Raw genomic sequence first — 57,671 nt, forward strand, 5'->3', positions numbered from 1 at the left:
CGCCGGGCCGCGCGGCCCCGGGCCGGCCGCCGCCCGCCCCCCCGCCCGCGCCGGGGGGGGGGCGGGGTCTTGGTCGCGGGGTCGGCCCCCCCCCGCCCGCCGGCCCCCCCCCCGCGGGCGCCGGTTCGTCGCGGCCCGCGTTCGCGCCCGGGGCGGCCTGACCCACCGGGCCGGGGGGCGGTCGGGGCGCCGGCTTGCCCCGACACTCGAAGATCGGGGTGCCACGCAACCCACTCCACGCGCAACGTTGCGCTCCAGCGCAACGAGCGCGCCTCGCTCTCAGGCGTCCTCAGTACCCGGCGGCGGAGCGTCCTCAGTACCCGGCGGCGACTCCACATCCTTCGTCTCACCCGGCGTCAAATCCGGCCCCGGCGCCGTCGGCACCTCGGAATGCACCCGGCTGGGATCTGGCAGCTTCAAGTCGTCTTCGTCGGCCTCGGAACGGTCGCGCGGGAAGAGCTCACGTGTCATGGGTCCGGGATACCTCCTTCCGGCCTGGTCGCACCAGGGGTGTCACGCGGCCGGACGCGAACCCGTGCTGTCCAGGGTCGTGGCGAGCGCGTCGAGCAGGGTGAGCAGGAGGCCGTCGCGGGTGGACCACGGGCAGATGGCCATGCGGCCGCCCGTCACGGTGAGCAGGGCTTCGGCCACGACTGCGCCGCCGAGAGCCTGCTGGGCGCGCTGGCGCGAGATGCCGGGCAGCTCGGCGCGTTTCGCCGACGGCATCGCGGCCAGGCGCGGGATCCAGACGCGCAGGTCGTCGAGGTGCAGTTCGCGGGCCTTGCCGGGGCGGTCGCCCGCGAGCCGGGCCAGCTGGCGCAGCACCTTCGAGCAGCCGACCACGTGGTGGTCGGCGAGGTGCTCCGTCGCGTCGCCCAGCGCGCCCCACACTTCTTCCAGCACGTGCTCGCGCAGCGCGCGGACCTTATTAGTGCGCACCGGCGGCTCGGCCGGCAGCCAATCGCGGGTGACCGAGCGGGCACCCAGCGGCAGTGAGCGGGCGAAGTCGGCCTGCGAGCCCGCGCCGGCGGACAGCTCCACCGTGCCGCCGCCGATGTCGAGCACCAGCAGTGGGCCCGCGGACGCGCCGTACCAGCGCCGGGCGCCTATATAGGTCAGCTCGGCCTCGCGCCGGCCGGAGAGGAACTGCAGCTCCACGCCGGTGTCGCGGCGGACGCGGCGCACCACCTCGGTGGCGTTGGCCGCGTCGCGGATCGAGGACGTCGCCAGCGGGAACACGTCGCGCACGCCGTGTTCCTTCGCCACGGCCACGCCGGCGGCCACCGCCGCGGAGATGGCAGCGATCCCGCGCGGGCTCAGCCGGCAATCGTCGTCGAGCTCACGGTCGAGGCGCAGCCGCGTCTGGTGGCTCAGGGCCGGCTCAAGCGGCGTACCCCCGGGCTCGAGCACGACGAGGCGGGCGCTGAACGAACCCACGTCCAGAACTCCTGCTGCCGGCCCTGCAATTTCGCGCACAGTCAGGCCTACCTCGCTTTCGCTTCGCCGTCGTGTTCCCCCGGAAGACCGTTCCTACACCTGATGGCACCCGCTGGACGCGGAGTTACGGTTTCCCACCACGGCCACTGGGCCTGAGGTGCGACTTCTTCACACCTTCTTGTTACAGCATGATAAACCGAACGCCTGAGCGATCATGATGCGTCCCGCTCATCGGCGCGTCGGGGCAGGTCAGCCGATGATCTCGGCCAGCTTCGCCACCGCGTCGACCCGAGCCTCACGACCGGGCTGCAGTGGACTGACCACGAGCGTGGTCACCCCCGCTTCCCTGAACGCCGCCACCCGTTCCTTGACATACGACGCGGGGCCCACGAGCGAGATCGCGCGCAGCAATTCCCGTGGCACCGCGGCCGCGGCTTCGTCCTTTTTGCCGTCCAGGTACAGGTCCTGGATCTCCTTCGCCTCGGCCTCGAAGCCGTAACGCTGGGCGAGGGTGTTGTAGAAGTTCTTGCCGCGCGCGCCCATCCCGCCGATGTAGAGCGCGAGGTGCGGCCGGACCCGGTCGAGCAGGTGCTCCACGTCGTCGCCGATCGCGAGTGCCGGGCCCGCGAACACGTCCAGCTCACCCAGCGCCGGGTCGCGCTTGGCCCTGCCCTCCGCCAGCGCCTCGCCCCACACGTCGTTCGCCTTCTCCGGGTGAAAGAAGATCGGCTGCCAGCCCTCGGCCAGCTCCGCGGTCAGCGCGACGTTCTTCGGGCCCAGCGCCGCCAGCAGGATCGGGATCCGCTCGCGCACCGGGTGGTTGATCAGCTTCAGCGGTTTGCCCAGCCCCGTGCCCTGCTCCGGCGGCAGCGGGATGGTGTAGTGCTTGCCCTCGTGGACCACGCGCTCGCGCCGCCACACCTGCCGGCAGATCTCCACGATCTCGCGCGTGCGCGCCAGCGGCGCGTCGTACTTCACGCCGTGGAAGCCCTCGATCACCTGCGGGCCGGACGCGCCCAGCCCCAACGTGAACCGGCCACCGGACACGAAGTCCAGGCCTGCCGCCGTCATCGCCGTGAGACTCGGCGTGCGCGTGTAGATCTGGAAGATCCCCGACGCCAGCTGAACCCGCTCGGTCTTCGCCGCGAGGTACCCCAGCTGGCTCACCGCGTCGAAGCTGTAGGCCTCCGGGACGAAGGCGATGTCAAGCCCCACCTTCTCCAGCTCGACGATGTCCGCCACGCTGTCGGCGAACCCGCCGGAGTAGTTGATGCCCGTCCCGATCCTCATCGTGCTCCTTCGTTCCCGCGGCGGTGCACACCAGCCTGGCTAAGCGTGCGCTAAGTGGAGGCTACCGGGGATACCTCCCCCAGCACCCAGCCTGACCGACAGTACGATCCGGCGACGTAAGTACCGGTCTCCGCAGCGTCGAGCCTGGACGCCCCGCACAAGGACTCTTCGCGGCGGACACGGCGCCCGCGCAGACTCCATCGACGCCGTCGAATTCCCGTACCGATGCGCAACGGCGGATCGTCTGCTCTCCCTCACCCACCGGCGCCGCCGGCATTTCGCCAGATCGCCACCAGCGTTCTGGCGACTGCGGAGCATCTCGGCGCCTCACGCTCGCGGGGAGCCCGCGGCCGCCTGACAGCCCGGCCGATCGCGAGCGGTCGTACCAGAGCTCTGGACCAACACCGTGTACCGGGGGTCGGTCGGCAGACAGGTGAGCGGGTCAGGCCTGCGTCGGCGCGCCCGCGCAGTCGCTGACGCGGCCCATCGAAGGCCGGGCGATCACAGCCGTGCGGCCGGTACGAATGGGCGCGTGTCCGGACGGCACGCGAGGCGGGGGCGTGGTGAAACGCAATCGTCGCCGTGGAGTCGAGCGACAGGCGTTGGCGACGGCTCTCAGCCGAGGTCGGCGAACTGGTTCGCCGTGATCACCGCGCCGAGCGCTTCGGCGCCGGTACCGAGTGCACCCGGGAGCACCTCTGGCGTCCGATTGGTGACCGGCGAAACGTTGCGCGCCAGCGTCTCCCTGATGCCGGTGAGCAGGGGCTCGCCGGTCTGCGCGAGGGTGCCGCCGACGATGACCAGTTTCGGGTTGAGCACGGTGCAGACGGGGGCCAGCGCGGTGCCGACGGCCCGACCCGCGTCGCCGAGCAGCCTCCGGACGCCGGGATCTCCCTGGCGTGCCAAGGAGATCAGATCGGCGAAGCTGCAGGTGGGGCCGTGGCTGTGGGCGAGTGTGGCGGCGAGCGCGCGAGCCCCGACGACGGTTTCCAGGCAACCCCGGCTGCCGCATCGGCAGATGTGCCCGTCCGGTACCACCGGGACGTGCCCGAGCTCGCCCGCGGCACCGGCGTCACCCCCGTAGAGCCGGCCCTGCAGGACGAGGCCGGCGCCGACGCCCTCGGACAGCATCACGTAGACGAAGTTATCCACGGACGCCGCCGCGCCGAGGCGCCATTCGGCGAGCGCGCCGAGGTCGGCGTCGTTGCCGACGTGCACGGGCAGGCCCATGCGTTTCCCGAGCCGGGCCACGATGTCGACCTCCCCCCAATCGCTCAGCATCGGCGGTGAGCTGAGGGTCTGCGAATGCAGCAACACCGGAGCCGAGACCGCAACCCCGACGCCCAGCAGCTCCCGGTGCGGGATTTCGAGGTCCGCGACGAGGTCGAGCGCCGTGGAAGCCACATATTCGAGGGTGTCCGCCGGCTGGTGCTCGACGTCGATGTCGTGGGTGTGTTCGGCGCGCACGGTGCCATCCACACCGGCGAGCAGGATCCGCACCCCCGCGTGGGCCAGGTGGATGCCGATCAGCGCGCCCAGCGCCGGGTTGACGGCGAGCGCCGCGGCCGGGCGCCCGCCTGCCACGCCCGCGGCGGGGACTCGCTGGGCCAGCTCGACCAGGACACCGTCCGCGATCAGGTCGGCGACGAGGCCGGAGACCGTGGCCGCCGAGAGGCCGGTCATGCGCGCGATCTCGAGACGGGTCGTCGGACGCCCGAATCGTGCCGCGGCGAGCACTGCGCGCCGATTGCGCATTTGTCGCGATTCCACTCCGGTCACGTTAGCAAGGTTAGCCCCATAATTGAAATAACCTCCCCCATTTCTGGCTGGGGTTGGCCATTGACTCGCTCTATCTCGGCCTCTTAAGTTGACGACGGCCCCGGCGGCCACCGTGCCCGCCCTGACACGAGGAGGTGTCGTGTGCGCAAGACGATGAAACTCAGCGCGCTGATTCTCGCGACCGCTGCTTTGTTGTCCTCCGTATCCGCGACCGCATTCGCCGCACCATTCCCCGCCCACAATCCGCCCGGAAATCTGCATGCCGGGCCGTATCCCGACGCGTTCGCCCGCGCCGGCTACTCGAAGAGACAGGTCGAGGCCAAGGTGAACGCCACCTGGCAACAGCTCTTCCACGGCAGCCCCGGCACCGACGCGAACCGCTACGACGGCCAGACGCTGTACTACCAGCTCGCGCCGGACTTGGCCTACGTCGAGGACATCGGCAACCAGGACGTGCGCACCGAAGGCATGGGTTACGCCATGATGATCGCGGTGCAGCTGGGCCACAAGCAGGAGTTCGACGCGCTGTGGAACTTCGCGAAGACGAAGATGCAGATCCAGAGCGGGCCAGAGCAGTACTACTTCGCCTGGCACACCGACACCACCGGAAAGATCATCGACACCGGCGTGGCACCCGACGGGGACCAGTGGATCGCCGCGGCGCTCGACTTCGCGTCCGGCCGGTGGGGCGACGGGCGTGGGACGTACGACTACGGGCAGCAGGCGGAGCAGATCCTGCACGCGATGTGGCACGAGTCCGACCACGGCGGTGTCGACATGTTCGACCGCCAGTCCTCCCTGCCGACGTTCTCGCCACCGTTCGCGGTCGACTACACCGACCCGTCCTACAGCCTCACCGGCTTCTACAAGGTGTTCGCCGCAGCCGACCCGTCGGATCGCCAGCTGTGGGACAACGCCTACACCGAGGGCGAAAAGCTGCTGCAGAAGGCGGCGAACCCGGCGACCGGCCTGGCGCCGGACTACGCCCACTTCGACGGCACGCCTTACCTGCGGCCGACCGAGACGGTCACCGACAACGCCTATGACCACAACTTCCAGGAAGACGCGTGGCGCGCCATCGCCAACGCCAACGTCGACGCCTCCTGGTACGGCGTCAAGCCGTGGGAGACGCAGTACTCCAACACGCTGGAGCACTTCTTCCAAGGCCAGGGTGTCAGCACGTATGTCAGCCGCTACCACCTCGACGGCACACCATTGACTTCCGGCCAGAACACCTACGAACCCGCGCACGCCGAGGGGCTCGTGGCGATGAACTCGACTTCCGCGATCTCGGCCACCAATCCGGACAAGAACGCCTTTGTCCGGGATTTCTGGAACACGCCGATTCCGACCGGGCGGGCCCGTTATTACGACGGAATGCTCTATCTGCTCGGACTGCTCTACGACAGCGGCCAGTTCAGGATCTGGGCACCGCACGGCAACCGCCGCTGAGCGGCAGACCGGGCGACAAAGAGGAAATCAGGGCGGGAGAACCGGAAGCCTCTCCCGCCCTGGTTCCCTTTCGCCGAATCAGGGTCGTATCACTGCCGAGCCGCTCATTTCCCGTTTCGGAAGGTGGCGGACTCGCTCGGGCAGCCGGATGCCCCCGCCGCCGTCGAGTGCCCGCCGGGCGGGGCGCGCCGGCCGCCGAACGTGCCGACGTCCACGCTTCCAGGTCAGGTGCCCTTGTCCTCCGCTGAGGGGCGGTGCGGGGGCGTTGCCGAGTGTTCCCGTCGCCAGAAGATCGCGGCGTGATCCCTGATCCCGGACGCGAGCATGGTGAGCTTGCGGCCGCTCCGGACCGCGCCGGTGAGGGTGTCGGTGGGGCCGTCGACCCACACCCGCGTCCCGACCGGGAGATTCGCGAGCCGGGGCCGAGATCCCGGGAGGCCATGCCGGCGGTTCCCGGACCGGAACCACTTTCACGTCCGTTTCGGCGAGGACCGAGGCGCTCGCGCCTGTCGTAGCGGCACTGGCCGGTGAGCCGCATCCCTCAGGCCCTGACTGTTCACAGGCGTGCCCCAACAACACGCGTGTCGCAGTGGCCAACCTTGATCGCCGCCTCTTCCGGCCGCCGATCAATGCGCACGGTTGGTGCCCGGTGGGGTGCTTTGCCTCCTGGCCGAAGGCTGAGCCTTCGGACGACAGGGCACGGCTGAATCAGCGCCCCGCAGAGCCACCTCGTGCAGCTCCGGGCCTCGATCGCCAGGAACCTCCCCTGTCTGCCATCCCCGAATCACGGGTGTATCAGCAGTTGTCTCACTGAGCGTGCGCTTGGCCCAGCCGCGCCCGCTCCGTCCGGCCACCACCCGCCCGGGTCACCGCTCCGCGGGCCGGCAGCCGACGATCCGCAGGGCGAAGGTGCCGTAGAGCGCGGCCACTTCGGCCGCGGTGTAGTGGCCGTCCGGGTGGAACCAGGCCTTCGCGTTGTTGCCCATCTCCAGGATCGCGAACGAGGCGACCCGCGGTTCGGGCACGTCGAACCGGCCTTGCGCGCAGCCGCGGTCGACGATGCCGAGGATCTGCGCGCCGTAGGCGTCACGTTTGTCGATGATGGCCTGGCGCCACGGTGTCTCCAGGTTGCGGATCTCGCTGTTGCAGACGGTGACCTCGGCGGGGTTCTCGAGGAAGTCCAGCACCGTCACCTCGGTGGCGCGCCGCAGCTGGTCGGCCAGGTCGGTCACGCCGTCGAGGGCCGCGGCGAGCGCGGTCAGGGCGCGGTCCATCGCCACGTCCATGATCCGGTAGAGGAGATCCTGCTTGGACGTGACGTGGTTGTAGAGGTTCGGCGCGGAGACCGCCAAGACCTGCGCGATGTCCTTCATCGAGGTGCCGCGGTAGCCCCGGCTCGCGAACAGATCGCGAGCGGCTTCGTGCACGGCCTGCGGCGAGACGGCCGTTGACTTGGTCACAGCTCCAGACTATCGTCCCTTTCCACCCATTAATGAACGTTAATTAACCATCGATCGGCCGACTCCGGCCGATCGATCTCGCGAACGGCCGACTCCAGCCACAGCCACGCGGCCGCCCTCGCTCCTGGATGCCAATGCAGTCATCGGGTTCGGACGGCGCTTCCCGCCGTCCCCAAACGACGAGGAGAGGTACATGGCGAGTGAGCTGACGCCGGACCGGTCACGGAGCACATCGAGATCCGCGACCGCGGAGGGTGCTCCCGGGGGCCCGTCGCCCCAAGCTCGTCCACCGATGCGGCGGGTCGCCCTGTCGGTGCTGATCGGCACGACCATCGAGTGGTATGACTTCCAGCTCTACGGAATCGCCGCTGCCCTGGTCATCGCACCGCTGTACTTCCCCTCCGCGGACCCGCTCGCGGGCTCGTTGCTCGCGTTCTCCACCTTCGCGATCGGATTCGGGGCGCGGCCGATCGGCGGGATCATCCTCGGCCACTTCGGTGACCGCATCGGCCGCAAGAAGATGCTGGTCCTGTCGCTGACCATGATGGGATTCGCGACATTCCTCATGGGCGTGTTGCCGACGTACGCGCAAGTGGGTGTGTGGGCGCCGATCCTCATGGTGCTGTTGCGCCTGGTGCAGGGCTTCGGAGTCGGTGGCGAATGGGGCGGCGCCGTGCTCACGGCTGTGGAATACGCCTCGCCCCGCAAGCGCGGCCTCTACGGCAGCCTCCCTCAGATCGGCGTCCCAGCCGGCCTGGTGCTGTCGACTCTGGTGTTCCTGCTGGTTTCGCAACTGCCCGAGCAGCAGTTCATGGCGTGGGGCTGGCGGATTCCGTTCCTCATCAGCATCGTGCTGGTGGCCGTGGGGCTCGTGGTGCGGCTGCAGCTGCGCGAGACGCCGGTGTTCGAGAAGGTCCGTGAACGCAAGGAGGCGCAGCGTGCGCCGCTGATCACCGCGGTCCGCGCGTACCCCACCCAGATCCTGCTCGCCATCGGATCGATGATCAGCACCGGTGCCTACTACTACATCGTCAACACCTACGCCCTGAGCTACGCCGCCTCGGCGAAAACGATCGACCGGGGTTCCTTGCTCACCGCCATCATGGTCTCCGGCGTGGTCGCGTGCGCGGCCCTGCCGTACTTCGGCTCGATGAGCGAACGGTTCGGCAGGCGCCGCATGATCCTGATCGGCCTCGCCGCGATGGCGGTGTGGATCTACCCGACGATCCTCGCGGTGGCGAGCGGCAACTTCGCCGCCGTGCTGGGGGCTTACCTCGTGGGCGCGATCTTCTTCAGCGTCAGCTACGGGCCGCAGGCCACCTTCATCGTGGAGATGTTCGACGCCCGGGTCCGGTTCAGCGCCGCGTCGACCAGTTTCCAGCTCGGCGTCCTGCTGGGCGGCGCGCTCGCGCCGATCATCGCGGCTTCGCTGGTGCGGGCCACCGGCTCCGTCGTCTCGGTGGCCGTCTACGTCTGCCTGGTGTCGTTGCTGTCGCTCGGCTGCGTGCTGGGCGTCAGCCGGGCAGCGCTGGCCCGGGGGAGCGCCGACCTCGACTCCGTGTGATCACTTCCATCCCCGATCACTCGGAGTCTCGGCTGCGCGGATCCGCCGGCGACCACCACGAGGGGCCGTACCCGCGGGGGCACGGCCCCTCGTGGTGTTCGCCGGCGGACACCATGGAGCTTGCTCAGCCGTCCACGAGCAGGCCCCGCAACGGGCCCTGCAGCCGGCCTGCGCGGCGCGAGACACCGGGGAGCAGCACGAGCCGGTGGGTGCGGCGCTCGCCTCGGCGTTCCCGGTCGGCTTGGTCCTCCGCCAGCGGTCGCCACAGACGGTCGATCACGTCTGCCGGATCGGTGTCCAGTTCCGCGGCGGGGCGGCCCAGGTGCTCGGACCACAGGCGCAACCGGGTGGCGCGGACCAGAGCGCGGTCGTCGGTCGTGATGTTGACTTCCGTGTCGTTGAAGAGCGAGTGCTCGTTGAGGTTCGCGGATCCCACGGTCAGCCACTCGTCGTCCACGATGCCGAGTTTCGCGTGGACGTACACCGGGGCCGCGGAATCGCCGTCGTGCGCGCTGATCGTCGTCGCGACGAGGCGATGGTTGCCGTCATCCGCGTCGATGAGCCTGCCCAGCTGGCCGCGGGTGGTATCGGCGCCGTTGCTGGGCTTGCGCGGCAGCAACAGCACCACGCGGAAGCGCTCGTCCGGTGGGTCGCGCAGCTTGGCGAGGAGCACTTCGATGATTTCCGGCGACCACAGGAACTGGTTTTCCAGGTAGACCAGCCGCCGCGCCGACCGCAGCGCGCGAAGGTAGCCGTCGAGGATCGTGAACTCGCCCCGCGGCGCGAACGCGTAGGTGTGGTCGGGCACGGTCCGCAGCAGTTGCACGTCGCTGTCGCCCGCCGGCCCCGGCACGTCGGGCCGCGGCAGGTCTTCGCCCGACACTTCGGTCCACCGCTGCCGGAAGTGCTCCGCGACATCCGCGACGACCGGACCTTCGAGCCGCGCCACCAGATCGTGCCAGCCGATCGGCCGCGGCGGGTGGTCCGGGCTGTCGTGCCGGTCGCCCTCCAGCGCGGTGAAATCCACACCGCCGGCGAACGCCACCTCGTCGTCGACCACCACCAGTTTCTCGTGGTGGCAATGCATGGTCCGCTCACGGGAATCCAGCACGCAGCGCACGCCCGTACCCTCGGAGAACTTCCGCTGTTCCTTCCGCGCCAATCCCCGCGTCGGCTGGAACGCCGGGAGCGGCGGTCCCGCCCACAACAGCACGCGCACGTCGACGCCGCGTCCGGCGGTCTCGGCGAGCAGCTCTCGCAGCGTGGGCGCGCCGGGTTCGCGCGTGAGCCGGAAGTCCGCACTCGCGTGCCAGCCGGCGATGTGCACGTGGGACCGGGCCCGCCGGATCGCGTTCTCGATCACCGGCAAGGACTCCTCGCCGTCGATCAGCACTTCGACCCTGTTGTGCCGGCGGATCGGCGCCCGCCCCCCGAACCGGTCTTCCGTACCGGCCGGTTCGAGCACGGCGCCCCAGCCGAGCCCGCGCAGCCGCCGCCGGTGGTGGGCGCACAGGACGCGCTCGAGCCCGTCGCCCAGCCGCTCGTCCGCCTTGTCCAGGAAGGAGCGAAGTGTCTTCATCCGTCCAATGTCACTACACATCGGCCTGCCCCGCCGTGCGGAAGGCGCAGCCGACGGCGCCGCAGTGCTCCGGGGCCACCGCAGCCGTGACCACCATCGAGCCGAGCCCGGCGCGGTGGGCTAACGGGGCACGACCCGCCCCGCCACCTCCCCGAAGCCGATCCGGCTGCCGGCCGGCCCGGGCGCGGTGGCGCTGATCGATACCTCGTCGCCGTCTTCCAGGAACGTCCGCGTCTCGCCGTCGCCCAGCGCGAACGGTTCACGCCCGCCCCAGCTCAGCTCCAGCAGGGACCCGCGCTGGACCTTGGCCGGGCCGGTGACGGTGCCCGAGGCGTACAGGTCGCCGGTCCGCAAGCTCGCGCCGTTCACGGTGAGGTGCGCGAGCTGCTGCGGCGCCGTCCAGTACTGCGTGGCGAACGGCGGGCTCGAAACCAGGTGCCCGTTGATCCGGATCTCCAGTGCGAGGTCCAGACCCCACGGCTCGGTGACCCGCAGGTACTCCAGTGGCTGCGGGTCCTGCGCCGGCTGCGGCACGCGCGCGTGCTCCAGCGCGGCCAGCGGCACGATCCACGGCGCCACCGACGTGGCGAACGACTTCCCGAGGAACGGCCCCAGCGGCTGCGACTCCCAGCCCTGGATGTCGCGCGCGGACCAGTCGTTGACCAGGCACACGCCGAACACGTGCTTCGTGAAGTCCTCGACCGGCACCGGCGTGCCCAGCGTCGACGGCGTGCCCACCACGAAGCCGACCTCGGCCTCGATGTCGAGCAGCTGCGACGGCCCGAACGCCGGCTGCGCGGCCGCGCGCGGCTTGCGCTGCCCCGACGGCCGCACGACCGGCGTCCCCGACACCACGACCGTGCCGGCGCGCCCGTGGTAGCCGATCGGGAGGTGCTTCCAGTTCGGCATCAGCTCGTCGTCGGCCCCGCGGAAGATCCGCCCGGCGTTGATCGCGTGCTGCTCGCTCGAGTAGAAGTCGACGTAGTCCGCGACTTCGAACGGCAGGTGGTTCGTGATCTCCGCGCGCGGCACGAGGTGCTGGCGCACCTGGTCGGCGTAGCGCTCGGCGGTGAGCCACTCGCGCACCTGCTCGCGCACGTCGTGCCACGTCGCGGGCCCGGCCGCGAGCAGCGGGTTGAGCACGCCGCTCGCCAGCAGCTGCGCGAACGGCGCCGCCGCCTCCTCGGCCGCCGCCGACAGGTCGAGCACGTGCTCGCCCACCAGCACGCCGACGCGGCGTTCGGGCTCGCCGCCGCGGGAAAACACGCCGTAGGGCAGGTTGTCGAGCCCGAAGTCCGTGTCCCCGGGCAGGTCGAGCCAGGTCACCGCGCGCCCTCCGCCTGCCGGGCGGCGATCCACTCGGCTACGAGCGTGTCCAGTGTGGACAGTGGCAGGTTTCCGTTGCCCAGCACCACGTCGTGGAACTCGCGGATGTCGAAGTCCGCGCCCAGCGCCTCCTCGGCCGCGGCGCGCACGCGCTCGATCTCCAGGCGCCCCACCATGTAGCCGAGCGCCTGACCCGGGTTCGCGACGTACCGGTCGATCTCCGCCTCGATCTCGATGCGCGCCATCGGCGTGTTGGCCACGACGTAGTCCACCGCCTGCTGCCGGGTCCAGCCCAGCGCGTGCAGCCCCGTGTCGACCACCAGCCGGGCGGCGCGCATCGAGTCCTGCGTGAGCATGCCCAGGCGCGTGACATCGTCGGTGTAGAGGCCCATCTCCTCGGCCAGCCGCTCGGAGTAGAGGCCCCAGCCTTCGATGTAGGCGTTGAACGGCACCAGCCGACGCAGCAACGGCAGGTCCGTGAGTTCTTGGGCGAACGAGAGCTGGAAGTGATGCCCCGGCACGGCTTCGTGGAACGCGATGCCCTCGCTCGTGAACCGCGGTCGTGAGCTCGCCTCGTGGGTGTTGGCGTAGTACGTGCCGGGCCGTGAACCGTCGAGCGACGCGGGCAGGTAGTAGGCGATGGTGCCGCTGGCCGCGTCGGCCTCGGGGACCGGCGCCACCACGCACTTCGCGGCGGGCACGCGAGAGAACCACTGCGGCGCAACGGCTTCCGCCCGCGTGATGGCAGCGCGGGCGGAAGCCAGCAGCTCCTCGCCGTCGCGCCAGCGCAGCTCGGGGTCGCTGCGCAGGTGCTCGAAGATCTCGGCGAGGTCCTCGGTACCGAACACGCGCCCGCCGAGCTCGCGGTACTCCCCCGCCAGCTTCTCGGCGATCCGCAGGCCCGTGTCGTGCAGGTCCTGCGCCGTGCGGTCGGTGGTGGTCTCGGCGCGGATCAGGCCCTGGTACTTCTCCTGCCCGCCCGGCAGGTGCCCGATGCCTGGCTCCGACTCGGGCTTGGCGACCGGCGCCACCTCGTCGGCCAGGAACGCGCGGTAGCGCGCGAACGCCGGGCGCACGACCTCGGCCAGCAACCGGTCGCGCTCCTCGGCGAACCCGGCGACCTCGACTGCCGGCGTGACCCGCAGCGGGTCGGTGTCCTCGGCCGCGAGGTAGCGCTCGACGTACCCGATGCCCGCCCGCACCAGGAAGTCCGGCGGCGCGAAGCCGTCGGCCACGGTGGCGCGCTGGGCTTCGATCACGGCGTCGAGGTAGGCGCCGACACCCGCGAGGCGGCGGAGGTAGCCCTGGGCCTTCTCCTCGTCGTCGGGCACCAGCGCGGAGAGGTTGGTGATCAGGTACAGCGCGGGCGAGCTGAACCCGTCACTCACGGCGAACCCGGACAACCGCGAATCCAGCGTGTCGACGACGCCGCGGGCGCGAGCGATCACCACGTCGCGCGTCACGGCGTCCGTGCCCGAAAGGCCGGCCCGGTCGATGGCCTCCGCGCGGTCGGCGAGGTCGGCGAAGCGGGCGCGGAAGCTCGCGGTCGCGGCGAGGCTCGGGTCGGGCAGCGCCCCGTGGTCGCCGGGCAGGCCGTACATCGTGCGTTCGAGCGGCGCGCGTTCGAAGTCGAGCTCCAACAGGTCTTCGGCGAGGCCCGCGACGGTGTCCCCGTGGCCGGCGACCCATTGCGCGACCACGGTGTCGAGCACCGACAGCGGCAGCGCACCGCCGGAGAGCACCACGTCGTGGAACGCGCGGACGTCGAACTCACTGCCCAGGCGGGTCTCGGCGGCGGCGCGGATCCGCTGGATCTCCAGGCGCCCCACCAGGTACGCGAGCGCCTGGCCCGGGTAACCGATGTAGCGGTCGATCTCCGCCTCGATCTCCAGCTTGCCCATCGGTGTGTTCTCGACGAGGTAGTCAATGGCCTGCTGCCGGCTCCAGCCCAGCGCGTGCAGCCCTGTATCGACCACGAGCCGGCCGGCGCGCATCGACTCCAGCGTGAGCATGCCGAGCAGCGAGACGTCGTCGGAGTACAGCCCCATCTCGTCGGCGAGGCGTTCGGTGTAGAGGCCCCAGCCCTCGACGTAGGCGTTGAAGTCGCCCAGGCGGCGCAGCAGCGGCAGCTCGGTGAGCCCGAGCGCGGTGCTGAGCTGGAAGTGGTGGCCCGGGATCGCCTCGTGGAACGCCGTGGCCTCGGCGGTGTGCCGGAACCGTTCGGTGGCCTCGTAGGTGTTGGCGAAGTAGGTGCCCGGGCGCGAACCGTCGGCGGCCGGCGGCATGAAGTACGCGGGCGGCGCGCCGGGCGCGGAATCCTCCGGCACGGCCTCGACGGTCCACGGCTGCTCGGGGATGGTGCCGAACCACTTCGGCGACTCGGCCGCCGCGCGCGTGATGGCCGAGCGCGCGGTGTCGAGCAGCTCCTCGGCACTCGTCCAGCGCAGTTTCGGGTCGGTGCGCAGCCGCTCGAAGATCTCCTGCAGGTCGCGCGTGCCGAACACGCGCTCGCCCAGCGCCTGGTACTGCTCGACCTGGCCCGCGATCACCTCGAGGCCCGTGTCGTGCAGTTCCTGGGGCGAACGGTCGGTGGTGGTGTGCATGCGCGCGAGGCGCGCGTAGATCTCGTCCCCGCCGGGCAGCCACGACACGCCCGCGCGGTCGTCGGGCCGGCCGTGGGCGAGCACCTCGGACTCGAGGAAGTCGCGGTACTCCTTGAACGCCGGGCGCACGACGTCGCGCAGCAGCTCCTCGCGCCGGCTCGCGAACGCGTCGTCGGGCGCCGGCTGGCGCAGCAGCGGGTCGCCCGCCGGCTCGGCGAGGTAGCGGTCGACGTGGGCGATCGCACCCTTCACCAGCCGCTCGACGGGCACCAGGCCGGCCTCGATGCCCTCGCGGTGCCGCACCGCGACCGCGCGCAGGAAGGCCGGGATCCCGGCCAGCCGGTCGAGGTGCACCGAGGCCTTGTCCCCCGGCAGCACCGGCACCATCGGCAGCGCCGACAGCAGGCCCGCCGCGGGCCCGACGAACAGGTCGGTCACGGTGAACTCGCCGAAGCGGCTGTCGATGAAATCGAGCTTGCCCTCGATCGAGTTGATCACCACCTCGCGCGTGACGCGGTCCGTCGCGTCGAGCTCACCGGCCTCGATCGCCCGCGCGCGCGCCAGCAGACCGGCGAGCCGCTCGCGGTAGGCGGCTTCAGCGGCAGCGCTGGGGTCGCCGAGCCCCGGCGCGTCGGGCTTGATGCCCAGGATCGCGGCGGAGAGCGGTTCGAAGCCGAACATCTCGTCGACGAGCTCGTCGGCGAGATCGGTGACGACGGTCATGGGTGCGGACTCCCGGGGCTCGGTGGTGCCGTGCGAGTCCGACCTTAATGGAGACCCGGGCTCCACGGTGGCGTTCCGGCACGAGCGTCCCGTTCACCCATTCTGAACGGTGGATCGGTACCGTTCCTGATGCCCAGAGCACCGAAACCGGGCTCCGACCACCGGACCGGGCGACTCCGGCCCCCGCCTTGCCGCGGCCGGAGTCGCCCGGACGGTAGCGTTCCCCGCGTGGCCGTGACCGATCCCGCCGATGTCCGCCTGCTCGCCGCCCTCGCCGAGCTGGGCAAAACGGCCGTGCACGACCTCGCCGCGAAGGTGGGCATGGATCCGCGTGAAGTCGCCTACCGCCTGGTTGCCTTGTCCGGCAGCGGGTTGCCGCTGCTCGTGGGCGTCGAGAGCGATCCGGCCGGGCTGCGGGCGGCGATCGCGGGAGCGCCGCCGTCGTGGCAGCAGGCCCAGCCGCCCTCGGGGGCGATGCCCGTCGCCGCGCCCGGCGGACGGCCCGGCCCGGGCCTGCCGGCCGGAGCGGGCCCGGGGATGCCGACGGAACAAGGGTTTCCGGCCGCGGCTCCGCCGAGCGCCCCCGTTCCGCGGCCGGGGAACGGACCCGGAACGCCGGGTGCCCCGTCCGTCCACGGTGGACCGTCCGGACCCGTGCACGGCGTGCCGTCCGGGCCGTACGGCGTGCCCTCGGGTCCCTACGGCCTGCCGTCGGGCGCGCACCCGGCCGTGCCGGGACCACCGCCGCTCGACCCCGCGCTGAGCACGTGGGGCGTGCCGCAGACCGCGTCCTGGGCCCGCGGTGACGAGCCGCGCCGCGCGGGCCCCGCCGAGGGCAGACACGGCCGGATCGGCGAGACACTGCCGACGCAGGGGCTCGAAGGCGAGCAGCTCACCGTGCAGCTGCTGGAGGTGCAGGACCCGGCCGACTATCTGTTCGGCGCCGCCGGCTACCGGCTCGACGCCGGCGAGCGGGCGGTGGTCGTGCACACCGAGATCACCAACCGCGGCAACGTGCCCTTCGCGTCGCTGCCGGACAACTACCTCGAGCTCGTCACGGCCGACGGCACGACGGTCGCCAAGGCGCCCGTGTCGCTGACCTCCCGGCCGCCGCACAAGATCGGCGTGCGGCCCGGCGAGACGCTCGGCGGCCACACCGTTTACGTCCTCCCGGACGCGACGCGTGTGGTCTCGGTGCGCTGGAGCCCCCGCCCGGAGCCGGACGACCGCACACTGATCTGGGCCGTCGAGGGCTAGTAGCTCTCCTCGCACAGGATCTCCAGCGCGCGGGCGAGGTCGTCGGGGTACTCCGCCTCGAACTCGACCCAGCGGCCGTCGGCCGGGTGCGCGAAGCCGAGGGTGCGGGCGTGCAGCCACTGCCGCGTGAGGCCGAGGTGGCGCGCCAGCACCGGGTCGGCGCCGTAGGTCAGGTCGCCCACGCACGGGTGGCGCAGCGCGGAGAAGTGCACGCGGATCTGGTGCGTGCGGCCCGTCTCGAGCTTCACGTGGGCCAGCGACGCGGCTCGGAACGCCTCCACCACCTCGTAGTGCGTCACGCTCGGGCGCCCGCCCGCGACCACGGCGAACTTGTAGTCGTGGCGCGGGTGGCGGTCGATCGGCGCGTCGATGGTGCCGCGCGTCGGGTCCGGGTGGCCCTGGACCACGGCGTGGTAGCCCTTGTCGACCGTGCGCTCCTTGAACGCGCGCTTGAGCACCGTGTACGCGTGCTCGCTCTTGGCCACCACCATCACACCGGTGGTGCCCGCGTCGAGCCGGTGCACCACGCCCTGGCGCTCGGCGGCGCCCGACGTCGAGATGCGCAGGCCCGCGGCGGCGAGCCCGCCGACGACCGTCGGCCCGGTCCAGCCGGGGCTGGGGTGCACCGCGACGCCCACCGGCTTGGAGATCACCACGATGTCGTCGTCGTCGTGGAGGATCTTCATGCCCGCCACGGGCTCGGCGATGACCTGGATCGGGGACTCCGGCTCCGGCAGCGTCACTTCGAGCAGGCCACCGGCGGTCAGGCGGTCGGACTTGCCGGCGGGCCGGCCGTCCACCAGCACGTCACCGGCCTCGGCGAGCTCCGCAACGACCGTGCGGGACAGGCCCAGCAGCTTGGCGAGGCCGGCGTCGACGCGCATGCCGTCGAGCCCGTCGGGGACGGGCAGCAGGCGCGCGGTCACGCGGTCTCCTTCTTGCTGTTCTTGTCACGGGTCGAGGTGCCGTCGTAGTCCTTGCCCAGCAGCGACAGCAGGACGATGAGCACGCCGCCGCAGCAGATCGCGGAGTCGGCGATGTTGAAGATCGCGAAGCCCTCGCCGTTGGGGGCGAAGGCCGAGATGAAGTCGATGACGTGGCCGCGCAGCGGGCCGGGGGCCCGGAAGATGCGGTCGGTGAGGTTGCCGAGCGCGCCCGCGAGCACCAGGCCGAGGCCGATGGCCCAGCCGACGCTGCGCAGCCGTCGCGAGAGCCAGATGATGGCGACGGCCACGGCCGCCGCGACCAGTGCGAGCACCCACGTCATGCCCGTGGCCATCGAGAACGCGGCGCCGGGGTTGCGGATCACCTGCAAGTAGATGAGGCCGCCGAGGATGCGCACGGGCTCCTTGCCTTCGAGGTTGGCCGCCACGAGGTTCTTCGACACCAGGTCGATCGCCCAGATCAGGGCCGCGACCGCGAACACCAGCCCGACCCGGCGCTTGGGCAGCACCACGGGCGCCTTCTCGGCGGCGGGCTCCTCGGGAGCCACGTCGCCGGTCACCGCCGGTTCGGGGGCATCGGCGGGCTTCGCGCCTTCGGACAGGCCGGGTTCGGACGAGGAGGACTCGGTGCTCACATCCCCATTGTCCACGCCCCGGGCTCACCCGGTCGCGGCGGCAGGCCGTGACCGCCACTTCGCGGGTCCGGCGACCACGGCGAACGCCGTCGCCAGCAGCATCGCGCCCGACGGCACAACTCCGCCGAGACCGGGCAGCACCACGGCCGCTACCAGGGCGAAGACCACCGCGACCACTAGCACGACGGCGCTGCGCTCGTACCACGCGAGCACCACCAGCCCCAGCGTCGCCAGCGCGGGTCCGCGCACGTCGGGCGTCGAGGTCGAGCCAGCCGAACGCGACCAGGTCCAGCACCGGCACGGGGAGCACGCCCCCGGCGAGGAGGGCGGCGAACCGGCCGGTGCTCGAGGCGGCCCCGGCGCGCGTACCCGGCCAGGACGAGCGCCACCACCACAGCGAGCGCGATCGGCCAGCCGAGCGCCGTCGCGTACGTCGACGGAAGCAACGGCACCTGGTCCTGCGTGAGGAACTGCAGGCCGCCGGGACCGGGGCCGAGCAGTCCTCCCGGAACCCGGTGCACCGGACCCGAGTACAGGTCGACGAACACGCCGTGCGCCCCGTGCTCGGCGGTCACGAGCTGCACCGCGGCCAGGATCAGCTCGGCGAAACCCAGCACCGCCAACGGAACCCAGAACCCCCACGCTCTCCCCATGCGGGGAGCCTAGCGAGCGGGCTCAGGCGCAGAACGGCGGAAGCTCCCGCGGGTCCCCCACCGGCGCCCAGCGGCCGTCGACCTTCGTGTACTCCCAGCGGGCGCCGCGGGCGACGATCTGGCGCAGCGCGAGCACGAGGCGGTCCACGTGCTCCTCGGTGCTGCCCAGGCCGAGGCTCACGCGCACGGCCTGCTGCCCGTCGCGGCCGCACTCGCCGATGAGGCGCTTGGTGGCGACGTGGGCGCAGAACGCGCCGTCGCGAACACCGATGCCGTATTCGGCCGAGAGGACCGCGGCGAGCCAGCCGGGTTCGAAGCCGTCGACGACGAAGCTCACCGTGCCCACGCGGTCCACCGGCGCGTCGAACAGGCGCAGCTCGGCGCAGCCGGGCACACCGGCCAGGCCCTTGCGCAGCCGTTCCAGCAGCGTGGCCTCGTGCTCGCCCACGGCGGCCCAGTTCGCGGCCAGCCGCTCGCACGCGACGCCGAGCGCGTACACGCCGACAGTGTTCGGCGAGCCGGCCTCGTGCCGCTCGGCGCCGGTGTTCCACACCACGGCCTCGGGGGTCACGAGCTTCGTCGCTCCCCCGCCGGCGAGGTACGGTTCGGCGGCGCGCAGCCAGTCGGACCGGCCGATGAGCGCACCGGCCCCGAAGGGCGCGTAGAGCTTGTGCCCCGAGAGGGCGACGTAGTCGACGTCCAGCTCCCGCAGGGAGATCCGGCGGTGCGGTGCGAGCTGCGCGGCGTCCAGCGCCACGCGGGCGCCGTGCTTCCGGGCCACGGCGGCGATCTCGGCCACCGGCAGCAGCTCACCGGTCACGTTGGACGCTCCGGTCACCACCACGAGCCGCGGCCCCTCGGGGCAGGCGGCGAGCGCTTCGTCCACAACGGACACCGCGGCCAGGCGCGTGCGCGGCAGCTGCACGCGGCGCACATTCGGGCCCCGCCAAGGCAGCAGGGCCGCGTGGTGCTCGGTGTCGAACACGACCACGGACGTGCGCCGCGGCAGCGATCGCGCCAGCAGGTTGAAGGAATCCGTGGTGTTGCGCGTGAACACGACGGTGTCGGTGGCGCGCGCGTCGACGAACCGGCGCAGGATGTCGCGCGTGCGCTCGTAAAGGCGCGTGGATACCTGCGAAGCGAAGCCCGCGCCGCGGTGCACGCTGGCGTACCAGGGCAGGAACTCGTCGACCGCGGAGCGGACCGCGTCGAGACACGGCGCGCTCGCCGCGTGGTCGAGGTTCGCGTAGCCGATCTCGCCGCCGGTCACCAGCGGCACTCGCAGCGCCGCGCCCGCGACGCCGGGAATGCCCTGCGGCGCAACGGGTTCGGTGTTTGCAGCGGTACGGTCCAGAGCGAGTGTCATGGCGGTGCCTCCTCGGCAGTCCGGGGGACCCCGGCGAGGGGCCCGCGCTTGCCTGCCGCACAACGCGACCGGCCCGGTCTTCACCCGGGGCACCCCACCGCGGTAGGAGGGTTGCCGGCCAGCAAGCCGGGGCTGAACGCTGGCACTCATGACCTGTTGATGAAGGTAGCCGAACGACGCCCGGTGACGCCAGAGGTGTCCCGCGAGCTGAGACGGCGCTCACAGACCGGCGATCACCGCCGCAGCGCGCGGAAGGCCTCCGTCTGCTCGCGGATCGCGCGCTCGGCCGGGAGCCGTTCGATCGAGGAAGCGCCGAAGAAACCGACGATCCCCTCAGTGCGGTCGAGCACGTACTGCGCGTCCGCGGGCTCGGCGATCGGGCCGCCGTGGCACAGCACAAGCACGTCCGGGTTCACCCGCTTGGCCGCGTCGTGCATCACCTGCACACGGGTGACGGCCTCGTCGAGCGTGACGGCCGTCCGCGCGCCGATCGTGCCGCTGGTGGTGAGCCCGAGGTGCGGCACGAGCACGTCGGCTCCCGCGCGGGTCATGTCGGCGGCCTGCTCGGGGTCGAACACGTACGGCGCGGTCAGCAGATCGCGTTCGCGGGCCAGCGCGACGAGGTCGACCTCCAGGCCGTAGCCCATGCCGGTCTCTTCGAGGTTCTGGCGGAACACACCGTCGATCAGCCCGACGGTCGGGAAGTTCTGCACGCCGGCGAACCCCATCCGCTTGAGCTCGTCGAGGAACGGGCCCATCAGGCGGAACGGGTCGGTGCCGTTGACCCCGGCCAGCACCGGTGTGTCGCGCACGACCGGGAGCACCTCGCGCGCCATGTCCACGACGATGCCGTTGGCGTCGCCGTAGGCCAGCAGCCCGGCGAGCGACCCGCGGCCGGCCATGCGGTAGCGGCCGGAGTTGTAGATGATCAGCAGGTCGATGCCGCCCGCCTCGGCGGCCTTGGCGGACAGGCCGGTGCCCGCGCCGCCACCGATCACAGGCCGGCCTTCGGCCACCGCGGCGGTGAGCCGGGCGAGCGCTCGTTCGCGGTCCACGTCAGGACCTCCCTTCCCCGATGAGCCGGTGCAGTTCCCGCGCGGCGGCCGCACCGAACCCGGCGTCGTTGATGGCTTCTTCGCGCCGTGTCACGGTCGCCGTGCCACCGGACAGCGCTTCCGTGAGGTGGGCGAACAGCTCGGCGTCGGCCGCCGGGTCGTGGAACGGGCCGTCCGGAACGTCCACAGCGGACACTCCGCCGAGCGGCAGGAACACCGAGACGGGCCCTTGCGCCGCCCGGAGTTTGCGTCCGAGCAGCGTGCCCAGCCGAGCGGACTCCTCCGGGGTCGTCCGCATCAGCGTGACGGTCGGGTTGTGCACCAGCAGGTTCCGGTCCGCGAACCGCTCGGGCACGGTGTCGGCCGGGCCGAAGTTGACCATGTCGAGCGCGCCGACGCTGACGACCTGCGGCAGGCCCGCGCGCCCGGCCGCCTCCAGCCGGTGCGGGCCCGCGGAGAGCACGCCGCCGACGAGCTCGTCGGCCAGCTCCGTCGTGGTCAGGTCGAGGACACCGGCGAGCAGGCCGTCGGTCACGAGCTTCTCCATCGCGCGGCCGCCGGAGCCGGTCGCGTGGAACACGAGCACCTCGTAGCCGAGCTGTTCCAGCTCGGCGCGGGCCTCGTCGGCGGCGGGTGTGGTGACGCCGAACATCGTCACCGCGACCACGGGCCGATCGGTGGTTTCGCGGCCGGTGTCGTGGTGGCGGGCCATGGCGGCGATCGCGGCCGCCGCGTTGCCCAGCACGGTCTTCGACACCGCGTTGAGCCCCGCGATGTCGACCACGGAGTACATCAGCGTCACGTCGGTCTCGCCCACGTACGGGCGGACGTCGCCGGACGCCATGGTGGAGACCAGCAGCTTCGGCACGCCCACCGGCAGCTCGCGCATCACCGCCGCCGCGATCGAGGACCCGCCCGAGCCGCCGACCGCCAGGACGGCGTCGACGCGGCCCTCGTCGAACAGCCGCCGGACGGTCACCGCCGCACCGCGCGCCATCGTCTCCACGGCTTGCCCGCGATCGCGGGAGAGCGAAGCGAGGTCGACGCCCGCGGCGCGGGCCACCTCGTCGGCCGGCACGTCGGCTCCGTCCGACCGGACTGAACCGGCGTCCACCAGCAGCGTGTGCACGCCGTCGACTTCGAGGCGGGTGCGCAGCCAGTCGTATTCGGCGTGTTTCGTGTCGAGGGTGCCGACGAGGCAGACCGTGGCCATGTCCGCCATCGTCGCCCCGGCCCGGGCGCGGCCGCTGGGCCAGTTCGCCGGAAGTGGTCCAAACTGGCTGGTGAAGGAGGCGCCCATGCACCGGGTCACGGCCGCCGAACTGGTTCGGCTGCTCGGCGCCTGGCGCGGCGGCGCCCCCACGCTCCCCGCCGCGCTCGCCGCCACACTGGCCGAGCTGGTCGACTCCGCCGTGCTGCCCGAAGCCGCGGTCCTGCCCGCGCAACGGCCGCTCGCGCGAGCGCTGGGCGTCTCCCGGGGCACGGTGACCTCGGCGTACGACCAGCTGGCGGCCGGCGGGCGGCTCACGGCCGAGGCCGGCTCCGGTTCGCGGGTGCGCCGGCGCCAGCCCGGTGGCCCGGGCGTGCCGGGTGGCCGGCTCGTTTCGTTCACCGGCTCGGCCGCCCCGGCCGACCTGTCGAGCGGTGCCCTGCCCGGCTCGGCCCTGACCGCGGACGCGCTGGCCGCGCTCGGCCCCGCCGACCTGGAGCCCTACCTCGGCACCGACGGCTACTTCCCCGCCGGCATCCCACGGCTGCGGGCCACGATCGCCCGGCTGCTCACCGACGACGGCGTGCCCACCGCCCCGGAGCAGGTCCTGGTGACCGCGGGCGCCCAGCAGGCCGTGTGGCTCGTGGCGAACACGCTGGTCACGGCGGGCGACCTGGTCGTGGTCGAGGAACCGAGCTACCGCGGCGCGCTCGAAGCGTTCGCCGGGGCCGGGACCCGGCTGCGGGGCATCCGCTGGACCGCCGACGGGATCGACCGCGACCAGCTGCGAGCGGCGCTGCGCCGCTCCCCCGCGCTGCTGTACTGCCAGCCGTCCGTGCACAACCCGACCGGTGAGCGCATGCCCGCGCCCGCGCGGCGCGAGCTCGGGAAGCTGATCACCGCCGCCGGCCTGCGCACGGTGGAGGACCGCAGCAGCGCCGACCTGGCGTTCCGCGGACCGGCACCGGGGCTGGCCGCGCACGTGCCGCCGGAGCTGCTGGTGAGCATCGGCACCGCGTCGAAGCTGTTCTGGGGCGGCGTGCGGATCGGGTGGATCCGCGCGGACGCGCCGACGGTCGCGCGGCTGACCGAGGCTCGCAAGGCGATCGACCTCGGCTGCTCGGTCGTCGACCAGCTGCTGGCCGCCGGGTTGCTGCGCCGTGTCGCGGAGGCCCGCGAGGCGCGGCGCGCTCTGCTCGCCGCGCGCTGGGAGTCCACTGTGGACGTGCTCGGCCGCGTGTTCCCGCACTGGCGCTGGACGACGCCGGCCGGCGGTACCGGACTGTGGGCCGACACCGGCGAAGACGCCGTGCGCCTGGCGCAGCGCGCCCTCGTCGCCGGGGTGAAACTGGCGCCAGGGCCCGCGTTTTCGGTCTACGACGGCTTCCGGACCCACCTGCGGCTGCCGCTGTGGCACGCGCCGCGGAACCTGGAGCCCGTGCTCGCCTCGCTGCGGTGACTCAGCGGCCCAGCTCACCGCGCCAGCGCGCGAGCCGCCCGGCCCGGTCGACAGCGCGGATCCGGCGCTCGGTCGCGTCGCGGACCCCGGCAGTGGTGACCACCAGCAGCTGGTCGTCCTCCTGCAGGCGGCTGGTCTTCTGCGGCGTGAACCCGGAGCCGTGACGGACCACCAGGCTCACGGTGGCGCCGGCCGGAAGGCCGAGCTCGGAGATGTACACGCCGTGCAGCTTCGAGCCCTTCCGGATGCGCACCTGCAGCAGCTCGGCGCCGAGCTCGTCGAGCGGGGCGGCGTCGACCTCGATCTCCTGGGCCTCGGCGCTCTTCGTGAGCCCGAGCCCGCGCGCGAACGGCCCGAGCGTCGCCCCCTGCAGCAGCGTGAGCACGATGACCAGCACGAACACGGCGTCGACGAGCCGTTGCGCGCCGGGCAGGCCCTGCGAGAGCGGGATCATCGCGAGCACGATCGGCACGGCTCCGCGCAGGCCCGCCCACGAGAGGAAGGTCTGCTCCCGCCACGGCAGCCGGAACGGCAGCAGCGAGATCACCACCGACAGCGGCCGCGCGAGCAGCAGCACCACCGCGCCCGCGACGAGGCCGGGCACCAGTGCCTCCAGCAGCCGGCTCGGCGACGCGAAGAGCCCGAGCAGCACGAACAGTCCGATCTGCGCGAGCCAGCCGAGGCCTTCGGCGAACGAGAGTGTGTCGGAGCGGTGCGGCAGCTTGGAGTTGCCCAGCACCAGCCCCGCGACGTACGTAGCGAGCAGCCCGGACGCGTGGGCCAGCTGGCCGGAGGAGTACGCGAGGATGCACACGGCCACCGTCGCCAGCGGGTAGAGGCCGGTGGCCGGCAGCGCCGCCCGGCGCAGCGCCATCGCGCCCAGCCAGCCGAACAGCAAGCCGAGGACGAGCCCGGCGGCGAGCTCGTAAACAACCAACAGCGGCAGGGTCCAGTCCACTGTGGCACCCGACGCGAGCGCGATCACCGCGATGTACGCGGGCGCGTCGTTGACGCCGGACTCCAGCTCCAGCGCGCCGACGAGCTTCGGGCGCAGCCCCACCGAACGCAGCACCGAGAACACCGCCGCCGCGTCGGTCGACGCCAGCACCGAACCCCACAGCAGCGCGAGCCGCCAGTCGAGCCCGAGCAGCCAGTGCAGCGCCGCGCCGGTCACCGCAATGCTCACGACCACGGCCACTGTGGACAGCAGGATCCCTGGCCCCAGCGAGGGTTTCACGGCCTGCCACCGCGTGGTGAGCCCGCCTTCGGTGAGGATCATGACGAGCGCGGCGAGCCCGAGCGACTGCGTCAGGCCGGGGTTGTCGAACTGGATACCGATGCCCGATTCGCCCAACGCCACGCCGATGCCGAGGTACAGCAGCAGCGAGGGCAGGCCCAGCCGGATCGACACGCGCACGGCGACCACCGACGCGAGCAGCACCACTCCGCCGACGCCGAGCACCAGGGGAAGCTGGTTCATCTCCGCCCCTCCCGGTCGCCGTGGGCTTCCAGAATAGTGAGACGGGGGCGTTCACTCGTTCGTGCACCGCTGGACAACTCGGACAAGTGGTGTGTTATCAATCCGGCCCAAGGCAGGCGGGCTCGCGACCGGACTTCACCGATTCGTGCAACCATTCCCGCCGTGACTGTGGTCGGATGGATGACCAACGGCGCTGCAGGACACTCGGCTGCCACCCAGTGTCGCCAGATCGACACCGAGCGCCGCGAACGGATTCTCCCCGGCCGGCCTCAACCGCACCGCGCGCTGCCGGTCCCGGGTCACCCACCCCGCGTCGACGGCCCGCGCCAGGATCGCCGCGGGCACGGCGCCGGCGAGGTGGTCGCGCCGCTCCGTCCAATCCAGACAGTCGCGCAGCAGCGGGCGCCGCCCGCGCTCCGGCACGGCGACACCGAGCTCGCCGAGCACCTCGCGCCCGGCCGCGGTCAGCGTCAGGCCGTCGCCGGTGTCGACGATCCCCTTCGCGATCAAACCCTCCCGCAGCGCCACACCGACGGTGCCCGCGAGGTGGTCGTAGCAGCTGCGCGCGAAACTCAGCCGCTGCGTGCGCAGCGTTGCCTTCAGCCCGACCGGTTCGCGATGCTCGGCGTGCTGCGCCAGGTGCTCGACGAGCTCGGCCACGCGCGGGTCGGCAATGCGGACGTACGCGTGCCGGCCCTGCTTCACCCGGGCGACGAACCCGGCGTCGTGCAGCCGGGTGACGTGTTCGCTGGCGGTCGACACCGCGATCCGCGCCGCCGCGGCCAGTTCCCCGATCGTCCAGGCGCGCCCGTCCAGCAAGGCGAGGCACATCGTCGCCCGGCTCGGGTCGGCGAGCACCGCGGCCACCTCGGCCAGCGCGACGGTCTCCATGCCCCCACCGTAGGAGCCCGACGCTTCGGCCGGCGCCGAAGCGCTACTTCACGCCGGCGAGGAACTTCGCGCCGAGCGTCACGGCCGGGCCGGAGTCGTTGCCGCCCTCCAGGAACACGCAGAACGCGACGTCGCCGCGGTAGCCCACGAACCAGCCGTGCGCCTCGGCGCCGTCACCGAACTGCGCGGTGCCGGTCTTGCCGTACACGGTGCCCGAGCGCGCCAGGCCGGTCGCGGTGCCGCCCGTGACGACCTCGCGCATCATCGCGCGCACCGAGGCCAGCACGCTCGCCGGCGGCGCTCGGTAGCCCTCGTTCACAGTCGTGGCCGACGAAGCGTCCAGCCACAGCTTCGGCGTCACCGCCTTGCCCGCGGCCACCGTCGCGGCCATCACCGCCTCGCCGAAGGGACTCACCTGCACCGTGCCCTGGCCGATGCCCTCCTCCACCTGCTCGTCGGCGCTGCCGGCGGCACCGACCTTGCCCATCTCGGTGGTGAGGCCGGGGATGTCGAAGTCGGCGTTGAGGCCGTACTGGCTCGCGGCGCCGGCGAGCGCGTCCGGCGGCAGCTGCGAGGCGAGCTGGCCGAAGGAGGTGTTGCACGAATGCGCGAACGCGCGGTGCACCGTGGTGGTGCCGAGGTCGAAGCCCTCGTTGGAGATCGTGCGGGTGCCGATCCGCGCCGTGAGCGGGCACGCCACCTGCGAGTCCTTCGTGACGATGCCGGCTTCCAGTGCCGCCGTCGCGGTCGCGATCTTGAACGTCGAACCCGGCGCGTACAGGCCGTGCAGCGCCGAGGGGCTCGTGCCCGCCGCGGCGTTCTGCGCCACCGCCAGCACCCCGCCGTTGGACGGCTGGATCGCCACGATCACGGCCTTGCCGCGGTAGGAGTCGACGGCCGCCTGGGCCGCGTTCTGCACGGAGATGCTCACCGTGGACTTCACCGCCTGCTGCCCGCTCTCGGTCTTGCCGAAGAGCGTCTCCAGCGCCTTGCCCGAGGTGTCGACCCGCTGGACCGCGAAGGTGTCGGACGGCGACGAAGTGCCCTGCCCGGTCAGCGCCTGCGTCAGCAGCGGGAACTTCGCGGCGGGATCGAGGTGTGTGCCGCCCGGCCCGCTGATGACCACCGGCTTGCCGTCGCGGTCCACCACCACGGCTTCGTCGGCCGGCGCGGTCGCGATCACGAGCCGCTGCCCGGCCTGCAGCTTCGGGTGCAGCGCGGCGGGGGTCCAGTGCACGCGCCAGCTGTCGCCGGAGTGCACGAGGTCGAGGCTGCCGTCGTACGACCAGACGTGGCCGGGGCCGAGGTCCCAGGTCAGGGTGTACGCGGCGGTGGTCTTGGCCGCGCCCGCGGCGGGCTCGGCCACCTTGCCCAGCTTGGCCTGCAGCCCGGTCGGTTTGAGCGTGTACCAGGCGTCGCGCAGTGCGGCGGCCGCGTCGTGCGGGTTGTCGGTGAGCAGGCTGGCCTCGTCGGTCTGCTCGGCCGCGACGTCCTTCAGGTAGAGCTGCGCTGCCGACGTCGGATCCGGGGCGACCGGCCCCGCCGCGGCCGAGGTCGCGGTCGGCTCGGCCGCCGCCTCGGGCGCCGGCGAACCGCCGGTCAGCAGCACCACCGCCACGGCGACGATCGCGACCATCACGACCGCGCCACCGATGAGGACGGCTCTCTTTCCGGCAGGACTCACTTGCGACTCTCCCCCCAGGCCCGTGCGGCGTGCGCGCACCCGGCCCAGCTTGCCCATCGCTGGCGGGCAAGGGGCGTTACCAACCCGGCCAAAAGCAGGCGGACACCCAGGTGCGCGCGACCATCTCAAGCAACAGTTTCCGCCATGGCTGTGGTCGGCTTGGCGACAATCGGCGCAGTACAGGTGAGAAAGCGGCCTTCCCGACGCCGATTCGTGATCAACGCCGGGAAGGCCGGTTCGCTACGCCTTCTCGACCGCCGCGCAGACCTTCACACCGTCACCGACAGTGCCCTCGAAGCCGTCGGGAGCGTCGCCGTAGGTCACGGAGGTCGCCAGCGTTTCCGAGGCCACGAACTCCTCGAACTTGCGCACCGCGGCCACGACCTCCTCCGGCGCCTCGATCGTGAGCGCGATACGGTCGGACACGTCGAGGCCGGCCTCGCGGCGGGCCTGCTGCACCACGCGCACCAGGTCACGGGCGACGCCCTCGTCGGCCAGATCCGCCGTGACCTCGGTGTCGAGCTGCACCAGCCCGCTCCCGCCCGGCAGCTCGGCGGCCGCGCCGCCGTCCTTCGCCACGAGACGCCGCTCGTACTCGCCTTCGAGCAGCTCGACCCCGGCGGCCACCACGGCGCCGCCCGGGTTCGTGGTCCAGTCGCCGGCCTTCACGGCCTTGATGACCTTCTGCACGTCCTTGCCCAGCCGTGGCCCGGCCGCCCGCGCGTTCACGGCGACCTCGAACGAGCCGTGCGCCGCGACGTCAGTGGTCAGCTCCACCGACTTCACGTTCACCTCGTCGCGCAGGATGTCGGTGAACTCGCGCAGCGCCTCCACGTCCTCCGCCGCGACCAGCAGCTTCGCCAGCGGCAGCCGCACACGCAGCTTGTTGGACTTGCGCAGCGAGAGCGCCGTCGACGCCACTTGCCGCACGCGGTCCATGGCCGTGACCAGTGCCGCGTCGGCCGGCAGGTCGAGCGAGCTCGGCCAGTCGGTCAGGTGCACCGACCGGCCGCCGGTGAGGCCGCGCCACACCGTCTCGGTCGTGAGCGGCAGCAGCGGCGCGACGACGCGGGAGGTCACCTCGAGCACCGTGTGCAGCGTGTTTATCGCGTCCTGGTCACCCGCCCAGAAGCGGTCGCGCGAGCGGCGCACGTACCAGTTGGTGAGCACCTCGAGGAAGTCGCGCACGGTCTGGCACGCACCGGCGATGTCGTAGTTGTCCAGCGCGTACTCGACGTCCGTGACGAGCTCGTGGGTCTTCGCGAGCACGTACCGGTCGAGCAGGTGCGTCGAATCCGTCCGCCACTGGCCTTCCACGCCCTCGGCGTTGGCGTAGAGGGCGAGGAAGTAGTACGAGTTCCACAGCGGCAGCACGGCCTGGCGCACGGCGTCGCGGATGCCCCGGTCGGTGACGACGAGGTTGCCGCCGCGCAGGATCGGGGACGCCATGAGGTACCACCGCATGGCGTCGGACCCGTCGCGGTCGAACACCTCGGTCACGTCCGGGTAGTTCCGCAGCGACTTCGACATCTTCTGCCCGTCGGAACCGAGCACGATGCCGTGGCTGATGCAGGTGCGGAACGCGGGCCGGTCGAACAGCGCCGTCGCGAGCACGTGCAGCAGGTAGAACCAGCCGCGCGTCTGCCCGATGTACTCCACGATGAAGTCGCTCGGGTAGTGGTGCTCGAACCACTCGGCGTTCTCGAACGGGTAGTGCACCTGGGCGTAGGGCATCGAACCCGAGTCGAACCACACGTCGAGCACCTCCGGTACCCGGCGCATGGTCGACTTTCCGGTCGGGTCGTCCGGGTTGGGCCGGGTCAGCTCGTCGATGTACGGGCGGTGCAGGTTGTCCAGGCGCACGCCGAAATCGCGCTCCAGCTCGTCGAGCGAGCCGTAGACGTCCGTGCGCGGGTAAGTCGGGTCGTCCGACTGCCACACGGGGATCGGCGAACCCCAGTAGCGGTTGCGGGAGATCGACCAGTCGCGGGCGTTCTCCAGCCACTTGCCGAACTGGCCGTCCTTGACGTTGTCCGGGTACCACGTGATCTGCTGGTTGAGCTCGACCATACGGTCCTTGAACTGCGTCACCGCGACGAACCACGACGACACCGCGCGGTAGATCAGCGGGTTGCGGCAGCGCCAGCAGTGCGGGTACGGGTGCTCGTAGGTCTCGTGACGCAGCAGGATCGGGCCCTGCTGGGCGGCGGAACCCGTGCCGTTCTTGAGGTCGCGGATGATGTTCGGGTTGGCCTCGAACACCTGCTGGCCCTCGTAGTCGGGCACGGTCGCGTCGAAGCGGCCCCGCGCGTCGACCGGGGTGGCCGGCGTGATGCCCGCGGCGTCGGTGACGACCTTGTCCTCTTCACCGTAGGCGGGCGCGATGTGCACGACGCCGGTGCCGTCTTCGGTCGTGACGTAGTCCGCCGACAGGACCCGGTGCGCGTTCTCGCGGCCGAGGAAGTACGGGAACGGTGGGGCGTAACGGTTTCCGAGCAGCTGAGCGCCGGTGTAGTGCGCCACGACCGTCGGCTCTTCGCCGAGCTCGCGCGCGTACGCGCCGACGCGGGCTTCGGCGAGCAGGAACCGCTTGCCGGGGAAGTTCTCGCTCTCCACCACCACATACCGCACCTCGGGGTGCACGGCGGTGGCGAGGTTCGAGGGCAGCGTCCACGGCGTGGTCGTCCAGATGAGCAGGTACGTGCCGTCGAGCTCGTTCCCGTTGCCATCCAAGCGGAACCCGACCGTGACGGCCGGGTCCTGGCGGGTGCGGTAGACGTCGTCGTCCATGCGCAGCTCGTGGTTGGACAACGGCGTCTCGTCCCGCCAGCAGTAGGGCAGCACGCGGTAGCCCTCATACACCAGCCCCTTGTCCCACAGCTGCTTGAACGCCCAGATGACCGACTCCATGTAGGGCAGGTCGAGCGTCTTGTAGTCGTTGTCGAAGTCGACCCAGCGCGCCTGGCGGGTGACGTACTCCTCCCACTCCTTGGTGTAGCGCAGCACGGACTCGCGGGAGGCCTCGTTGAACTTGGCGACCCCCATCGCCTCGATCTCTTCCTTCTCCGTGATGCCCAGCTGGCGCATCGCCTCCAGCTCGGCGGGCAGGCCGTGGGTGTCCCAGCCGAACCGGCGGTCGACGTGCTTGCCCTTCATCGTCTGGTAGCGCGGGACGATGTCCTTCACGTACCCGGTCAGCAGGTGCCCGTAGTGCGGCAGGCCGTTGGCGAACGGCGGGCCGTCGTAGAACACGTACTCGTTGTCGCCGTTCTCGCCGGCCGGGCGCGCGGCGATCGAGGCCTGGAACGTCCGGTCCGTCTCCCAGTACTCGAGCACGCGCTGCTCCAGCGCGGGAAACGACGGCTGCGACGGGACCGCGGTGTCTCCGGTCTCTCCGTCGAGCTGGGCCTTCGGGTACATCGGGGTGCGCTCCTTGCGTTCGTCGCTCGCGTACGGACGACCGGCGCCTACCGGTCACCCACACGGGGACGAGACGCTCACGCGTCACGCGGTACCACCCCGCTTGCCCGGCGATCTCGCTGCCGGGCCACTCGTTCGTCGGCTGTGACGGGCCGCCCCGTCCGGGTCTACTGGGGACGCGTGCGCCCTGTTCTTCCGGAGGCTCCCCGGTGATGGCCGGATCGACGCCTTGCTGGTACCAGGTTAGCCCGGGTGCGCAACCGCGTTTGCGGTGGCCCGGGTCCGGTCGTCACCGGTGTGCGCGGCGGCCGCGGACGTACGCGGTCCAGTAGAGCACAGCACTGGGCGTGTTCAAGACCGTGAGGACGATGCAGAGCCACGCCAAGAGAGGTGACAGGTCAGGGATCAGGGACAACATGCACAGCCAGCCAGCTCAAGACGTGCCCCGACTCCTCGGGGGTCAACCTGCTCCAGTCGCACCGGCGCGGGTCCGGGGTCCGGTCGTCACGGCGGCGAGGGCCGCCGCGGCGAGCCACAGCGCGGCGGCGGCGACGCCGAGGGTGTGGAGGCCGTGGACGAAGGCCGGGTGGTTCGCCGGATCTCCCGCGACGGCGCCGAAAACGGCGACGCCGAGGGCTCCGGCGGCTTGGCGGGCGGCGTTGTTGATCCCGCCCGCGACGCCCGCGCGGTCGCGGGGCGCGTCGGTGACGGCGGCCGTGACGACGGCGGCGGTGAGCAGGCCCATGCCGGCACCGAGACCGAGGAGCGCGGGCAGAAGGGTGGGGTAGGCAGTTGCCGTGTCCACGCGCAGGAGTGCGCCGAGGCCGACTGCGCCGAGAAGGAGTCCGGCGATGATCGACGGGCGGGGGCCGAGTTTCGCGGTGAGGCGGCCGCTGAGCGGGCCGAGCAGGACGAGGGGCAGGAAGAGCGGGAGCAGGGCGAGTCCTGCGTCGATCGGTGTCAGGTGCAGCACCCTCTGCAGGTAAAGAGTGAAGACGAGGACCGTGCCGAGGCCGACGAAGTTCATGGCGGCGGAGACGATGGTGGCGCCGGCGGTGCGGCGGGATTCGAGCAGGGCCAAGGGCAGCATCGGGTCGGCGGAGCGGTGCTCGATGACGAGGAAGGTCGCGGCCGCTGCCACGGCGATGACGGCGGCGACGGGCCGGTGGCCGATGACAGCGTAGACGCCGGCGCCGAGGGCGAGGGCGGCCGTGGCGGCGCCGGGCACGTCGACGCGGCCGGCTGCGCGGGCACCGGGTTCGACCATCTTTCGGACGGCGAGCGCCGCTGCCACGACGATCGGCACGTTGAGCAGGAAGACGGACCGCCAGCCGGCGAGGGAGACGAGCGCCCCGCCGAGCAGCGGGCCGGCGGGCAAGGCGAGCGCTGACACGCCGGCCCAGACGCCGAGTGCGCGGGCTCTGCTGCTCGGATCCGGGCAGCTTCGGTTGATCACGGCGAGCGTGCCGGGCAGCAGCAGCGCGGCGCCGATCCCCTGGCCGGCCCGCGCCGCGATCAGCCAGGACGCGGACCGGGCGAACCCGCACGCGGCGGACGCGGCGCCGAACCCCACCAGCCCTGTGAGCACCACCCCGCGGTGGCCGAGGACGTCGCCGAGCGCCCCGCCCACGAGCAGCAGCGCGGCGAGGACCACGGAGTAGCCGTCGACGACCCATTGCAGTGCGGTGAGTCCTGCGTGGAGCTGCTCGCCGAGGGTGGGGAGGGCGACGTTGACGACGGTGACGTCGAGCTGCACCAGGAACATCCCGGTGCACAGGGTGATCAGGAGCGCCGGTCTCATGCTCCCCAGTGCACTTCGCGGACGCTTCCGTCGCGGTGGAAGTGTCGCGGGTGCACCCTGGAGGTCGTGGACGGAGACGCCGACATCGCCGCGACCGCGGCCCTCTTCGCCGACCCGGCGCGGGTGCGCGTGCTGCTCGCCCTGGGCGACGGCCGCGCGCTGGCCGCGTCGGTGCTGGCTGCCGAGGCGGGTCTTTCGGCGCAGGGCGCCAGTTCCCACCTGGCCAAGCTGCTGGACGCTGGGCTCGTCACCGCCGAACGCTCCGGGCGGCACCGCTTCTACCGCCTCGCCGGCCCGGCCCCGGAGGTGCTGGAGACGTTGGCGCGGTTCTCCCCGCCGCGACCGGTCCGTTCGCTGCGCGAAGGCACGCGCGCGGCCGCGTTGCGCTCGGCGCGGACTTGCTACGACCACGTCGCCGGCCGCCTGGGCGTCGCCATCACCGCGGCTCTGGTTTCGCGCGGCGCACTGATCACTGTGGACGGTGACCCGACCACTGCGCGGCGGCCGGGTGACCGGATTTCGGCTCAGCTGCAGGATCATCCGTACGCGTTGGGGCCCGCGGCCTCGGCGGTGTTCGCTTCGTTGGGCGTCGACCTCGAGGCGGCTTCCTCGGCGCGGCGGCCGTTGCTGCGCTTCTGTCTGGATTGGAGCGAACAGCGGCACCACCTGGCCGGTGCTCTCGGTGCGGCTGTGGCCGAGCGGCTGTTGGACGCCGGCTGGCTGCGTCGCCGCACGCAGGCCCACCGCGCGGTCCGGCTGACTCCTGAAGGGAGCGCCGCGCTGGGCGAGATCCTGGGGATCTAGCGGCGCGGCCGGGGTCAGCGGTGCGCGGCGGCGAGGACGGCGTCGGGGCCGCAGCGCGCGCACGGGGTGAAGCCGAGCTGGCGCGCCTCGCCGACGCCGATGGGGATGGTGTCGCGGCCGGAGAGCCAGGGGCAGTCGACGAGGTGGTAGCGGGGGTGCTCGTCGACCACCACGACCTCGTCCTCGAGCTCCTTGACGACCGCGAGGTCCTCCGCGCTCGTGTCTTCCTCGGCGGGCGGTGTTTCGCGGACGGGCGGCGCCTTTTCGGCGGCGGCCGCGGTCGCGGTTGCCGCGGTTTCGGCCGTCGCGGCGTTGGCGGTCGCGGTCTCGGCCTTCGCACTGGTCGCGGTCTCGGTGGAGGTGTCCGCGGCGGCTTCGGCCGACTGAGGCGCGGGCGCGGTTTCGGACTCCGCCTCGGGTGCCGCCTCGATCACGGGCTCGGGCACGTCCGCCGGGTTGCCGAGCTCGCCCCTCGAAGGCAGCAGGGCGGTCTGCTCGGCATCGAAATCCTCGACCTCGGCGGCCTTCTCGCCCGCTCCGGCGTCCTCGACGGCCGGCTCGGCCCCGCCCGGCTCGGCGCGGTTGCGCCGCCGCAGCCAGTCCACGAGCAGGATCAGCCCGGCGAGCACCGACAAGCCGATCGAGACCCACGCCCACAGCGAGCTTGCCGTGATGAGCGCCGTGACGAGCAGCGCGAGCGCCGCCAGCACCAGAACGAGGACGATGTAGAGCACGCTGAATTACAGCACGCGAAACCCGGATCCCGGGTCACGACCCGCCCACGCCGGGTACCGCACCGGCTGCATACCGTGGCCACCCCGTCGTCGCGCCGACCCGCAAGATCCACACCACCCTCAGCGACGACCGCTCAGTCGCCAGGCGGTCGATCAGTGCGCCGAACCGCACAAACCACCGAACCCCGACACCACGAACTGACCGGGCAGGCTTGGTTCCACCTGGTTGCGCGGTCGCTTCCGCCGGGTCGACGCCACGCGGTCGATCGCCCCGCGGCAGTGGCACCGCACCCGCCACGCTCCCGACTTCTCCGCCAGGGCGAGCATGTGGGAGATGCCGGTCGCGATCTGCTCCGGTCCTCACCAGTCGGCCGCGACGGCGGCGACACCAGCCGAGTCGCGCGCACATCCGACCCAGCTCACCCGATCAACCATCCGGCCACGCCGCAACGACCACAGCTCTCGCGCGTCCGCCGCACTCAGGACCATCGAGCGTGTGCCACCGCGCTCGCCCAGCCGACCCGCCCCCACCGGCCCGGCCCTCACGAGTCGGCTGCGACGGCAGCGACACCAGCCGCGTCGGGCGCACCACCTGACCCCGTCGCACCAGCCACTCGCCCGACGAACCGCAGCTCTCGCGCGTCCGCTGCACCGAGGACCACCGAGTGTGTGCCACCGCGCTCATCCAGCCGACTCGCTCCCACCGATGCGGCGCTCACGAGTCGGCCGCGACGCGAAGCCACCCGGGCCGGGCGCACCACCCGACCCAGCCGACCCGATCACCTCACCCGGCCACGCCCCCAACGAACCACAGCTCTCGCGCGTCCGCCGCACCCACGACCACCGAGCGTGTGCCACCGCCCTCACCCAGCCGACCCGGCTCCCACTGATCCGGCGCGCACAACTCGGCCGCGACGCGAAGCCACCCGGGCCGGGCGCACCGCCCGAGGCGGACCACTCCACCCGGCCACGCCCAACGAGCCTCGGCTCTCGCGCGTCTGGCGCGTCGGGGATGCGCGGCGGGGGGGGAGCCTCAGGTCACGAAAGTCGGGTCGGGCCCCGGGCGCGTCGCGGCCGCCGAAGCGGACCGGGCGCACACCGGTCTCGCACAGCGCGAGCAAGCCGGCGCACTCCGTGCGCACCACGGCGAAGCGAGACCGGAAAATCGCCAGGTCACCCCGAAGAACTGCTGATCAAGGTCAGCCCGAACGGGCAGTTTCCCGGCCCGAAAGCCCACCCCGGAATTCACGCCCGCGACATTCCGTGCGCATTCCATCACCGAATGCGCAGGGTCATTCCGGGGCTGTCGAAAACGCCGATCACGAATTGCCACTGCCCGACTACCGAAACTGCGGAAACCGCAGGACGACCGGCCCGTCGACGCGCATGACGAAGCCCCGCCGGATCCCAGGTGGCTGGGATCCGGCGGGGCGTCAACAAGTCAGAGACTCAGACGGGCGGCGAAGAAGACCCTCAGCCGGCTTCGGCGCGAGGGCCGAAGGAGTAGCCCTGGCCGCTGTTGGAGCCGGAGGACTGGCCCGAGTTCGACGACGCCGAGGCCGGAGCCGCGGAGCCGCGATCGTCGAGTTCGCGCAGCTGGGACTCGAGGAAGCCGCGCAGGCGAGTGCGGTACTCGCGCTCGATGGTGCGCAGCTCTTCGATCTTCTTGCCCAGCGAACCCTTCTCGGCGTTCAGGTTGTTCATCGTCTCGGTGTACTTGCGCTGCGACTCACGTTCCATGGTGGTCGCCTTGTCGCGCGCCTGGCGCTCCAGCGTCTCGGCGCGCGTGCGCGCGTCGTTCAGCATGGTCTCGGCGCGGGTGCGCGCCTCGTTGACCATCGAGTCGGACTTCGCCCTGGCGTCGGAAAGCAGCTGCTCGGACTTGGTCCGCGCCTCCGCCAGCATGCCGTCGGACTCGGTCTTCGCCTCGGCGGTCAGCCGGTCGGCCATCTCCTGGGCGAGGCCGAGGACCTTGGCGGCCTGCACGTTCGGCTCACCACTGTCGGCGACCATCGAGTGCGCCTGCGTCTGCTCCATCGCCGAGGCCGGCGGCGGCACGGGCGCCAGGCGGCGGGACGGCTCGTCCCTCCCTGGCGGAGGGCCGCTCACCTTCGCGTTCTCGAGCTCGCTACGGGTCGACTCCAGCTCGTTGTCGAGCTGTTCGACCTGCTGGCGCAGCTCGTTGTTGTCCTCGATCAACCGGGCAAGCTCGGTCTCCACCAGGTCGAGGAACGCGTCCACCTCGTCCTCGTTGTAGCCCCTCTTGCCGATGGGCGGCTTGCTGAACGCGACGTTATGCACGTCAGCGGGGGTCAACGACATCAGATCACCTCACGCACTCCATGGCCTGCAGGGTCCACCCAAGTTTCCCCGATCACCTGGGAGTTGCCAGTTGCATCGCGAAGAACACAACCAACAGCAGCACCATAATCGATAAGTCCAGTCCCATCCCGCCGATCCGAACCATCGGGATCATTCGTCTGAACAGACGAACCGGCGGGTCGGTCACTGTGTAGATGGTCTCGAGCGTGACCGCAACCCCTCCGGCGGGACGCCACTCTCGTGCGAAGGTCCGCACGAGCTCGATCACGATACGCGCCGTCAACAGAAGCCAGAAGGCGAACAGCACGTACCAGACCACCAGCCACACAGCATTCACTCGACCACTCTAGCGGGGGACGCCGGGGGAAGTCGCAGCCAGCGGCCCCGGCGTGGCGCCGAGTCGACAAAATCACGTCTGGCTGCGCCCAGCGGTCCGCCGGGCTTCAGCCGCACTTCAGCCGCGCAGGAAAAGTCCGCCCTCGGCGATCCGCCGGCGATCCTCGGCGGTCACGTCGACATCCGGCGGTGAGAGAAGGAACACCTTGTTGGTGACCTTGTCCATCGACCCCCGGAGCGCGAACGCGAGCCCCGCGGCGAAGTCGACGAGCCGCTTGGCGTCCGCGTTCTCCATCTCCGTGAGGTTGATGATCACGGGGATACCCTCGCGGTAGTGCTCGCCGATCGCGCGCGCCTCGACGTAGCTCGTCGGGTGCAGCGTGGTGATGCGGCTCAACGGATCGCGGACGGGCGCGCGCACGGGCTCGGTGACCGGCCGCAGCCGGGCGACGGGCTCGGGCTGGCGGTCCACGGCGAGAGCGCCGTGCGTGGTCGGTTCCGCAGCGGTGACCGATCGTGACCGGGCCCGCGGAGCGGGCTCGTCGTACGTGTCATCGGCCTCACGGTACCGTGAGCGCGACCGCGCCGGCGGCTCGTCGTAGGACTCGTACTCGTCGTCGTAGTCACGCCGGTAGTCCTCGTCCTCGACGTCGTAGCCGTCCTCGTCCGCGGGCACCATCCCGAAGTAGGCCTTCAGCTTCTGCAGCGCGCTCATGCCTCTCCCTAGCCCTAACCGCTCCCGCACCGTGCTACCCCACCCGACCGATCACGAAACGTGACGGCCACGCGGACTCCCTACGGCGAGGCTAAACCGCGTCCACCGAGCAGCGCGGTTCCGACACGCACACACGTCGAGCCGTGCGTGATCGCCTGTTCGAGATCATGGCTCATCCCGGCGGAGACTTCCGCGGCATTCGGGTGATCTTTGCGAAGTCGGTCCGAGACCTGGGCAAGCAGGGCAAAGGCCCTGCCCGGATCCTCTTCCCGGGGTGCGACGGCCATCACGCCACGCAACCTGAGTTCCCCCACGTGAGTGATGTGGTCGGCCAGCGCGGCGACGTCGGACGGGGGGGTGCCGCCCCGCGCCGGGTCGCCGTCGAGGCTCACCTGGATCAACACGTCGAGCGGATCGGACCGCTCCCCCGCCTCACGCGCGGTGTCGGCCGCGCGGCCCAGCGCGTCGGCCAGGCGCACCGAGTCGACCGACTGGACTTCCGCCGCCCAGCGCACGACCGAGCGCGCCTTGTTGCGCTGGAGGCTGCCGACCATGTGCCACCGCGGCGCGGCGTCCGGGCGCAGCCGCCCGACCTCCAAAGCCTTCGGGCCGGCCTCCTGGTCACGGTTCTCGGCCAGGTAACGCAGTCCCAGATCCACCAGGAGCGCCGCGTCGGACGCCGGGAACGTCTTGGTCACCGCGAGCAACCGCACGTCGTCACGCGCCCGTCCGGCGGCCGCGCAGGCCGCGGCGATCCGGTCCTCGATCGCGGCCAGCGAGGCCGCCAGCTCTTCGCGGCGCACGTCGCTCTCGCCACTCGTCACGCCGCCTCCAGTGTTCCGCGGGACACCCGCACCCGGTCGGCGGCCCGAGCAGGCCGGGGCGATCGTGAAGTCATGCCGCCTCCAGCCACGTGATCCCGGCGATCCGGCCGGTGGTCCCGTCGCGCCGGTAGCTGAAGAGCGTCTTGTCCTCCGCCGTGCACCGCGGATCCACGCCGATGCGCCCGACGCCGAGCCCGGCCAGCTGACGCCACAGCCCGGCGCGCAGGTCGAGCCCCGTGGTGCCCCGGCGGGTCTTGCAGGCGCTGCCGGGCACGTGCTTCTCGACGTCGGCCGCCATGTCGGCGGGCACCTCGTAACACGCGCCGCAGATCGCCGGGCCGAGCAGCGCCTCGATGCGGGCCGGTTCGGCGCCGAGGCCGCGCATGGCCTCCACCGCCGCCGGGACCACACCGATCCGCGCGCCCACGCGCCCGGCGTGCACCGCCGCCACCACGCCCGCCTCGGGGTCGGCCAGCAACAGGGGCACGCAGTCGGCGACGAGGACCACGAGCGCGACGCCCGGCTTGTCCGTCACCAGTGCGTCGGTGGCCTCCGCCGCCCGGGTCTCGGTGCCGTCCACCACGGTCGCCGTGCGGCCGTGCACCTGCTCCATCCACGCCAGCCGCTCCTCCGCGAGGCCGAGCTCGGAAGCCAGCCGCTTGCGGTTCGCGAAGACGTTGCCCTCTTCGTCCCCGACGTGGTCGCCGAGGTTGAAGCTGTCGTATGGCGGCCGGGAAGCCCCGCCCGCCCTGGTCGTCACGACTCGTCGTACTCGCACCCCGCCATCCTTCCAAAACACGTCGAAGGCCACCTCGACGGCGGGTCGAGGTGGCCTTCGCGGTGAACGGGTTCCTACCGGCGCATGAACGGCGGCACGTCGACCTCGTCGTCCGACGGGTCGTCGTGCACCGTGGCCGGACGGCTCGGCAGGCTGCCGGACGTGGGCCCGGAGCCGATCGGCGAGTAGCCGCGCGAGCCGCCGCCCGGCTGGGGCAGGCCGCCCGGCGGGGTGCCGGGCTGCGGCAGCGGCGGCTGGGTGCGCGGCGGCGCCACCGGGTAGCCGGAGCTGCTCGCCGGCGGCACCGGCGTGGCGCCGCCCGGCGGTGCGGGCGGCTGCGAGCCGCCCACGTGCCCGGCCGAGGCCGACGCCGTGGTGCCGCCCGAACGCGAGCCGAACGCCGGCGGGTCGAGCTTCTTGTGCGTGGGCGCGCCGGCGTCGAAGCCGGCCGCGATCACCGTGACACGGACCTCGTCGCCGAGGGAGTCGTCGATGATCGTGCCGAAGATGATGTTGGCGTCGGGGTGCGCCGACTCCTGCACCAGCGACGCGGCCTCGTTGATCTCGAACAGGCCCAGGTCCGAGCCGCCCGCGATCGACAGCAGCGCGCCGTGGGCGCCGTCCATCGACGCCTCGAGCAGCGGCGAGTTGATCGCCTTCTCCGCCGCCTGGATGGCGCGGCCCTCGCCGCGCGCCGAGCCGATGCCCATGAGCGCGGACCCCGCGCCGGACATCACGCTCTTCACGTCGGCGAAGTCGAGGTTGATCAGACCGGGCGTGGTGATCAGATCGGTGATGCCCTGGACACCGGACAGCAGCACCTCGTCTGCGGAGCGGAACGCGTCCATGAGGGACACGCCGATGTCGCCGAGCTGCAGCAGCCGGTCGTTCGGGATCACGATCAGCGTGTCGCACTCGTTGCGCAGCGACTGGATCCCGTCCTCGGCCTGCTTGCCGCGGCGTTTACCCTCGAAAGTGAACGGGCGGGTCACCACGCCGATGGTCAGCGCGCCCAGCTTGCGGGCGATCTGCGCGACCACGGGGGCGCCACCGGTGCCGGTGCCACCACCCTCGCCGGCGGTCACGAACACCATGTCGGCGCCCTTGATGACCTCTTCGATCTCCTCGCGGTGGTCCTCGGCGGCCTTCTGCCCCACCTCGGGGGCGGCGCCGGCACCGAGACCGCGGGTCAGTTCCCGGCCGATGTCGAGCTTGACGTCGGCGTCGGACATGAGCAGTGCTTGCGCGTCGGTGTTCACCGCGATGAACTCGACACCCTTGAGGCCGACCTCGATCATCCGGTTCACGGCGTTCACGCCGCCGCCGCCGATGCCGACGACCTTGATCACCGCAAGGTAGTTGTGCGGGGGCGTCATCGTGGCCGCCTTCCTGATCGTGATGTGCTCGTGCTGCCCACCGGGGCCGCAACCCTGACCCTCAACCTGAGAATGAGAGTTATGTCAACCACCGGCGCTAGAGCAGGACGGTAGGCACCAGGCAGGTTCTAATCCAGTAGCCACGCCGTGTGCGGCAAAGGTGTTTTGCCACAACGCGAACCAGCGCGCAAGGCCGGGAACCCGGTCGCCCCGTGATCCACCCGTCTGCTATGGCAACGGAGAAACACGGAAACGGCGGCACCGGCGGGAAACCGGTACCGCCGCTCTCGGCAGTGTCACCGCAGCGGCAGCACCAGATCAGGCCGGCATCGACATCACGAGAACCACGTCGTCCGAAGGCTTTCCGGTGGGCGAGCCGCCGGCCTGTTCCACGCTGATCGCGAACTGGTCCGCGCCGGCCAGCCCGTCGGCCACCACCAGAGACCCCGCGGGTCCGCCCGGCAGCAGGCCGGCCGGGCGCGGCGCGAGGTTCGGGCCCATCAGCCACGCCTGGTAGACGTGCCCCGCGGGATACGGCGGCAGGTCCGACTCCATGAACATCATGCGGTCGAGCCGCTTCGACACCACCACCGTGCCCCCGCCCCCGCCGGGCGCGGTGCCGTGGATCGCCTGCGCGTCCGGTGCGGCCAGGATCTCCGCGACGGGCTGGTAGCGCACGCGCGCCTGGTCCAGCTGCGACTGCGCCGCATCGAGGCGCCCCTGCGTGGTCGCGGCGAGCCCGCCGAACACGCCGGCGAGCGCGAGACCCACCACCGCGGCCGCCGTGGCCAGGATCAGCGGCCAGCGGCGGCGGCCGCGCGAACGCTCCCCCGGTTCGGGCCCGGACAACGGCGGCAGCTGCGGCGTCGAGCGCATCTCGGCGACCACGCGCGCCTTCAGCGACGCGGGCGGCTCCTCGGCCATCGCCGCGCCGAGCCGGCCCGCGGTGGCCCGCAGCTCGCGGACCTCCTGCGCGCAGGCCGCGCATTGTTCGAGGTGCCGGCGGAACAGGGCGCGCTCGGTGTCCGACAGGGCGTCGAGCGCATAGGCACCGGTCAACGTGTGCATCTCCGGCGAGTTCACGCGGTCACCCCCAGGCAGTCGCGCAGCCGGATCAGCCCGTCGCGCACCCTCGTCTTGATCGTCCCCTGCGGAGTCGCCAGCACGTCGGAGACCTCGCGGTAGGTGTAGCCCTGGTAGTACGCCAGGAGCACCGACTCGCGCTGCAGCTCCGTGAGCGACCTGAGGCAGCGGCGCACCTGCGAGCGCTCCAGCCGGGCGGTGACCGACTCGGCCACCTCGTCGAACGGCCGGCCGCGCGCAGCCTCGAACGTCGCCTTCTGCTCGCGTTCGGTGCCGGCCCGCGCGGAGCGCACCCGGTCGACGGCGCGGCGGTGCGCCAGCGTCATCGCCCAGTTGAGCGCGCTGCCCTTCTCGGGCGAGTAGCGCGTGGCGGTCCTCCAGAGCTCGACGAGCACCTCCTGCGTCACCTCCTCGGACTGGGCCGAGTCGCGCACGATCCGCCGCACGAGGCCGTAGACCGGTCCCGCGAGCTGGTCGTAGAGCAGCTCGAACGCCCGCTCGTCGCCCTTGGCGACCTGGGCCATGAGGTCCTCTGCCGTGGGCGCCGCGTGCTCGGCGCCCACCGGCACGGCCGCGACCGGGCGCGGGCGGGCGGTCTCATCCATGGCGCGCTCCTGACGAGTTCTGCGGGGTCCGGGTGGCCACCGGGGCCTTGCGCAGCCACAACGCGACGCCGTGGCGGCGGATCAGCGCGGCCACGCGCTGCGGCTGCAGAGGCCGGCCGAGCACGAGCCGCGCGAGCGAACGCGCGCCGGCCGGCCTGCGGACTCCTCGCAGCGTAGCGAGCAACGGCGTCTTCGCGCCTTGATGCAACGCGACGGTGAGGTCGAGCAGCGCATCCGGCCGCGGCAGGCGCATGCGGTACTCCCCCGTCATCTCCTGGAACGGCGACACGTAGAACTCCTTCTCCGCGCGGGACTCACCCGCCGCATCGGGGCGCAGCAGGTACGCGTGCCGCCCGCCGTAGGTGTTGTGGACTTCCGCGACGACGCACTCGAGCGCGCCGTCCGGCGTGTGGCACCAGTAGACGGTGATCGGGTTGAACACGTACCCCAGCACGCGCGCCGCCGCGAGCATCGTCACCGGCCCGCCGCGCAGGTCCACCCCGAGGCGGGCCAGCCAGCGGTCCAGTTTGGACCGGATGTCGCCCGCGTCGCCGGGCTCGAAGTGGTCGCGGCCGTCGAAGGTCGCGAACGGCCGCAGCCACCACGGCAGCCGCGCCGGCGAGTCGAGGTCGGTGAACCACAGGTACAGCTTGTGCACGAACGCGTACGGCGGATCCGCGAGGCGCACGTGGCCGACTGTGGCGTCGTACAGCGCGGCGGTCACCAGTCCACCCCGAAGCTCGCGGCCGCGCGGACGCCCGACGAGCAGCCGTCCTCGTGGAACCCCCAGCCGTGGTAGGCGCCGGCGTAGGCGATGACCCCGTCGTTCAACGCGGCGAGTTTCCGTTGCGCGGCAACAGATTCCGGCGTGTAGACGGGATGCTCGTACGTCATTTTCGCGACGACGGACGAAGCGTCGGGCTCGTCCCGCGGGTTGAGCGTGACGACGTAGCCAGCGGGCTCCTCGAGGCGCATCAGGCGGTTCATGTCGTAGCTCACCTGCACGGCGTCGCTGCCGGCGCCGCACACGGGCGTGCGGTAGTTCCAGCCGGACCGGGCGGCCTCGGCGGACGGCAGCACGCTCGTGTCGGTGTGCAACCAGGCGTCGTTGTGGGAGTAGCGGAACGCGCCGAGCACCTCGCGCTCGGCGGGCGTCGGGTCGGCCAGCAGCCGCAGCGCCTGGTCGGCGTGGGTGGCGACCACGACCCGGTCGACCCGGTAGCGGGTGTCGGCGTCGTCGCGGATCTCGATGCCGCGCGCGGTTCGCCGCACCGAGCGCACCGGCGTGGACAGGTGCACGGCGGTGAGCTGCTTCGCGGCCAGCTCCACGTACTCGCGCGAGCCGCCCTCGACCGTCCGCCACGCCGGCGAGTTCTTCACCGTCAGCATCCCGTGGTTGCGCAGGAACTCGAACAGGTAGCGCGCCGGATACTTCAGCGTGTCGGTGCGGTCGGCCGACCAGACGGTGGACACGAGCGGCAGCACGAAGTGGTCCACGAAGTAGCGCGAGTACCCGCCGATCGCGAGGAACGCGCCGAGGCCCACGTCGCCGGCGTCCTCGCGCTGCAGCAGCCGCGCCGCGTGCCGGTGGAAGCGCTTGACCTCGGTGAGCATGCGCAGGTAGCGGTGGTCGGTGGCGTTGCGCCGCTGCGCGAACAGCCCGCGCACGCCCTTGGCGCCGGCGTACTCGAGGCCGCACCCGTCGCAGCGGATGCTCATCGACATCTCGCTCTCGCGGGTGCGCACGCCGAGCTCGCCGAACAGGCGCAGCAGCGTGGCGTACGTGCGTTCGTTGTGGACGATGAAGCCGGTGTCCACGCCGATCGTGCCGCCGTGGGCGCTGGGCAAGTCGTGGGTGTGGGCGTGCCCGCCGAGCCGGGGGTCGGCTTCGAACAGCAGCACCTCGTGGCCGCGCTGCAGCAGGTATGCGGCGGTGAGGCCGGCGACCCCGCTGCCGATGACAGCGATGCGGTGTCGGTGGGGGTGGTGTCCCGTTGTCTGGTGCACGGCAGGGATTCGGGACCGGTGCCACTGTGGATTGGTGGGGATCGGGACCCATCCCCGCGGCCGGGGGTTTCGAACCCCGGGTATGCCGAACAGCACCGCGAACCGCTTGGCCACCTTCGTCGAACGCCTTCTCGGCGCGCCGCTGCCCATCGCCGTCCGCACGTGGGACGGCGAGCGCGTGGGCCCCGAGGGCCCGACCGTCGTCCTGAAGAACCGCCGCGCGCTGCGCCGGCTGCTCTACGCACGGGGCGAGCTGGGCCTGGCGCGCGCCTACGTGTCGGGTGACCTCGACGTGGAAGGAGACCTCGCCGAGGGGTTTCGGCGGATCTGGGCGCTGACTCGTTCGGGCGAGCTGAGGAGGGTACAGCTCGCCCCGCGGGACTGGGCCGGCGCGGCCGGGCTAGCCGCGCGCCTGGGCGTGCTGGGCCTGCCGCCGAAACCGCCCGCGGAGGAGGCGAGGCTGACCGGCGTGCTGCACAGCCTGCGGCGCGACCGGTCGGCCATCGCCCACCACTACGACCTGTCCAACGCCTTCTACCAGCTGCTGCTCGACGACTCGATGGCCTACTCGTCGGGGTACCGGACGTCGGAGGAACCCGGCTACGGCCTCGCGCAGGCGCAGCACGACAAGCTGGAGCTGATCTGCCGCAAGCTCGGCCTGCGCCCAGGCATGCGGCTGCTCGACGTGGGCTGCGGCTGGGGTTCGCTGCTGGTGCACGCGGCCAAGCACCACGGCGTGCACGCGGTGGGCGTGACGCTGTCGGCCCAGCAGGTGCAGCACGTGCGGGGGCGCCTGGCCCAGCACGACCTCGAAGACCGCGTCGAGGTGCGGCAGCAGGACTACCGGGAGCTGACGGGCGAGCCGTTCGACGCCGTCGCGTCCGTAGAGATGGGCGAGCACGTCGGTGAAGAGAACTATCCGACGTACGCGAATACGCTGTTCCGCATGCTGAACCCGGCCGGGCGGCTCGTGCTGCAGCAGATGTCGCGCGGGGCGGTCGCGCCCGGCGGTGGCGCGTTCATCGAGCGCTACATCGCCCCCGACATGACGATGCGGCCCCTGAGCCGCACGCTCGGCCACCTCGAGACAGCCGGGTTCGAGATCCGCGACGTGCACGCGCTGCGGGAGCATTACGTGACGACCGTGCGTGAATGGGCCGAGACCCTGGAGTTCCACTGGGCCGAGGCCGTCGCGCTGGTCGGCGAGGCCGAGGCCCGCGTGTGGCGGCTCTACCTCGTGGGCGGCGCGCTGGCGTTCGAGGAGAACCGCATGGGCGTGGACCAGATCCTGGCCGTGCGGCCCACCGAAACCGGCGAAAACGGGCTGCCGCCCACGCGGGAGTGGGCGTGATCGGCCTCGGCCCGCTCGTCGCGATCACCGCCGGCGTGGTGCTGGTGGCGGTGACGGTGACGTTCGGGATCGCCCGGCTGCGGGGCCGCTACGACACCATCGACACGTTCTGGGGACTCGGTTTCGCCCTGGTCGCCGTGGTCGCGTTCCCGCTGGGCAGCGGACCACTTGTGCTGCGGCTGGTCACGGCCGCGCTCACGGTCGTGTGGGGTGTGCGGCTCGCCGTCCACCTGCACCTGCGCAACCGCGGCGGCGGCGAGGACCCGCGCTACCAGCGGATGGTCGAACGCGCCGGCGACAACCCGGGCGCGCGGATCTTCGTCCGGGTCTACCTCGTGCAGGCCGTGATCCTGTGGTTCGTCTCGCTGCCGGTGCAGTTCGCGATGTACGGCACCGGCCTCGGTGTGCTCGGCTGGATCGGCGTGGCGGTGTGGGTGCTCGGCTTCACCTTCGAGTCCGTCGGCGACGCCCAGCTGAGCCGGTTCCGCGCGGACCCGGACAACCGCGGCAAGGTGCTCGACACCGGGCTGTGGCGCTACACGCGGCACCCGAACTACTTCGGCGACGCCTGCGTCTGGTGGGGCCTGTACCTGCTGGCGTGCTCGACGTGGCCCGGCGCGGCGACGATCCTCTCGCCGATCGCCATGACGTTCACCCTCGCGCGCGGCAGCGGGAAGCCGATGCTGGAGAAGAGCATGGCGCGCACGCGGCCGGGTTACGCGACGTATGTGAAGCGCACCAGCGGGTTCGTCCCGTTGCCGCCGAAGAAGCTCACTCGCCGGTGAGACCGTCGGTCAGCTCGCGCAGCAGGTCGAGGTGGCCGAGGTGGCGGGCGGTCTCCTCGATCATGTGCGTCACGACCCAGCGCACGTTCAGCTGCCGTTCGCCTTTGTGGAGCACGGTGTCGGTGAACTCGCGCGCCGCCACGACCTCGCGGCAGCGCGCGGTCTCCGCTTCGTAGGCGGCCACGAGCTGCTCGATCGGGGTAGCGAGCGCCGCCCGGAACTCGGCGTCGCGGTCGAGCTCCAGGGCCTCTTCCCACTCGTCGGGCTGACCGTCGAGCACCACGCGGAACCAGTAGTTCTCCACGAGCGTGAGGTGCCCGAGCAGGCCGGCGATGGTGGTCAGCTCGCTAGGCAGGTGGCGGCGGCGGGCCTGCTCGTCGGTGAGCCCGCCGCACTTCCACACGACGCTCGCGCGCAGGAAGTCGAGGAAACCGGTGAGCTGGGTGCGCTCGTCGGCGTCCATGGGCGGCTCGGGGCGTTCCGGTGGTGTGGTCACGAGGTGCAGCCTTCCGCACCGGGCAATCTTTTTTTGTCAGTTAGGTTGCGCGCAATCTGATCGCGCACTATGTTGATGGACAGACGTACCACAGCGATCCCCCACCCCGGAGGATCCGGCACCGAGGAGGCAGTTGTGCCCAGCCGCGACGCGACGACCCACTGGACCGGCGGACTGCAGAAGGGCAAGGGGGAGGTCACGCTCGACTCGTCCAACGCCGGCACGTTCGAGGTGTCCTTCCCCACCCGCTCGGGCAACCCCGACGGCCAGACCAGCCCCGAAGAGCTCATCGCCGCCGCGCACTCCTCTTGCCTCGCGATGAACCTCTCGGGCGTGCTGGAGTCGCAGAAGCTCCAGGCGGAGTCCATCGACGTCTCCGCCGAGGTCACACTCGGCCCGGCTCAGGGCGGCGGCTTCGAGATCAGCGGGATCGCCATCACCCTGCGCGCGAAGCTCGACGGCGTGACGCCGGAGCAGTTCGCGGAGCTGGCCGAGACCGCCGAGAAGACCTGCCCGGTCTCCAAGGCCCTCGCCGGCACCACGATCACGATGGACGCGGCGCTCGCCTGATTCACCACGCGGTGAAGGCCGCCCCTCCGGCCGGAGGGGCGGCCTTCACCGTTTTGTCCGGTCGACGAGGGCGTACCGCCCTGCTTGACGCCGGTGTGGCACGGCCCGCGATCCCCTTCGTGAGCATGCTCCGACGCGGTCGCGCAGGCCGTCGGCGACTCGGCCCCTGCCCACCCCACTGCCCGCTCGCGAATGACCGCAGCGGACCCGAGGCTGCCCTCGGCTCCCGCCCAGCAGCCCGGCGCCGACCAGCAGGCGCGACAGCCGACGGGCCACCGGCAACTCGGCCCCCTCACCCCACCGCCATACCCGCGTCCGCACGCGCGCGGCCGCGGCGGATGGCCCGGCCCGCTCGGACCACTGTCCACTGTGGCCGGAGCGGGCTCCGGGTAACCCGGACACGCCGGGCGGAAACCGGCGGCGCACAAGCGCTTCCGGGTCGTGCAGATCACCCCGGACGCCGGTTACCGGCTGTTAGACTGGGGAACCGGTTGTTCCGGTTGTCGAGAACGAGGTGCCCGTGGCCCAGCCCGAAGCCGAGACCACGTCACCCCCGGCGCCTCAGCAGGCGCCACCCTCGTGGCTCGTCCTGCTGCTCGCCGTCTCTTGTGGACTGACGGTCGCGAATCTCTACTACGCGCAGCCGTTGCTCAATGAGCTGCGCACCACGTTCGGTGTCGGCGAAGCCGCGGCCGGCGGTGTGGTCACCGCCACTCAGATCGGCTACGCGGCGGGCATGCTCCTGATCGTCCCGCTCGGCGACCGCGTGGAGAACCGCAGCCTGGTGTCACTGCTGCTGGCCATCGCGTGCGCCGGACTGGTCGCCACCGGCCTCGCGCCGCAGTTCTCCGTGCTGCTGATCGCGTCGCTCATCGCCGGCTCGACGTCGGTGGTGGTGCAGATCCTGATCCCGCTCACGGCCGACCTCACGCCCGACGCCGTGCGCGGGCGCATCGTCGGGCGCGTGATGAGCGGACTGCTGTTCGGCATCCTGCTCTCCCGTGTCGCCGCGAGCCTGCTCGCCGAGGTCACGACCTGGCGGGTCGTGTTCCTGATCTCGGCCGGGCTGATGGCGATCCTCGCCGTGGCACTGCGCTTCAGCCTGCCGCGGCGCGCGCCGAAGACATCCGTCCACTATGGAGAGCTGCTGCGCTCCACGCTGCGGCTCGCCCGCGACCACCCGGCGCTGCGCCGCCGCGCGCTGTACCAGGCCGCGCTCTACTCGGTCTTCAGCGCCTTCTGGACCACGATCGCGTTCGTGCTCACCTCCGCGCCGTTCCACTACTCGCAGCTGGGCGTCGGGCTGTTCGCGCTCGTCGGCGCGGCCGGGGCCGCGATCGCGCCGCTCGCCGGGCGCTGGGCTGACCACGGCCACGGTCGCGTGGCCACCGGCGCGTCCTTCCTGCTGTGCGCCGCGGCGTTCGCCGTCGGCGGGTTCGGCGCGCACAGCGTGCTCCTGCTCGCCGTGGCGGCGATCGCCCTCGACATGGCCGTGCAGACCACGATGGTGTCGGGCCAGCACGTGATCTACCAGCTCGACCCGAACGCCCGCGCCCGCGTGAACAGCATCTACCTGGCCACGTTCTTCGTGGGCGGGGCGATCGGGTCGGAGATCGGCTCGGTCCTCTACCACCTGGGCGGCTGGACGGCCGTTGCGGTGTTCGGCGCCGTCATCCCGCTGATCGCGCTGGCGTGGTGGACGACCGAACGGCGCTCGGTTGACAGCTGAGAGCCGGCAACCGAGTACCGACGACTGAGGCTCAGGAGAACGCGCCGGTGTGGCGCGCGGCCCACTCGGCGTAGGTCACCCCGCGGTGGCCCAGCAGGTCCTCGACCACCCCGGTCGGCGCCACCGGACGCTCCACCGCGGCGGCGAACCCGTCGAGCAGCCAGTCGGCGATCTCGCCCGGGATCCCCAGCCCGACCCACTCGGCGCGCTGCTGCTCCCGGGTCAGCTCCACGAACGGCACGTCGCGGCCCAGCGCTTCGGCGATTTTCCGGGCCATCTCCCGTAGCGTGAGCGCCTCCGGTCCACTGAGGACATACGTCCGCCCGTCGTGGCCCTCGGTGGTGAGCACGTGCGCGGCGACGGCCGCGATGTCGGCCAGGTCGATCGGCGTCTGCGTCGCTTCCGCATACGCGGTGCGGATCTCCCCGTGCGTGTGCACGGAATACGCCCAGCCGAGCGAGTTCGCCATGAACACCCCCGGCCGCAGGAACGTCCGGGCGAACCCGGCCGTCGTCACCGCGGCCTCCACCGCCGCGAACTCCGGTCCGCTCGACCCGTCGTGCTCGTCCCCGACGCTGCTGCCGGACAGCGCCACCACCCGCCGCACCCCTGCCTCGGCGGCCAGCTCGCAAAACCGCGTGACCGTGCGCGCCATTGGCGCGAGGTACACGTCCTCGACGCCTTCGAGCGCCCGCGGCAGCGTCGACGGCCGCGCGAGCGAACCCACGATCACCTCGACCCCGGCCGGCAGCGCCGCCTGCTCGGGATCCTTCGTCAGCGCGCGCACCGCCGCGCCACGGGCCAGGAGTTCGTCGACCACGAGCCGCCCGACGTTTCCGGTGGCACCTGTCACCAGAATCGGCATGCTCCCCACTTCCTCTCGTATGCCGTACGGAATTAAACAGCGTACAGCATACGGAGAAGATGGTGCCAGTGGAAAAGCCAGGTCAGGACGTGATGGTCGGCAGCTCGGGCGCCGAGACGTCGTAGACCTTGCCCTTCTGGGTGAGCAGGGCGGCCAGCACCTTCGCCTTGCGGTCGGTCTTGCCGGCATCGCCCCAGCGGACCGTCTTGCCGTCGGCGAGGGTGAACTGGACGCTGGCCGGTGTCTGGGCCGTCGCGGTGGTGACCTGCTTGAGCAGCGCGTGCGGGATCACGCCGAGCACGGCGGTCACCGCACGCGTCACCGGGTCATCGGCTGACACCTTGGGCAGCTTCAGCTCCGGCAGCCCCGCCGGGCGTGTCATCACGGTCTTGAACACGACCCCGGCGCCGTCGACGAGGTGCACCCCGTCACCGCCCGGGCCGCTGTCGAAGAACGCGATGGCCGTGCGCTCGGTCACCGTGATCTCCACGGTGTTGGGCCACGAGCGCGACACGTCCACGGTCGCGACCCCCGGCATCTCCGCCACCCGGTCGCGGATCCCGTCGACGTCGACGAGCAGCATCGGCTTGTCGGCCGGCACGGCGGCGACGGCACGGATCTGCTCCGCCGACACGGTTTTCGCGCCCTGCACCGCCACGTCCTTCACCCCGAGCATCGAGCTGAAGAACAGCAGGTATCCGAGAGCCACGAGCGTGACGACCATGAGCAGTGCGACCCAGCGGCGCCGGATCTCCTTCTTCCGCGTCGGACGCGCGCGCAGGTTCTCCACTCGAGCCGCCCGGCCCGAGCGCGGCGCCGACGAGCGGCTCGAGCGGGTGCGGCGGCGCTCCTCTTCCGAGCGCCGCCCCCGCCGGGCGCGGACCAGGGCCGCGCGATCCCGCTCGTCCTCTTCGGACGAGGGCGGGTTGCGGCGCTCCCTGGTCGACGTCATGCGCTCGCGGTCCTCCGGTCGAGCTCGGCCAGGATCTCCGGGCCCAGCTGTGTCACGTCACCCGCGCCCATGGTCACCACGAGATCACCCGGCTTCACGAGGTCGGCCACGAGCTTCGCCGCGAGGTCGAACGCGGGCTGGTAGTGCACCGGGCTCGTCACGCCGTCGGCGATCAGGGCGCCGGTCACGCCCGGCACCGGCTCTTCGCGAGCGCCGTACACGTCGAGCACCACGACCTCGTCGGCGAGCGACAGCGCCTCGGCGAACTCCTCCGCGAACGTCTGCGTGCGCGAGTACAGGTGCGGCTGGAACACCACGAGCACGCGGCCGAGCCCGGCCGCCGTGCGCACAGCCTTGAGCTGCGCGGCCACCTCGGTCGGGTGGTGGGCGTAGTCGTCGTACACGCGGACGTCGCCGGAGCGGCCCTTGAACTCGAAGCGGCGGCGCACCCCGCCGAACGCGGCGAGCCCCTCGGCCAGGCCGGCCACCGGCGCGCCCAGCTCGAGTCCGGCCAGCAGGGCGGCGACCGCGTTGAGCGCCATGTGCTCGCCCGGCACGGCTACGCGCAGGTCGAGCTCCTCGCCGTCGAGCGACAGCCGCACCTGGCCGCCGTCCGGGGCGGGCTTGTAGTCGAGCACGCGCACGTCGCCCTCGGCGGTGGCGGTGCGACCGTAGCGGCGCACGCGCACGTCTTCGGCGGCCGCCGCGTCGCCCAGCGTCGCGGCGCCCCGGTCGTCGGCGCACACCACGAGCAGGCCACCCGGCTGCAGACGCCCGACGAATTCGGTGAACACCTTCACGTAAGCCTCGGCGGTGCCGTGGTGGTCCAGGTGGTCGGGCTCGACGTTTGTCACCACGGCGACCGACGGCGAGTACGTCAGGAACGAGCCGTCGCTCTCGTCGGCTTCCGCGATGAAGACCCCGCCCTCGCCGTGGTGCGCGTTGGCACCCGACTCGTTGAGGTCGCCACCGATCGCGAACGACGGGTCAAGCCGGCAGTGCTGCAGCGCGACGGTGAGCATCGACGTGGTCGAGGTCTTGCCGTGCGTGCCGGCGATGCAGGCCACGCGGTGGCCCTCCATCAATCCCGCGAGCGCCTGCGCGCGGTGCAGCACGGGGATGTCGCGCGCACGGGCCGCGGCCAGCTCCGGGTTGGACTCCTTGATCGCCGTGGACACCACGACGGCCGACGGGGCCTGGGCGAGCGTGTCGAGGTTCTCCGCGCGCTGGCCCACGAACAGCTCGGCGCCCTGGGCGCGCAGCGACAGCAGCGCGCGCGATTCCTTGGCGTCCGAACCGGACACGGCCGCCCCGCGGGCGAGCAGGATCCGCGCGATGCCGGACATGCCGGCTCCGCCGATGCCGATCAGGTGCGCGCGGCGCAGTTCTTCAGGCAGCTCAGGCACCTGCGGCCTCCAGCACGATCTTGGCGAGCGTCTCGTCGGCCTCGCGGTGTCCCATCCCCACGGCGGCCTCGCTCATCGTGGCGACGCGCGCGGCGTCGGTGACCAGCGGCACCACCAGCTCGGCCACCTTGGCCGGGGTGAGCTCGCCGTCTGGCACCAGGAAGGCGGCACCCGCGTCGACGGCGGGCTGCGCGTTCACAGCCTGCTCGCCGTTGCCGTGCGGCAGCGGCACGAACACGGCCGGCAGTCCGACGGCGGACACCTCGGCCGCGGTCATCGCGCCCGAGCGGCACAGCACCACGTCTGCCGCGGCGTAGGCGAGGTCCATGCGTTCCAGGTAGGGCACCGGCACATACGCCGGCTTGCCCTGGAACTCGTGCACCACCAGGGTGTTCTTCGGGCCGTGGGCGTGGAGCACGCCGACGCCGGCCTCGGCCAGCTCCTTCGCGGCACCGGACACGGCGCTGTTGATCGACTGCGCGCCCTGCGAGCCGCCGAACACCAGCAGCGTCGGGGCGTCCGGGTCGAGGTCGAAGAACTTGCGGGCCTCGGCGCGCAGCGCGGCGCGGTCGAGGGACGTGATGGACCGGCGCAGCGGGATCCCGACGACCTCGGCCTTCGGCAGCGGCGTGCCCGGCACGGCGACGGCGACGCGCGCGGCGAAGCGGGCGCCCACCTTGTTGGCCAGGCCCGGCGACTTGTTGGCCTCGTGCACCACGATCGGCGTGCGGCCCCGCGCGGCGAGGTACGCGGGCAGCGCGACGTAGCCGCCGAAGCCCACCACGACGTCGGCGCCGACGCGCTCCAGCACGTCGCGGGTCCGGCGCACGGAGTCGCGGACCTTCAGCGGGAGCCGCAGCAACTCCGGGGTCGGCTTGCGTGGCATCGGCACCGGCGGGATGAGCTCCAGCGGGTAACCGCGAGCCGGCACCAGCTTGTTCTCCAGGCCGCGCGCCGTGCCCAGCGCGATCACCTTCGCGTCGGGGCGCAGCCGCATGACGGCGTCGGCCAGGGCGAGGGCGGGTTCGATGTGTCCTGCGGTGCCACCTCCGGCGACGACCACCACGGGCACCTTGCCCGAGGGGGATCGCTCGGCTCCCTTGACGGGGTTACTCACCAATGACCTCTCCGGTTCGCGGTACCCCTGGCACCGCGGTTCGCTGTTGTCCGCGCCGCGTTCGTCCGTGCGGCAGTGCTGCGCCGCGTCGGCTGACGGACCGACCTGCGGCGCTCTTGCGCCGGTGCGGGCCGGGCCGCGCGTGGCGCCGGCCGGGCCGCCTTGGCCCCCGAACCGGTCCCCCGCCCGGCCAGTCCCTTGCGGGTGGTCGTGGGCGGGCGGTACGGGTCGGGCGCGGGCAGCCTCAGCAGGCGTCCGAATTTACCCGGGCCCTGCGAACGCAGCGCGGCCACCGCCTCCGGTTCGTGCCGGGCGGCGTTGGCCAGCACGCCCATGATGAGCATCGTGATGAGCAGCGAGGTGCCGCCGTAGGAGATCAACGGCAGCGTGACGCCCGTGACGGGCAGCAGGCCGACGACGTAGCCGATGTTGATGGCGGCCTGCGCGACCAGGAACATCGTGAGCGTGCCCGCGACGATCCGGATCCACGGGTCGATGTTGCGCGTCGCGATCCGCAGCCCGACCACCGCGACCAGCGAGTACAGGGCGAGCACCACGGCGCAGCCGACGAAGCCGAGCTCCTCGCCCACGAGCGCGAAGATGAAGTCGTTCTGCACGTTGGGCAGGTAGCCCCAGTTGGAGGCGCCCTGGCCGAGGCCTTTGCCGAACAGGCCGCCGTCGGCGAGCGCGAGCTTCGCCTGGTTGGCCTGGTAACCGGCGGAGCTGAGGTCGGTGTCCGGCGAGAGGAACGACAGCACGCGGTCGAGCCGGTACGGCGCGATGATCGCCAGCACCAACACGCCGGCCAGACCACCGGCCATGATCACGCCGAAGAGCCGTTTGGGTGCGCCCGCGAACCACAGCAGAGCCAGCAGCACCACGGCGAGGGTGACCGTGCCGCCGAGGTCGGGTTGCAGCATGACCAGGGCGAACATCACGAGTGCGACCGGGACGACCGGCACGAGCAAGTGGCGCCACTGGTGGATGACGTTGTACTTGATCACCAGGATGTGCGCACCCCAGAACGCCAGCGCGACCTTCGCGGCCTCCACCGGCTGGAACGTGAACACGCCGAGCTTGAACCAACCCTGCGAGCCGTTCACGGTGGACCCCAGCGGCGTGAGCACCAGCATCAGCAAGCCGAGGCAGATCACCACCATGGTCGCCGACATCCGGCGGATGCGCTCGAGCTTGATCCGCAGACCGACCCAGAACACCACGGTGCCGATCGCCACGAACATCAGCTGGCGGTAGAACAGCGAATACACGCTACTGCCGGTGGTCGGGTCGTAGGAGGCGACCGACGACGCCGAAAGCACCATCACGATGCCGATCACGGTGAGCACCCCGGTGAGGGCGAGCACGAGGTGGAACGACGCCAGCGGCCGCGAGAGCCAGGCCGTGAGCGCGGTCCGGAAGGCCACGAACGGGCTTACCTTGCGCTCGCGCCGGTTCGGCCGCTCGGGCCGGTCCTGGGTCCGCTTCTCGTCAACTACCGTCATTCGCCGCCCCCGCCGCACCGCCCGCGAGGACACGCACCGCCGCGATGAACGCGTCGCCGCGCTCGCCGTAGTTGCGGAACATGTCCAACGAGGCGGCGGCGGGCGCGAGCAGCACCACGTCACCAGGGTGAGCCATCGCGCTGGCCGCATCCACCGCCGCAGTCATGGGTTCATCGTCACCCGGACGGAGGCGGTTCACCGGGACATCCGGCGCGTGTCGCGCAACAGCGGCTGCGATCACGGGTGAATCCACGCCGAGTAGCACAACTCCGCGCAGCCTGCCGGCGATCGAGGCCACGAGTTCGTCGACCGCAGCGCCCTTGAGCTGGCCCCCGGCGATCCACACGATGCTCTCGTGGGCCCGCAGCGAGCCGCTCGCGGCGTGCGGGTTGGTGGCCTTCGAGTCGTTCACGTAGCGCACGCCGCCGATTTCGGCGACCTCCTGTGCGCGGTGCGGCGCCGGCTGGTACTCGCGCAGCCCCTTGAGCACGGCCTCGGTCGACACCCCGTGGGCGCGCGCGAGGGCGGCGGCGGCCAGCGCGTTGGCGACATTGTGCGGCCCAGCCGGGCGCACGTCGGCGATGGTCGCCAGCTCTTCCGCGCTCGTGGCGGGATCGGCGACGAACGCGCGGTCCACCAGCAGGTCCTCGACCAGGCCCAGCTCACCCGCGTGCGGCGTGTCCAGGCGGAACCCGACACGGCGGGCGCCCGCGGGCGCGTGTTCCTCGGCGAGGCGGGTGGACCACTCGTCGTCGGCGTTGTGCACGACCACGCGCGAGCGCTCGTGCGCCCGCCCCTTCGCAGCGCCGTACTCCGCCATCGAGCCGTGCCAGTCGATGTGGTCCTCGGCGAGGTTGAGCACCACCGACGCGTCGGGCGCGACGGTCGAGGACCAGTGCAGCTGGAAGCTGGACAGCTCCACGGCAAGCACGGCGTGGCCGGCCCGCACGGCGTCGAGCACCGCGTAGCCGACATTGCCACAGGCCACGGCGTCGACCCCGCCCGCTTGCAGCATCGACTCGAGCATGCCGACGGTGGTGGTCTTGCCGTTCGTACCGGTGATCACCAGCCACGACGGCGGCCGCTCGCGCAGCTGTCCGACCCGCCACGCCAGCTCGACGTCGCCGATCACCTCGACGCCGGCGGCCGCCGCGGCGGTCAGCAGCGGCGACGTGGGCCGCCAGCCCGGGCTCGTCACCACGAGCACGGTGCCCGGCGGCGGTTCGCTGAGGCCCGGCACCAGCTCGGCCCCGAGGCCGGCCAGCTCTTCGAGCCGCTCGGCGTTGCCGTCGGTGACCGTCACGTGAGCGCCCAGCTCCCGCAGGACCGGCACCACCGACTTCCCGGTGACGCCGGCGCCCGCCACGAGCACGTTCTTGCCTTCGAGCAGCAGCTCCCTGTCGGTCAAGACCTAACTCCCGACGCCGAGCTGTTCGCTGTAGAACAGCCCCAGGCCGAACATGCAGCAGATGGCCGAGAGCAGCCAGAACCGGATGATCACCGTGGTTTCCGCCCACCCGGCGAGCTCGAAGTGGTGGTGGAAGGGCGCCATCCGGAAGAGCCTTCGCCGCGTTGTGCGGAAGACCGCGATCTGGGTGACCACCGAGATCATCTCGACCATGAACAGGCCGCCGATCACGATGGCGAGCAGCTCCGTGCGGGTGGTCATCGACAGGCCGGCGACGAGACCGCCGAGCGCCAGCGAACCGGTGTCACCCATGAAGATCTTGGCCGGCGCGGCGTTCCACCACAGGAAGCCGACGCACGCGCCGGTCGCCGCGGCGGCGACCACCGCGAGGTCCAGCGGGTCGCGCACGTCGTAACAGGCGGTCGTGGGCCCGTCGGCGCACGAGAGGCGCGCCTGCCAGAAGGAGATGATCACGTAGGTGGCCAGCACCATCGCCGCGGCGCCGCCGGCCAGGCCGTCGAGGCCGTCGGTGAAGTTCACCGCGTTCGACCAGCCGGAGATGACCACGTAGCAGAAGATCACGAACACGATCCACGGGAACGTGATCAGGGCCAGGTCACGCACGTAGGAGAGGCTCTGCGACGCGGGCGTGAGGCCGTGCTCGTCGGCGAACTGCAGCGACAGCACCGCGAACAGGATCGTGACCACGAGCTGGCCGACCAGCTTCGCGGTCTTGTTCAGACCGAGGTTGCGCTGCTTGCGGATCTTGATGAAGTCGTCGAGGAACCCGACGATGCCGAGTCCCACGGCCAGCATGAGCACCAGCAGGCCGGACGCG

At 71.8% G+C, this 57,671-nt stretch carries 48 protein-coding genes and 1 riboswitch (1 of these 49 running past the window's edge); of the genes, 9 read left to right on the forward strand and 39 right to left on the reverse strand.

Features of this window, described 5'->3' with window-relative positions; genetic code table 11:
- Positions 1-279: 279 nt before the first annotated feature.
- The 4 genes from AB0F91_RS28975 to AB0F91_RS28990 form a co-directional block, all read right to left on the reverse strand.
- Complete coding sequence (locus AB0F91_RS28975) at positions 280-471, reverse strand: hypothetical protein (RefSeq protein WP_360602435.1); 192 nt, start codon at positions 469-471, stop codon at positions 280-282.
- Positions 472-513: 42 nt separating this feature from the next.
- On the reverse strand, positions 514-1,476 hold the full coding sequence (locus AB0F91_RS28980; protein ID WP_360602437.1) for an exopolyphosphatase: 963 nt from the start codon (positions 1,474-1,476) through the stop codon (positions 514-516).
- A gap of 210 nt (positions 1,477-1,686) precedes the next feature.
- Complete coding sequence (locus AB0F91_RS28985) at positions 1,687-2,727, reverse strand: LLM class F420-dependent oxidoreductase (RefSeq protein WP_360602439.1); 1,041 nt, start codon at positions 2,725-2,727, stop codon at positions 1,687-1,689.
- A gap of 615 nt (positions 2,728-3,342) precedes the next feature.
- The gene (locus AB0F91_RS28990) at positions 3,343-4,506 is read right to left on the reverse strand and encodes an ROK family protein (protein WP_360602441.1); all 1,164 of its coding nucleotides are present in this window, start codon (positions 4,504-4,506) and stop codon (positions 3,343-3,345) included.
- A gap of 141 nt (positions 4,507-4,647) precedes the next feature.
- On the opposite strand from AB0F91_RS28990, the gene AB0F91_RS28995 reads away from it, so the two are divergent.
- Positions 4,648-5,958 (forward strand): glycosyl hydrolase family 8, encoded by a 1,311-nt coding sequence (locus AB0F91_RS28995; RefSeq protein ID WP_360602443.1) that lies wholly within the window; start codon positions 4,648-4,650, stop codon positions 5,956-5,958.
- A gap of 866 nt (positions 5,959-6,824) precedes the next feature.
- On the opposite strand, the gene AB0F91_RS29000 is transcribed toward AB0F91_RS28995, so the two are convergent.
- Positions 6,825-7,418: a TetR/AcrR family transcriptional regulator gene (locus tag AB0F91_RS29000; RefSeq protein WP_360602445.1), complete on the reverse strand. Its 594-nt coding sequence runs from the start codon at positions 7,416-7,418 to the stop codon at positions 6,825-6,827.
- Positions 7,419-7,710: 292 nt separating this feature from the next.
- Between AB0F91_RS29000 and AB0F91_RS29005 the strand changes: the two genes are divergently transcribed.
- A complete protein-coding gene (locus tag AB0F91_RS29005) occupies positions 7,711-8,982 on the forward strand; it encodes an MFS transporter (RefSeq protein WP_360602447.1) in 1,272 nt (423 codons plus the stop codon).
- Positions 8,983-9,106: 124 nt separating this feature from the next.
- On the opposite strand, the gene AB0F91_RS29010 is transcribed toward AB0F91_RS29005, so the two are convergent.
- From AB0F91_RS29010 to AB0F91_RS29020, 3 genes are all read right to left on the reverse strand, one after another.
- Positions 9,107-10,561, reverse strand: a complete 1,455-nt coding sequence (locus AB0F91_RS29010; RefSeq protein ID WP_360602449.1) for a phospholipase D-like domain-containing protein — start codon at positions 10,559-10,561, stop codon at positions 9,107-9,109.
- A 120-nt stretch (positions 10,562-10,681) separates the two neighbouring features.
- Entirely contained in the window at positions 10,682-11,887 is a 1,206-nt protein-coding gene (fahA, locus tag AB0F91_RS29015) for a fumarylacetoacetase (RefSeq protein ID WP_360602451.1), read from the reverse strand.
- Positions 11,884-15,213 carry a DUF885 domain-containing protein gene (locus AB0F91_RS29020; protein ID WP_360602453.1) on the reverse strand — a complete coding sequence of 1,110 codons (3,330 nt, stop codon included), beginning with the start codon at positions 15,211-15,213 and terminating at the stop codon, positions 11,884-11,886. The genes fahA and AB0F91_RS29020 overlap by 4 nt, the downstream gene beginning before the upstream one ends.
- 228 nt (positions 15,214-15,441) lie before the next feature.
- On the opposite strand from AB0F91_RS29020, the gene AB0F91_RS29025 reads away from it, so the two are divergent.
- Positions 15,442-16,470 (forward strand): AsnC family protein, encoded by a 1,029-nt coding sequence (locus AB0F91_RS29025; RefSeq protein WP_360602455.1) that lies wholly within the window; start codon positions 15,442-15,444, stop codon positions 16,468-16,470.
- On the opposite strand, the gene AB0F91_RS29030 is transcribed toward AB0F91_RS29025, so the two are convergent.
- From AB0F91_RS29030 to AB0F91_RS29060, 7 genes are all read right to left on the reverse strand, one after another.
- Positions 16,467-17,396, reverse strand: coding sequence for an RluA family pseudouridine synthase (locus AB0F91_RS29030; RefSeq protein WP_360602457.1), 930 nt, complete (start codon positions 17,394-17,396; stop codon positions 16,467-16,469). The genes AB0F91_RS29025 and AB0F91_RS29030 overlap by 4 nt on opposite strands.
- Positions 17,393-17,962, reverse strand: coding sequence for a signal peptidase II (gene lspA / locus AB0F91_RS29035; protein WP_360602734.1), 570 nt, complete (start codon positions 17,960-17,962; stop codon positions 17,393-17,395). The genes AB0F91_RS29030 and lspA overlap by 4 nt, the downstream gene beginning before the upstream one ends.
- 111 nt (positions 17,963-18,073) lie before the next feature.
- Complete coding sequence (locus tag AB0F91_RS29040; protein ID WP_360602459.1) at positions 18,074-18,265, reverse strand: hypothetical protein; 192 nt, start codon at positions 18,263-18,265, stop codon at positions 18,074-18,076.
- Positions 18,226-18,702, reverse strand: coding sequence for a hypothetical protein (locus tag AB0F91_RS29045; RefSeq protein WP_360602461.1), 477 nt, complete (start codon positions 18,700-18,702; stop codon positions 18,226-18,228). Before AB0F91_RS29045 ends, AB0F91_RS29040 begins: the two co-directional genes overlap by 40 nt.
- Before the next feature lie 22 nt (positions 18,703-18,724).
- Positions 18,725-20,068, reverse strand: coding sequence for an aminotransferase class V-fold PLP-dependent enzyme (locus AB0F91_RS29050; protein WP_360602463.1), 1,344 nt, complete (start codon positions 20,066-20,068; stop codon positions 18,725-18,727).
- A gap of 39 nt (positions 20,069-20,107) precedes the next feature.
- Positions 20,108-20,222, reverse strand: a riboswitch (SAM riboswitch).
- A gap of 79 nt (positions 20,223-20,301) precedes the next feature.
- The gene (locus AB0F91_RS29055) at positions 20,302-21,123 is read right to left on the reverse strand and encodes a phosphoenolpyruvate hydrolase family protein (RefSeq protein WP_360602465.1); all 822 of its coding nucleotides are present in this window, start codon (positions 21,121-21,123) and stop codon (positions 20,302-20,304) included.
- Between the two features lies 1 nt (position 21,124).
- Positions 21,125-22,336 (reverse strand): Tm-1-like ATP-binding domain-containing protein, encoded by a 1,212-nt coding sequence (locus AB0F91_RS29060; RefSeq protein WP_360602467.1) that lies wholly within the window; start codon positions 22,334-22,336, stop codon positions 21,125-21,127.
- An 85-nt stretch (positions 22,337-22,421) separates the two neighbouring features.
- On the opposite strand from AB0F91_RS29060, the gene AB0F91_RS29065 reads away from it, so the two are divergent.
- Positions 22,422-23,792: a PLP-dependent aminotransferase family protein gene (locus tag AB0F91_RS29065; protein ID WP_360602469.1), complete on the forward strand. Its 1,371-nt coding sequence runs from the start codon at positions 22,422-22,424 to the stop codon at positions 23,790-23,792.
- Position 23,793: 1 nt separating this feature from the next.
- Here AB0F91_RS29065 and AB0F91_RS29070 read toward each other — a convergent pair whose 3' ends face one another.
- The 5 genes from AB0F91_RS29070 to AB0F91_RS29090 form a co-directional block, all read right to left on the reverse strand.
- On the reverse strand, positions 23,794-25,272 hold the full coding sequence (locus AB0F91_RS29070) for a potassium/proton antiporter (RefSeq protein WP_360602471.1): 1,479 nt from the start codon (positions 25,270-25,272) through the stop codon (positions 23,794-23,796).
- 135 nt (positions 25,273-25,407) lie between these two features.
- On the reverse strand, positions 25,408-26,163 hold the full coding sequence (locus tag AB0F91_RS29075) for a helix-turn-helix domain-containing protein (protein ID WP_360602473.1): 756 nt from the start codon (positions 26,161-26,163) through the stop codon (positions 25,408-25,410).
- 43 nt (positions 26,164-26,206) lie between these two features.
- On the reverse strand, positions 26,207-27,847 hold the full coding sequence (locus tag AB0F91_RS29080) for a penicillin-binding transpeptidase domain-containing protein (RefSeq protein ID WP_360602475.1): 1,641 nt from the start codon (positions 27,845-27,847) through the stop codon (positions 26,207-26,209).
- 240 nt (positions 27,848-28,087) lie between these two features.
- Complete coding sequence (gene ileS / locus AB0F91_RS29085; protein WP_360602477.1) at positions 28,088-31,267, reverse strand: isoleucine--tRNA ligase; 3,180 nt, start codon at positions 31,265-31,267, stop codon at positions 28,088-28,090.
- A 460-nt stretch (positions 31,268-31,727) separates the two neighbouring features.
- Positions 31,728-33,068, reverse strand: coding sequence for an MFS transporter (locus AB0F91_RS29090; protein WP_360602479.1), 1,341 nt, complete (start codon positions 33,066-33,068; stop codon positions 31,728-31,730).
- Positions 33,069-33,134: 66 nt separating this feature from the next.
- Here AB0F91_RS29090 and AB0F91_RS29095 point away from each other — a divergent pair, with 66 nt between their 5' ends.
- A complete protein-coding gene (locus tag AB0F91_RS29095; RefSeq protein ID WP_360602481.1) occupies positions 33,135-33,872 on the forward strand; it encodes a metalloregulator ArsR/SmtB family transcription factor in 738 nt (245 codons plus the stop codon).
- 14 nt (positions 33,873-33,886) lie between these two features.
- On the opposite strand, the gene AB0F91_RS29100 is transcribed toward AB0F91_RS29095, so the two are convergent.
- From AB0F91_RS29100 to AB0F91_RS29150, 11 genes are all read right to left on the reverse strand, one after another.
- Entirely contained in the window at positions 33,887-34,606 is a 720-nt protein-coding gene (locus tag AB0F91_RS29100) for a hypothetical protein (RefSeq protein WP_360602483.1), read from the reverse strand.
- 1,473 nt (positions 34,607-36,079) lie between these two features.
- Positions 36,080-36,928, reverse strand: coding sequence for a DivIVA domain-containing protein (locus AB0F91_RS29105; RefSeq protein ID WP_360602485.1), 849 nt, complete (start codon positions 36,926-36,928; stop codon positions 36,080-36,082).
- Between the two features lie 52 nt (positions 36,929-36,980).
- On the reverse strand, positions 36,981-37,256 hold the full coding sequence (locus AB0F91_RS29110; protein ID WP_091616814.1) for a YggT family protein: 276 nt from the start codon (positions 37,254-37,256) through the stop codon (positions 36,981-36,983).
- A gap of 126 nt (positions 37,257-37,382) precedes the next feature.
- Entirely contained in the window at positions 37,383-37,979 is a 597-nt protein-coding gene (gene sepF, locus AB0F91_RS29115; protein ID WP_360602487.1) for a cell division protein SepF, read from the reverse strand.
- A gap of 80 nt (positions 37,980-38,059) precedes the next feature.
- A complete protein-coding gene (locus AB0F91_RS29120; protein ID WP_360602489.1) occupies positions 38,060-38,803 on the reverse strand; it encodes a YggS family pyridoxal phosphate-dependent enzyme in 744 nt (247 codons plus the stop codon).
- Between the two features lie 70 nt (positions 38,804-38,873).
- Entirely contained in the window at positions 38,874-39,581 is a 708-nt protein-coding gene (gene pgeF, locus AB0F91_RS29125; protein ID WP_360602492.1) for a peptidoglycan editing factor PgeF, read from the reverse strand.
- A gap of 74 nt (positions 39,582-39,655) precedes the next feature.
- Entirely contained in the window at positions 39,656-40,957 is a 1,302-nt protein-coding gene (gene ftsZ, locus AB0F91_RS29130; RefSeq protein ID WP_360602494.1) for a cell division protein FtsZ, read from the reverse strand.
- A 318-nt stretch (positions 40,958-41,275) separates the two neighbouring features.
- On the reverse strand, positions 41,276-42,040 hold the full coding sequence (locus AB0F91_RS29135; protein ID WP_360602496.1) for an anti-sigma factor: 765 nt from the start codon (positions 42,038-42,040) through the stop codon (positions 41,276-41,278).
- A complete protein-coding gene (gene sigK, locus AB0F91_RS29140; protein ID WP_360602498.1) occupies positions 42,037-42,645 on the reverse strand; it encodes an ECF RNA polymerase sigma factor SigK in 609 nt (202 codons plus the stop codon). Before sigK ends, AB0F91_RS29135 begins: the two co-directional genes overlap by 4 nt.
- Entirely contained in the window at positions 42,638-43,372 is a 735-nt protein-coding gene (locus tag AB0F91_RS29145; RefSeq protein WP_360602736.1) for a DUF1365 domain-containing protein, read from the reverse strand. The genes sigK and AB0F91_RS29145 overlap by 8 nt, the downstream gene beginning before the upstream one ends.
- Positions 43,366-44,652, reverse strand: a complete 1,287-nt coding sequence (locus AB0F91_RS29150; RefSeq protein ID WP_360602500.1) for an FAD-dependent oxidoreductase — start codon at positions 44,650-44,652, stop codon at positions 43,366-43,368. The genes AB0F91_RS29145 and AB0F91_RS29150 overlap by 7 nt, the downstream gene beginning before the upstream one ends.
- Before the next feature lie 82 nt (positions 44,653-44,734).
- Here AB0F91_RS29150 and AB0F91_RS29155 point away from each other — a divergent pair, with 82 nt between their 5' ends.
- Entirely contained in the window at positions 44,735-46,003 is a 1,269-nt protein-coding gene (locus tag AB0F91_RS29155) for a cyclopropane-fatty-acyl-phospholipid synthase family protein (RefSeq protein ID WP_360602502.1), read from the forward strand.
- On the forward strand, positions 46,003-46,788 hold the full coding sequence (locus AB0F91_RS29160) for a DUF1295 domain-containing protein (protein WP_360602739.1): 786 nt from the start codon (positions 46,003-46,005) through the stop codon (positions 46,786-46,788). The genes AB0F91_RS29155 and AB0F91_RS29160 overlap by 1 nt, the downstream gene beginning before the upstream one ends.
- Here the strand turns inward: AB0F91_RS29160 and AB0F91_RS29165 are convergent.
- Positions 46,775-47,284, reverse strand: a complete 510-nt coding sequence (locus tag AB0F91_RS29165) for a DinB family protein (protein ID WP_360602504.1) — start codon at positions 47,282-47,284, stop codon at positions 46,775-46,777. The genes AB0F91_RS29160 and AB0F91_RS29165 overlap by 14 nt on opposite strands.
- 135 nt (positions 47,285-47,419) lie before the next feature.
- On the opposite strand from AB0F91_RS29165, the gene AB0F91_RS29170 reads away from it, so the two are divergent.
- Positions 47,420-47,854, forward strand: a complete 435-nt coding sequence (locus AB0F91_RS29170; RefSeq protein ID WP_360602506.1) for an OsmC family peroxiredoxin — start codon at positions 47,420-47,422, stop codon at positions 47,852-47,854.
- 520 nt (positions 47,855-48,374) lie between these two features.
- Positions 48,375-49,583, forward strand: coding sequence for an MFS transporter (locus AB0F91_RS29175; protein ID WP_360602508.1), 1,209 nt, complete (start codon positions 48,375-48,377; stop codon positions 49,581-49,583).
- A gap of 31 nt (positions 49,584-49,614) precedes the next feature.
- Here the strand turns inward: AB0F91_RS29175 and AB0F91_RS29180 are convergent, their stop codons facing one another.
- The 7 genes from AB0F91_RS29180 to mraY all read right to left on the reverse strand — a co-directional run.
- Positions 49,615-50,448, reverse strand: coding sequence for an NAD(P)H-binding protein (locus AB0F91_RS29180; RefSeq protein WP_360602510.1), 834 nt, complete (start codon positions 50,446-50,448; stop codon positions 49,615-49,617).
- An 82-nt stretch (positions 50,449-50,530) separates the two neighbouring features.
- On the reverse strand, positions 50,531-51,400 hold the full coding sequence (locus AB0F91_RS29185; protein WP_360602512.1) for an FtsQ-type POTRA domain-containing protein: 870 nt from the start codon (positions 51,398-51,400) through the stop codon (positions 50,531-50,533).
- Positions 51,397-52,806: a UDP-N-acetylmuramate--L-alanine ligase gene (gene murC / locus AB0F91_RS29190; RefSeq protein WP_360602514.1), complete on the reverse strand. Its 1,410-nt coding sequence runs from the start codon at positions 52,804-52,806 to the stop codon at positions 51,397-51,399. Before murC ends, AB0F91_RS29185 begins: the two co-directional genes overlap by 4 nt.
- Positions 52,799-53,923, reverse strand: a complete 1,125-nt coding sequence (gene murG / locus AB0F91_RS29195) for an undecaprenyldiphospho-muramoylpentapeptide beta-N-acetylglucosaminyltransferase (protein WP_360602516.1) — start codon at positions 53,921-53,923, stop codon at positions 52,799-52,801. The genes murC and murG overlap by 8 nt, the downstream gene beginning before the upstream one ends.
- Positions 53,920-55,425 (reverse strand): putative lipid II flippase FtsW, encoded by a 1,506-nt coding sequence (gene ftsW, locus AB0F91_RS29200; protein ID WP_360602518.1) that lies wholly within the window; start codon positions 55,423-55,425, stop codon positions 53,920-53,922. Before ftsW ends, murG begins: the two co-directional genes overlap by 4 nt.
- Positions 55,412-56,818, reverse strand: coding sequence for a UDP-N-acetylmuramoyl-L-alanine--D-glutamate ligase (gene murD, locus AB0F91_RS29205; protein ID WP_360602741.1), 1,407 nt, complete (start codon positions 56,816-56,818; stop codon positions 55,412-55,414). The genes ftsW and murD overlap by 14 nt, the downstream gene beginning before the upstream one ends.
- 18 nt (positions 56,819-56,836) lie before the next feature.
- Positions 56,837-57,671, reverse strand: the 3' portion of a protein-coding gene (gene mraY, locus AB0F91_RS29210) for a phospho-N-acetylmuramoyl-pentapeptide-transferase (protein ID WP_220242233.1). It continues 248 nt past the right edge of the window; the window shows 835 of its 1,083 coding nt (coding positions 249-1,083); the start codon falls outside the window, past its right edge — the gene reads right to left on this strand; its stop codon occupies positions 56,837-56,839.

Source organism: Amycolatopsis sp. NPDC023774 (assembly GCF_040639695.1).
Classification (GTDB): Bacteria; Actinomycetota; Actinomycetes; order Mycobacteriales; family Pseudonocardiaceae; genus Amycolatopsis.

What these genes read in the sequence shown, in the direction of transcription:
- AB0F91_RS28985 (WP_360602439.1), bottom strand. Translation starts at nt 2,727, where the DNA reads ATGAGGATCGGGACGGGCATCAACTACTCCGGCGGGTTCGCCGACAGC.
- ftsW (WP_360602518.1), bottom strand. Translation starts at nt 55,425, where the DNA reads ATGACGGTAGTTGACGAGAAGCGGACCCAGGACCGGCCCGAGCGGCCG.
- AB0F91_RS29075 (WP_360602473.1), bottom strand. Translation starts at nt 26,163, where the DNA reads ATGGAGACCGTCGCGCTGGCCGAGGTGGCCGCGGTGCTCGCCGACCCG.
- AB0F91_RS29105 (WP_360602485.1), bottom strand. Translation starts at nt 36,928, where the DNA reads ATGTCGTTGACCCCCGCTGACGTGCATAACGTCGCGTTCAGCAAGCCG.
- sepF (WP_360602487.1), bottom strand. Translation starts at nt 37,979, where the DNA reads ATGAGCGCGCTGCAGAAGCTGAAGGCCTACTTCGGGATGGTGCCCGCG.
- AB0F91_RS29060 (WP_360602467.1), bottom strand. Translation starts at nt 22,336, where the DNA reads ATGGCCACGGTCTGCCTCGTCGGCACCCTCGACACGAAACACGCCGAA.
- AB0F91_RS29185 (WP_360602512.1), bottom strand. Translation starts at nt 51,400, where the DNA reads ATGACGTCGACCAGGGAGCGCCGCAACCCGCCCTCGTCCGAAGAGGAC.
- ftsZ (WP_360602494.1), bottom strand. Translation starts at nt 40,957, where the DNA reads ATGACGCCCCCGCACAACTACCTTGCGGTGATCAAGGTCGTCGGCATC.
- AB0F91_RS28975 (WP_360602435.1), bottom strand. Translation starts at nt 471, where the DNA reads ATGACACGTGAGCTCTTCCCGCGCGACCGTTCCGAGGCCGACGAAGAC.
- AB0F91_RS29180 (WP_360602510.1), bottom strand. Translation starts at nt 50,448, where the DNA reads ATGCCGATTCTGGTGACAGGTGCCACCGGAAACGTCGGGCGGCTCGTG.
- AB0F91_RS29050 (WP_360602463.1), bottom strand. Translation starts at nt 20,068, where the DNA reads ATGACACTCGCTCTGGACCGTACCGCTGCAAACACCGAACCCGTTGCG.
- AB0F91_RS29005 (WP_360602447.1), top strand. Translation starts at nt 7,711, where the DNA reads ATGCGGCGGGTCGCCCTGTCGGTGCTGATCGGCACGACCATCGAGTGG.
- AB0F91_RS29010 (WP_360602449.1), bottom strand. Translation starts at nt 10,561, where the DNA reads ATGAAGACACTTCGCTCCTTCCTGGACAAGGCGGACGAGCGGCTGGGC.
- AB0F91_RS29045 (WP_360602461.1), bottom strand. Translation starts at nt 18,702, where the DNA reads ATGGGGAGAGCGTGGGGGTTCTGGGTTCCGTTGGCGGTGCTGGGTTTC.
- AB0F91_RS29090 (WP_360602479.1), bottom strand. Translation starts at nt 33,068, where the DNA reads ATGAGACCGGCGCTCCTGATCACCCTGTGCACCGGGATGTTCCTGGTG.
- AB0F91_RS29065 (WP_360602469.1), top strand. Translation starts at nt 22,422, where the DNA reads ATGCACCGGGTCACGGCCGCCGAACTGGTTCGGCTGCTCGGCGCCTGG.
- AB0F91_RS29020 (WP_360602453.1), bottom strand. Translation starts at nt 15,213, where the DNA reads ATGACCGTCGTCACCGATCTCGCCGACGAGCTCGTCGACGAGATGTTC.
- AB0F91_RS29070 (WP_360602471.1), bottom strand. Translation starts at nt 25,272, where the DNA reads ATGAACCAGCTTCCCCTGGTGCTCGGCGTCGGCGGAGTGGTGCTGCTC.
- AB0F91_RS29155 (WP_360602502.1), top strand. Translation starts at nt 44,735, where the DNA reads ATGCCGAACAGCACCGCGAACCGCTTGGCCACCTTCGTCGAACGCCTT.
- sigK (WP_360602498.1), bottom strand. Translation starts at nt 42,645, where the DNA reads ATGGATGAGACCGCCCGCCCGCGCCCGGTCGCGGCCGTGCCGGTGGGC.
- ileS (WP_360602477.1), bottom strand. Translation starts at nt 31,267, where the DNA reads ATGTACCCGAAGGCCCAGCTCGACGGAGAGACCGGAGACACCGCGGTC.